This window comes from Caballeronia sp. AZ10_KS36, from assembly GCF_023631105.1.
Lineage (GTDB): Bacteria > Pseudomonadota > Gammaproteobacteria > Burkholderiales > Burkholderiaceae > Caballeronia.
Genome location: NZ_JALQDQ010000017.1, coordinates 1 through 56,678, shown reverse-complemented (window position 1 = coordinate 56,678; position 56,678 = coordinate 1). Strand labels below are relative to the sequence as shown.

The 56,678-nt window shown below is 63.6% G+C and carries 55 protein-coding genes and 1 tRNA gene (1 of these 56 running past the window's edge); 36 read left to right on the top strand and 20 right to left on the bottom strand.

Going from position 1 to position 56,678, the window contains the following annotated elements:
* The 6 genes in view from mdcE to NCR35_RS10065 are tightly spaced (at most 21 nt apart) and all read right to left on the bottom strand, a layout consistent with a single transcriptional unit that may run on beyond the window.
* Positions 1-381 carry the start of a biotin-independent malonate decarboxylase subunit gamma gene (gene mdcE, locus NCR35_RS10090; protein ID WP_250534252.1) on the bottom strand. It extends 456 nt beyond the left edge of the window, so 381 of the gene's 837 nt are visible here — the first part of the coding sequence; the start codon lies at positions 379-381; the stop codon falls past the left edge of the window.
* Positions 378-1,235, bottom strand: coding sequence for a biotin-independent malonate decarboxylase subunit beta (locus NCR35_RS10085; RefSeq protein ID WP_250534251.1), 858 nt, complete (start codon positions 1,233-1,235; stop codon positions 378-380). The genes mdcE and NCR35_RS10085 overlap by 4 nt, the downstream gene beginning before the upstream one ends.
* Complete coding sequence (locus NCR35_RS10080; protein WP_206466587.1) at positions 1,232-1,546, bottom strand: malonate decarboxylase subunit delta; 315 nt, start codon at positions 1,544-1,546, stop codon at positions 1,232-1,234. Before NCR35_RS10080 ends, NCR35_RS10085 begins: the two co-directional genes overlap by 4 nt.
* 21 nt (positions 1,547-1,567) lie before the next feature.
* Positions 1,568-2,443: a triphosphoribosyl-dephospho-CoA synthase gene (locus NCR35_RS10075; protein ID WP_250534250.1), complete on the bottom strand. Its 876-nt coding sequence runs from the start codon at positions 2,441-2,443 to the stop codon at positions 1,568-1,570.
* Between the two features lie 5 nt (positions 2,444-2,448).
* Entirely contained in the window at positions 2,449-4,125 is a 1,677-nt protein-coding gene (mdcA, locus tag NCR35_RS10070) for a malonate decarboxylase subunit alpha (protein WP_250534249.1), read from the bottom strand.
* Positions 4,126-4,136: 11 nt separating this feature from the next.
* Complete coding sequence (locus NCR35_RS10065) at positions 4,137-4,904, bottom strand: GntR family transcriptional regulator (protein WP_250534248.1); 768 nt, start codon at positions 4,902-4,904, stop codon at positions 4,137-4,139.
* Between the two features lie 167 nt (positions 4,905-5,071).
* Between NCR35_RS10065 and NCR35_RS10060 the strand changes: the two genes are divergently transcribed.
* The 3 genes from NCR35_RS10060 to NCR35_RS10050 all read left to right on the top strand — a co-directional run bounded on the left by NCR35_RS10060 (position 5,072) and on the right by NCR35_RS10050 (position 7,499).
* Entirely contained in the window at positions 5,072-6,388 is a 1,317-nt protein-coding gene (locus tag NCR35_RS10060) for an MFS transporter (RefSeq protein WP_250534247.1), read from the top strand.
* Between the two features lie 178 nt (positions 6,389-6,566).
* On the top strand, positions 6,567-6,917 hold the full coding sequence (locus NCR35_RS10055; RefSeq protein WP_250534246.1) for a hypothetical protein: 351 nt from the start codon (positions 6,567-6,569) through the stop codon (positions 6,915-6,917).
* Between the two features lie 210 nt (positions 6,918-7,127).
* Positions 7,128-7,499, top strand: coding sequence for a hypothetical protein (locus NCR35_RS10050; RefSeq protein ID WP_250534245.1), 372 nt, complete (start codon positions 7,128-7,130; stop codon positions 7,497-7,499).
* A gap of 80 nt (positions 7,500-7,579) precedes the next feature.
* On the opposite strand, the gene fabI is transcribed toward NCR35_RS10050, so the two are convergent.
* Complete coding sequence (gene fabI / locus NCR35_RS10045) at positions 7,580-8,371, bottom strand: enoyl-ACP reductase FabI (RefSeq protein ID WP_248320059.1); 792 nt, start codon at positions 8,369-8,371, stop codon at positions 7,580-7,582.
* 322 nt (positions 8,372-8,693) lie between these two features.
* Between fabI and NCR35_RS10040 the strand changes: the two genes are divergently transcribed.
* From NCR35_RS10040 to NCR35_RS10015, 6 genes are all read left to right on the top strand, one after another.
* On the top strand, positions 8,694-10,508 hold the full coding sequence (locus NCR35_RS10040; RefSeq protein WP_250534258.1) for an extracellular solute-binding protein: 1,815 nt from the start codon (positions 8,694-8,696) through the stop codon (positions 10,506-10,508).
* Positions 10,509-10,518: 10 nt separating this feature from the next.
* Complete coding sequence (locus NCR35_RS10035) at positions 10,519-11,559, top strand: microcin C ABC transporter permease YejB (RefSeq protein WP_250534244.1); 1,041 nt, start codon at positions 10,519-10,521, stop codon at positions 11,557-11,559.
* Between the two features lies 1 nt (position 11,560).
* Positions 11,561-12,673 (top strand): ABC transporter permease, encoded by a 1,113-nt coding sequence (locus NCR35_RS10030; protein WP_502801667.1) that lies wholly within the window; start codon positions 11,561-11,563, stop codon positions 12,671-12,673.
* Entirely contained in the window at positions 12,670-14,268 is a 1,599-nt protein-coding gene (locus tag NCR35_RS10025; protein ID WP_250534243.1) for an ABC transporter ATP-binding protein, read from the top strand. Before NCR35_RS10030 ends, NCR35_RS10025 begins: the two co-directional genes overlap by 4 nt.
* A 147-nt stretch (positions 14,269-14,415) precedes the next feature.
* Positions 14,416-15,087, top strand: a complete 672-nt coding sequence (locus NCR35_RS10020; protein WP_244846734.1) for a C40 family peptidase — start codon at positions 14,416-14,418, stop codon at positions 15,085-15,087.
* A gap of 368 nt (positions 15,088-15,455) precedes the next feature.
* Positions 15,456-17,000 carry a 2-isopropylmalate synthase gene (locus NCR35_RS10015; RefSeq protein ID WP_244846732.1) on the top strand — a complete coding sequence of 515 codons (1,545 nt, stop codon included), beginning with the start codon at positions 15,456-15,458 and terminating at the stop codon, positions 16,998-17,000.
* Between the two features lie 76 nt (positions 17,001-17,076).
* Here the strand turns inward: NCR35_RS10015 and NCR35_RS10010 are convergent, their stop codons facing one another.
* On the bottom strand, positions 17,077-17,592 hold the full coding sequence (locus NCR35_RS10010; protein WP_250534242.1) for a hypothetical protein: 516 nt from the start codon (positions 17,590-17,592) through the stop codon (positions 17,077-17,079).
* 152 nt (positions 17,593-17,744) lie between these two features.
* Here NCR35_RS10010 and NCR35_RS10005 point away from each other — a divergent pair, with 152 nt between their 5' ends.
* From NCR35_RS10005 to NCR35_RS09885, 25 genes are all read left to right on the top strand, one after another.
* Positions 17,745-19,040, top strand: coding sequence for a branched-chain amino acid ABC transporter substrate-binding protein (locus NCR35_RS10005; protein ID WP_250534241.1), 1,296 nt, complete (start codon positions 17,745-17,747; stop codon positions 19,038-19,040).
* A gap of 207 nt (positions 19,041-19,247) precedes the next feature.
* Positions 19,248-19,517 (top strand): 30S ribosomal protein S15, encoded by a 270-nt coding sequence (gene rpsO, locus NCR35_RS10000; protein WP_175944121.1) that lies wholly within the window; start codon positions 19,248-19,250, stop codon positions 19,515-19,517.
* A 352-nt stretch (positions 19,518-19,869) separates the two neighbouring features.
* Positions 19,870-22,008, top strand: a complete 2,139-nt coding sequence (gene pnp, locus NCR35_RS09995) for a polyribonucleotide nucleotidyltransferase (RefSeq protein WP_250534240.1) — start codon at positions 19,870-19,872, stop codon at positions 22,006-22,008.
* Positions 22,009-22,226: 218 nt separating this feature from the next.
* Complete coding sequence (locus NCR35_RS09990; protein ID WP_250534239.1) at positions 22,227-23,255, top strand: NAD(P)H-quinone oxidoreductase; 1,029 nt, start codon at positions 22,227-22,229, stop codon at positions 23,253-23,255.
* A 172-nt stretch (positions 23,256-23,427) separates the two neighbouring features.
* Positions 23,428-24,201, top strand: a complete 774-nt coding sequence (tpiA, locus tag NCR35_RS09985) for a triose-phosphate isomerase (protein ID WP_250534238.1) — start codon at positions 23,428-23,430, stop codon at positions 24,199-24,201.
* Between the two features lie 81 nt (positions 24,202-24,282).
* Entirely contained in the window at positions 24,283-24,678 is a 396-nt protein-coding gene (secG, locus tag NCR35_RS09980) for a preprotein translocase subunit SecG (protein ID WP_250534237.1), read from the top strand.
* 127 nt (positions 24,679-24,805) lie between these two features.
* Positions 24,806-24,890 (top strand) — tRNA-Leu (locus NCR35_RS09975).
* A 174-nt stretch (positions 24,891-25,064) separates the two neighbouring features.
* Positions 25,065-25,424 (top strand): NADH-quinone oxidoreductase subunit A, encoded by a 360-nt coding sequence (locus NCR35_RS09970; protein ID WP_159836469.1) that lies wholly within the window; start codon positions 25,065-25,067, stop codon positions 25,422-25,424.
* A gap of 61 nt (positions 25,425-25,485) precedes the next feature.
* Positions 25,486-25,965, top strand: a complete 480-nt coding sequence (locus NCR35_RS09965) for a NuoB/complex I 20 kDa subunit family protein (protein WP_006052903.1) — start codon at positions 25,486-25,488, stop codon at positions 25,963-25,965.
* 20 nt (positions 25,966-25,985) lie between these two features.
* Positions 25,986-26,588 carry an NADH-quinone oxidoreductase subunit C gene (locus NCR35_RS09960; protein WP_244846717.1) on the top strand — a complete coding sequence of 201 codons (603 nt, stop codon included), beginning with the start codon at positions 25,986-25,988 and terminating at the stop codon, positions 26,586-26,588.
* 9 nt (positions 26,589-26,597) lie between these two features.
* Positions 26,598-27,851, top strand: a complete 1,254-nt coding sequence (locus NCR35_RS09955) for an NADH-quinone oxidoreductase subunit D (protein ID WP_244846715.1) — start codon at positions 26,598-26,600, stop codon at positions 27,849-27,851.
* Between the two features lie 168 nt (positions 27,852-28,019).
* A complete protein-coding gene (gene nuoE / locus NCR35_RS09950) occupies positions 28,020-28,505 on the top strand; it encodes an NADH-quinone oxidoreductase subunit NuoE (protein WP_244846713.1) in 486 nt (161 codons plus the stop codon).
* On the top strand, positions 28,502-29,824 hold the full coding sequence (gene nuoF / locus NCR35_RS09945) for an NADH-quinone oxidoreductase subunit NuoF (RefSeq protein WP_250534236.1): 1,323 nt from the start codon (positions 28,502-28,504) through the stop codon (positions 29,822-29,824). Before nuoE ends, nuoF begins: the two co-directional genes overlap by 4 nt.
* A gap of 49 nt (positions 29,825-29,873) precedes the next feature.
* Positions 29,874-32,210, top strand: coding sequence for an NADH-quinone oxidoreductase subunit NuoG (nuoG, locus tag NCR35_RS09940; RefSeq protein WP_250534235.1), 2,337 nt, complete (start codon positions 29,874-29,876; stop codon positions 32,208-32,210).
* On the top strand, positions 32,211-33,275 hold the full coding sequence (gene nuoH / locus NCR35_RS09935) for an NADH-quinone oxidoreductase subunit NuoH (RefSeq protein WP_175944100.1): 1,065 nt from the start codon (positions 32,211-32,213) through the stop codon (positions 33,273-33,275).
* Positions 33,276-33,310: 35 nt separating this feature from the next.
* Positions 33,311-33,799 carry an NADH-quinone oxidoreductase subunit NuoI gene (gene nuoI / locus NCR35_RS09930; RefSeq protein ID WP_159836462.1) on the top strand — a complete coding sequence of 163 codons (489 nt, stop codon included), beginning with the start codon at positions 33,311-33,313 and terminating at the stop codon, positions 33,797-33,799.
* A 131-nt stretch (positions 33,800-33,930) separates the two neighbouring features.
* Positions 33,931-34,629, top strand: coding sequence for an NADH-quinone oxidoreductase subunit J (locus NCR35_RS09925; RefSeq protein WP_244846708.1), 699 nt, complete (start codon positions 33,931-33,933; stop codon positions 34,627-34,629).
* A 20-nt stretch (positions 34,630-34,649) separates the two neighbouring features.
* Positions 34,650-34,955 (top strand): NADH-quinone oxidoreductase subunit NuoK, encoded by a 306-nt coding sequence (gene nuoK, locus NCR35_RS09920; protein ID WP_007588140.1) that lies wholly within the window; start codon positions 34,650-34,652, stop codon positions 34,953-34,955.
* Positions 34,956-34,972: 17 nt separating this feature from the next.
* A complete protein-coding gene (gene nuoL / locus NCR35_RS09915) occupies positions 34,973-37,066 on the top strand; it encodes an NADH-quinone oxidoreductase subunit L (RefSeq protein WP_250534234.1) in 2,094 nt (697 codons plus the stop codon).
* A 13-nt stretch (positions 37,067-37,079) separates the two neighbouring features.
* Positions 37,080-38,570: an NADH-quinone oxidoreductase subunit M gene (locus tag NCR35_RS09910; RefSeq protein WP_175944094.1), complete on the top strand. Its 1,491-nt coding sequence runs from the start codon at positions 37,080-37,082 to the stop codon at positions 38,568-38,570.
* Between the two features lie 25 nt (positions 38,571-38,595).
* Complete coding sequence (gene nuoN, locus NCR35_RS09905) at positions 38,596-40,068, top strand: NADH-quinone oxidoreductase subunit NuoN (RefSeq protein ID WP_250534233.1); 1,473 nt, start codon at positions 38,596-38,598, stop codon at positions 40,066-40,068.
* A complete protein-coding gene (locus NCR35_RS09900) occupies positions 40,068-40,388 on the top strand; it encodes a DUF2818 family protein (RefSeq protein WP_175944090.1) in 321 nt (106 codons plus the stop codon). Before nuoN ends, NCR35_RS09900 begins: the two co-directional genes overlap by 1 nt.
* Positions 40,389-40,437: 49 nt before the next feature.
* Positions 40,438-41,034, top strand: coding sequence for an NUDIX domain-containing protein (locus tag NCR35_RS09895; protein ID WP_250534232.1), 597 nt, complete (start codon positions 40,438-40,440; stop codon positions 41,032-41,034).
* A gap of 197 nt (positions 41,035-41,231) precedes the next feature.
* Positions 41,232-41,681, top strand: coding sequence for a DUF1178 family protein (locus NCR35_RS09890; RefSeq protein ID WP_250534231.1), 450 nt, complete (start codon positions 41,232-41,234; stop codon positions 41,679-41,681).
* Positions 41,682-41,899: 218 nt separating this feature from the next.
* Complete coding sequence (locus tag NCR35_RS09885; RefSeq protein ID WP_250534230.1) at positions 41,900-42,355, top strand: MaoC family dehydratase; 456 nt, start codon at positions 41,900-41,902, stop codon at positions 42,353-42,355.
* Here the strand turns inward: NCR35_RS09885 and NCR35_RS09880 are convergent.
* The 8 genes from NCR35_RS09880 to NCR35_RS09845 form a co-directional block, all read right to left on the bottom strand.
* Positions 42,352-43,041: a glutathione binding-like protein gene (locus tag NCR35_RS09880; RefSeq protein ID WP_250534229.1), complete on the bottom strand. Its 690-nt coding sequence runs from the start codon at positions 43,039-43,041 to the stop codon at positions 42,352-42,354. The two genes, NCR35_RS09885 and NCR35_RS09880, sit on opposite strands and share 4 nt — an antisense overlap.
* Before the next feature lie 116 nt (positions 43,042-43,157).
* Positions 43,158-44,384, bottom strand: a complete 1,227-nt coding sequence (locus NCR35_RS09875) for an acyl-CoA dehydrogenase family protein (RefSeq protein WP_250534228.1) — start codon at positions 44,382-44,384, stop codon at positions 43,158-43,160.
* Positions 44,385-44,406: 22 nt separating this feature from the next.
* Positions 44,407-45,504 (bottom strand): phosphotransferase, encoded by a 1,098-nt coding sequence (locus NCR35_RS09870; protein WP_250534227.1) that lies wholly within the window; start codon positions 45,502-45,504, stop codon positions 44,407-44,409.
* 29 nt (positions 45,505-45,533) lie between these two features.
* A complete protein-coding gene (locus NCR35_RS09865) occupies positions 45,534-46,259 on the bottom strand; it encodes a histidine phosphatase family protein (protein WP_250534226.1) in 726 nt (241 codons plus the stop codon).
* A gap of 4 nt (positions 46,260-46,263) precedes the next feature.
* Positions 46,264-47,052 carry an oxepin-CoA hydrolase, alternative type gene (locus NCR35_RS09860; protein WP_250534225.1) on the bottom strand — a complete coding sequence of 263 codons (789 nt, stop codon included), beginning with the start codon at positions 47,050-47,052 and terminating at the stop codon, positions 46,264-46,266.
* Entirely contained in the window at positions 47,049-48,590 is a 1,542-nt protein-coding gene (locus NCR35_RS09855) for a 3-hydroxyacyl-CoA dehydrogenase (RefSeq protein WP_250534224.1), read from the bottom strand. The genes NCR35_RS09860 and NCR35_RS09855 overlap by 4 nt, the downstream gene beginning before the upstream one ends.
* 62 nt (positions 48,591-48,652) lie before the next feature.
* A complete protein-coding gene (locus NCR35_RS09850) occupies positions 48,653-49,834 on the bottom strand; it encodes a pyridoxal phosphate-dependent aminotransferase (RefSeq protein ID WP_250534223.1) in 1,182 nt (393 codons plus the stop codon).
* Positions 49,835-49,876: 42 nt separating this feature from the next.
* Positions 49,877-50,371 (bottom strand): putative toxin-antitoxin system toxin component, PIN family, encoded by a 495-nt coding sequence (locus NCR35_RS09845; protein WP_250534222.1) that lies wholly within the window; start codon positions 50,369-50,371, stop codon positions 49,877-49,879.
* Between the two features lie 55 nt (positions 50,372-50,426).
* Here NCR35_RS09845 and yaaA point away from each other — a divergent pair, with 55 nt between their 5' ends.
* Positions 50,427-51,206, top strand: coding sequence for a peroxide stress protein YaaA (gene yaaA / locus NCR35_RS09840; protein WP_250534221.1), 780 nt, complete (start codon positions 50,427-50,429; stop codon positions 51,204-51,206).
* A gap of 24 nt (positions 51,207-51,230) precedes the next feature.
* Positions 51,231-52,391 (top strand): M14 family metallopeptidase, encoded by a 1,161-nt coding sequence (locus NCR35_RS09835; RefSeq protein ID WP_250534220.1) that lies wholly within the window; start codon positions 51,231-51,233, stop codon positions 52,389-52,391.
* A gap of 87 nt (positions 52,392-52,478) precedes the next feature.
* On the opposite strand, the gene NCR35_RS09830 is transcribed toward NCR35_RS09835, so the two are convergent.
* From NCR35_RS09830 to NCR35_RS09815, 4 genes are all read right to left on the bottom strand, one after another.
* Positions 52,479-53,051: a BspC domain-containing protein gene (locus NCR35_RS09830; protein ID WP_250534219.1), complete on the bottom strand. Its 573-nt coding sequence runs from the start codon at positions 53,049-53,051 to the stop codon at positions 52,479-52,481.
* Between the two features lie 147 nt (positions 53,052-53,198).
* The gene (locus NCR35_RS09825; protein WP_206466562.1) at positions 53,199-53,873 is read right to left on the bottom strand and encodes a hypothetical protein; all 675 of its coding nucleotides are present in this window, start codon (positions 53,871-53,873) and stop codon (positions 53,199-53,201) included.
* 67 nt (positions 53,874-53,940) lie between these two features.
* On the bottom strand, positions 53,941-54,750 hold the full coding sequence (locus NCR35_RS09820; protein ID WP_250534218.1) for a response regulator transcription factor: 810 nt from the start codon (positions 54,748-54,750) through the stop codon (positions 53,941-53,943).
* A gap of 187 nt (positions 54,751-54,937) precedes the next feature.
* Complete coding sequence (locus NCR35_RS09815; RefSeq protein ID WP_250534217.1) at positions 54,938-56,149, bottom strand: DUF2863 family protein; 1,212 nt, start codon at positions 56,147-56,149, stop codon at positions 54,938-54,940.
* Positions 56,150-56,678: the final 529 nt, after the last annotated feature.

Sequence of the window (56,678 nt, the reverse complement as noted above, 5' to 3'; positions counted from 1 at the left end):
CGCGTAGGCATCCACCGCGGCGGCGCACGCGAGATGGATGCCGAGCAACTCCTCGCGCCGTCCGTACGCCTGGCTCTTCACATCGACGATGGCGACGATTGGCCGCCTGGACTCGGCGTCGCGGTCGGCGTCGCGGTCGGCGTCGATCACCTCGCGCACCGCGCGCGCGAGCAGCCAGCCTTGTTCGAGCCCGACCACGTTGTCGGTCGCGCGAGGGAAGCGGTTGTGCGGATCGGGCACCACGGCAATGAAGCGCGCCGCAGCGCCATCCAGTTCGCCGTCGCGCGCGCGGACCGGGCCGCTTTCGGCGTCGGCAGGTGCCGCCGTTAGCGCATCCAGCCAGCACGCGCCGCGCGAAGTCATGGCGTTGATCGTGCTCATCGTTGCGATCCTCCAGTGTGGTTCCACAGCGCGCGCAGCGTGTCGGGATCGATCGCGTCGGGATCGACGCGCCCAAGGCGTTCGATGAACCCGTCCACGTCCTCGCTGCGATGCCGCGCCGGCACGCCCCGCGCGAACGCCGCGAGCACCGCGTCGCGGACCTCGGCCGTATCGTCTTCCACGAGCGTATCCGCGAGGCCGACCGCCACGCGCTCTTCGCCGCCGATCATCGACCAGATGAGCCGGCGATCTCCGGCGTCGAGTTCCTCGATGCCCGCTTCCTGCTCGATCACTTCCGGCCCGTTCATGCCGAGCCGCGCCTGCCGCGTCATCACGAGTTCCGTGCACAAGGCCGCAGCGAGCGACATGCCGCCGAAGCAGCCGACCATCCCGCCGATCACGCCGACCACCGGCACATGCCGCCGCAGCGCGACGATAGCCGCCTGAATCTCCGCGATCGCCGCGAGGCCGAGGTTCGCCTCCTGCAAGCGCACGCCGCCGGTTTCGAAGAGGATCACCGGACGAATCGCGCGGCCCGCTTCGAATTCGCCGAGCGCGAGTTCAAGCGCGGCCGCGATCTTCGCTCCCGAGACTTCGCCGATGCTGCCGCCCTGAAACGCCGGCTCGATGGCCGCGATGACGGCCGGCTCGCCGCCGAGCGCGCCGCGTGCGATCACCGCGCCGTCGTCGGACTGGCAGACGATGTTCTGCATCCCGAGCCACGGCGATTCGAGGCGGTCGAACGGGCCGAGCAGTTCGCGGTACGTGCCGGCATCGAGCAAGGCGCGGGCGCGTTCGCGCGCCGTCATTTCGATGAAGCTGTGCCGCGCGAGAAACGTGTCGTGTGCGTTCATCGCGCCTCTCCGCTTTCCTGCGCGTCGCTGGCTTCGGCGGCTTCCGAAAGGCGCAGCATCACGACGCCGGGCGTCGCGCCGAAGTCGTTGAGCTCGAATTTCGCTGCGCCGTCGTAGCGCTGGAAAAAGCGGTCGAGCACGCTTTTCCAGACGTGCTCGTATCCGTCGACGCTCGTGCGGATCACCACTTCGGCGTTGGCCGTCTGCGACGGCGTGAGCAGCACTTCGAGATCGCCCGATCCGACCACGCCGACGTGCGCGCGGCGCGTGACGGGCCGTTTGGCGGGATATTCGTATCGCATGTTTTCCATCTTCGTTCCTCTGGTTGCGTCTCAGGACGATTGCCCGAGGCTGTCGAGAAAGAGCGTGGCGGCGAGCAGGTCGGCCGCGCCGCCCGGCGATGCGTTCAGCGCCAGCAGGTCAGCGTCGAGCCGCGCGAGCGCCGCGCGTCCCGCTGCATGCGCCATTCCGCCGTGTTCGATCACGCGCCGCGCGCCGTCTTTCGCGACGTCGAGCGCTTCCATGCCGCCGCGATGCAAGAGGCACGTATCGTCGAGCGAGGCCATGATGGCGACGAGCGCGTCGAGCCGCGCGTACGTGTCGGAGAGGCCGCGGCGGCGCGCATCGGCGAGCGCAGGCAAGCCGATTCGCAACGCGTGCGGAAAGCCCTCGCGCGCTTCGCCGCGCGCGCCCGCGACGCGAAAGCGCGCCGTCACGCGTGCGCCGTGGCTCGCCTCTGCGGACGCGGGCGCGAAGCGGTCGTCATAGCGCGCGATGCACGCCGCCGACGCGCAGATCGCTTCGCTGTCGCCGGGCGAATGCATCGCGGCGCCCGCGCACAGCAAGCCGACGATCCAGATCGCGCCGCGATGCGCATTGCTGCCGCCGGTCGCGCGCAGCATCGCGGCTTCGCCTTCGCGGCCGATGCGCGCGAGCCGTTCGCGCAATGCCTGCGACGGCGCGACGCCCGACGCGGCCCGCGCGATGGCGAGAAACGTCGGATGCAGCGCGCCCGCTGAGCGCAGCATCGTGTCGAGGTCGAGATCGCGATGCGCGCCGCTGCCGCGTTCGTCGACGAGCGCGGGCTTCGGCGTGAGACGCGCCTCGGCGATCAGCGCATCGACGGCGAGCGCGGCGATGACAGGCGCGGACGCGGCGCGCGCGCTCCGGCACGCGTCGTCGCGAAGAAGGGGAAGGGCGGCGGTCATCGCGCTCACCAGCTTCTGAAGCGCGCGGGCGGCGCATATAGACCGCCCGACCACGCGACGAGATCGTCGATGCTGCGCGCGGCGAGGAGCGACCGTTTCGCGTCGCCGCGCCGCACGCCCAGGTCTTCCGGGAACGCGACGATGCCGCGCCGCCGGAGTTCGGCCGTCTTGTTCGCATCGGCGCGCATGCCGATGGGCGTCACGCCCGCGACGGCGGCGAGCGCCGCGCGCCGTTCGTCGATGCCTTCGGCCGCGTGCAGGTATGCGATGCCTTCTTCGGTCACCACGTGCGTGACGTCGTCGCCGTAGATCATCACGGGCGCGATCGGCATGCGGCTCTTTTCGCCGACGGCGATGGCGTCGAGCGCATCGACGATGGTCGGCTCGCCGCCTTTCTTGTACGTCTCGGCGGTCTGCACGACGAGCTTGTGCCCCCGCGCGATGGCCGGATTCGGGCCGTCGTTTTTCAGGAGCTTGAGCCACGCTTCGCTCGAATGTCGGCGTCCGCGCGGATCGTGGCCCATGTTCGGCGCGCCGCCGAAGCCCGCGAGCCGTCCGAGCGTGACGGTCGATGAATTCGCGTCCGCGTCCATCTGCAAAGTCGAGCCGATGAAGAGATCGACGCCGTACTGTCCCGCCAGCTGACAGAACACGCGGTTCGAGCGCAGGCTGCCGTCGCGTCCGGTGAAGAACACGTCCGGGCGCGCCGCGATGTACTTCTCCATGCCCACTTCGCTGCCGAAGCAGTGCACGCTTTCGACCCAGCCGCTTTCGATGGCGGGAATCAGCGTCGGATGCGGATTAAGCGCCCAGTGCGTGCAGATCTTGCCCTTCAGGCCGAGCGATTCGCCGTAGGTCGGCAGAAGCAGTTCGATGGCCGCCGTGTCAAAGCCGATGCCGTGGTTCAGCGACGTGACGCCGTAGCGCGCGTAAATGCCGCGAATGGTCATCATCGCCATCAGAATTTGCAGCTCGCCGATGTGGCGCGGATCGCGCGTGAAGAGCGGCTCGACGGCGAACGGCCGGTCCGCCTTCACGATCACATCGACCCACGAGCCGGGAATATCGACGCGCGGCAGTTCGTCGACGATCTCGTTGACCTGCGCGATCACGATGCCATGCCGGAACGCGGCCGCTTCCACGATGGTCGGCGTGTCTTCGGTGTTCGCGCCGGTGTACAGATTGCCGTGGCGGTCCGCCTTTTCCGCGCAGACGAGGGCCACGTTCGGCGTCAGATCGATGAACATGCGCGCGTATAGTTCGATGTACGTATAAATCGCGCCGATTTCGAGCAGCCCGTCTTCCAGCAGTTGCGCGACGCGCAGACTCTGCGGACCGGCATAGGCGAAATCGACCTTGCGCGCGATGCCCTGTTCGAAGAGCGTCAGATGCTCGGGCCGGCTGATGCTCGATATCAGCAAATGCACGTCGTGCACGCGCTCGGGGTCCAGCCGCGCGAAGGCGCGCGACAAGAAATCCGCCTGCTTCTGGTTGTTCCCTTCGAGCGCGACGCGGTCGCCCGTGACGATCAGCGCATGCAGCGCGTCCACGATGCGTTCGCTGTCGAGCACCGGACCGTCGAGCCACTGCTCGATCAGCTTCAGGCGGCGCGCTTTTTCCTGCGCGCGCGTGTTCCAGCTTCGGGATGGCGTGAGGGCATCGGCGGAAGGGGACGAATTCATCGGTCGGCCTGTCAGGAGGACGTTCGTGAGGATTGAGCGGCGGAAGAACGCGCGCGGCGTTTGTTTTTCACCTCTTTCGTTGCAGCGAGCGCCTGCGCATCGGCGAGAAAGCGGTGAATCAGCTCGCCCGTCGCGAGCAAGTGGCGTGCGACGAGCGTCTGCGCAGCTTCGATGTCGCGTGCGGCGAGCGCATCGAAGATCGCGCGGTGCTCGGCATCGGAGGAATCCTTGTGGATCGGCAAGCCGAGCTTGAGACGCAGATAGCGCTCGCCGCGCCGGTGCATCTGGCCGATCAGCTCCATCAGATGCGGGCGATTGGCCGGCGCGTACAGGCTCGTATGAAACTGCTCGTTGCGCATGACGTAGAGCGCGGGGTCCGGCTCGTTTTCGGCGGCTTCGAGCAGGCGTTTGCATTCCGCCAGCGTTTCCGGCGTGTGGTGCGCGATGGCGATGCCGATGGCGAGACTTTCGAGCGAGGCGCGAATCTCGTAGATCTCGCGCGCTTCGTCCGCCGATTGCGGGCTGACCGCGGCGCCGCGATTCGGCTCGATCTTTACCCAGCCTTCGCTTTCCAGTTGTCGGAAGGCTTCGCGCACGGGTATCGCGCTCACCGAGAACTGCCGGGCGATCGCATCCTGACGCAGCGGCTCGCCGGGCGTGAGCGAGCCTTCGACGATGGCGGCGCGCAACGCATCCGCGATGAAGCGCGAGGTGCTCTGGCGCGGCTCGAACTGCGCGTCGCGAAACGAAGCCGCTTGTGAAGAGAGAGTTGTCGACATGGCTGCTAGGTGAAAGTGCGGAGTTGTCGCGTCCCGTTGTTCAAATATTATATATAAAACCGTGCGCCGAACCACGGTGCTTTCCCTAGACGCCGACACTCGAACCGATAACACGCGCGTCGAATTTCCCGTCAGTTGCCGACCCGCAGAGAAAGGAGAGACACGCCATGCCAAGCACGCTAGATCGACCGATCGGCGCCACGCGCGCCACCAGGACACCGCTCAACCGTTCGCAGATCACCGGCTTCTGGGGCGCATGGGCGGGCTGGACGCTCGACGGGATGGACTCGTTCATCTACGCGCTCGTGCTCGCGCCGGCCCTGACCGAGCTGCTGCCGCGTTCAGGCTATGCCGCGACGCCCGCGAACGTCGGTCTCGCCGGATCGATTCTTTTCGCGCTGTTTCTGGTCGGATGGGGACTGTCGTTCATCTGGGGGCCGCTCGCCGACCGCTTCGGGCGCACGAAGGTGCTCGCGGCGACCATCTTCACGTTCGCCATCTTCACCGGGCTGGCCGCCACCGCGCACACGGTCTGGGCGCTCGGCATCTACCGCTTCTTCGCGGGCGTGGGCATAGGCGGGGAGTGGGCGCTCGCCGGGACCTACGTCGCGGAAGCATGGCCGGAAGACCGCCGCAAAATGGGCGCGGGCTATCTGCAAACCGGCTACTACGCGGGCTTCTTTCTGGCGGCGGCGCTGAACTACACCATCGGCGCAGCGTTCGGCTGGCGCGCGATGTTTCTCGTCGGGCTGTTTCCGGTCGTCGTGTCGATTCTCGTGCTGACGCGCGTCAAGGAAACCGACAAGTGGGAGCGCGCCGAAGCCACGGCGGCACCCGCGGTCAAGCATCAGAGTCCGCTGCGCGCCATTTTCTCGGCGCAGTATCGCAAGCGCACCATCGTCGCGGCCGTGCTGCTGACGGTGGCGATCATCGGGCTGTGGGCCGGCGCGGTGTATGAACCGTCGGCGGTCATCCAGCTCGCGACGCGCGCCGGCATGACCAAGCCCGAAGCCGCGCGCATGGCGTCGATTGCGACGGGGCTCTTGTCCATCGGCACGATCATCGGCTGTCTCGCGCTGCCGCCGATGGCCGAGCGCATCGGCCGCCGCAAGACGCTCGCGGTGTACTTCGTCGGCATGGCGGCCTCCATCGCGCTGTCGTTCGGCTGGGCGTTCTATCTGAACAACGGGCTCGTGCCGTTCATCGCGCTTCTGTTCGTGCTCGGCTTCTTCGGCGGCAACTTCGCGCTTTTCAGCCTCTGGCTCCCCGAACAGTTCGAGACGCGCGTGCGGGCCACGGCGTTCGCGTTCTGCACGTCGATCGGGCGCTTTTTCGGCGCGATCGTGAACTTCGGCATCGGCGCGATGGTGCTGAACATGAAGACGCTCGGCGTGCCGATCGCGCTGACGGGCATTGCGTTCCTGATCGGCCTCGCGGTCATTCCGTTCGCGCCGGAAACAAAGGGCCAGGAACTACCGAACTGATTGGTATGACATGCGGTACTATCGCGGCGGCCCTGCGTGGGCCGCCGTTCGTTTTTGGCACGGCAGCGCTTGGCCTTTCTGGCTGGTAACGCGAGGTTACGAACTCGAACAACTGTCTGGCAAATCGTTCGATATAGTCGATTCAACACAACAAACATCCCATCGAGGTGGGCTTCACATGAACAAGGTTTCGAAGGCTTCCGTGGCGTACGCGCTTGTGCTCGGCGGCTTGACGGTGTCGGGCGCGGCAATGGCGGGAGTGTCGGTGGGCGTGAACATCGGGGTGCCCGCGCCGGTCTACGTCGCGCCGGCGCCGGCGTATGCGCCGCCGCCGCCGCCCGTCGTGTACGCGCCGCCGCCGCCGGTTTATGCGCAGCCGGCCGTCGTGATCGGCTGGCACGGCGATCGTTACTGGGACGGGCGTCGCTATTGGGATCGCGACGACTGGTATCGCTATCACGGCCGCGGCCATGCGTACGGCCACGGGGAGCACGGTCACGGGGACCACGGGCGCCACGGCTGGCACTGAGCCGGCACTTCGCTCGACCGCTTCTCCACAAAAGCCACCCGCACGAAAGCCGGTGGCTTTTTGTTTGCGGCATAGCGATGTAACGAAACGTAAGCTTTCCTCTGACTTAACGGCGAAAGGCGCACGAATTTACAAAGCGGAAATATCCGGCTGAAAGCATTCCGTTATATTTCCTGGCATGCCAACAACGAGAAAACGAGGATCGAAGCCATGAAAGTCAACACGACGAGGGCGTCGCTCGCAGTCGCGCTAAGCGTCGCGGCTTGGGCGGCGGGCAGCTCCGCGCAAGCGGCGGATGTGCATGTCGGCGTGAATATCGGCGCTCCGGCGCCGGTGTTTGTCGCGCCGACGCCCGTGTACGCGCCGCCGCCGCCGCCGGTGATCTACGCGCCCGGGCCGATGTACGCGCCGCCGGTCGTGATCGGCTGGCACGGCAACCGGTATTGGGACGGACGACGCTACTGGAGCCGCGCCGACTGGAATCGCTATCACGGCTACGGCCATGGATACGAGCACAGACACGGGAACGGCCATGGCCATGGGAATGGTCACGGAAACGGTCACGGTCACGGCCACCGTTGATCTCGCTCGACCGCCGCCAAACGACAAAAGGGCCGTTCCGCGAAGGAACAGCCCTTTTTAACGCGATGCCGCGAGCGCGCTTACTCGCCGATGCCCGCCATGCCGCCGACGACCGCGTGGAAACCGGCATCGACATGCACGATTTCCGCGCTCACGCCGCCCGCCAGATCCGACAGCAGGAACGCGGCGACGTTGCCGACCTGTTCGATCGTCACGTTGCGCTTGAGCGGCGCGTTGTCTTCCACGAAATCGAGGATCTTGCCGAAGCCTTTGATGCCGCTCGCCGCCAGCGTCTTGATGGGGCCGGCCGAGATGCCGTTCACGCGCACGCCTTTCTGGCCGAGCGATGCCGCGAGATAACGCACGCTCGCTTCCAGCGACGCCTTCGCGAGGCCCATCGTGTTGTAGTTGGGAATCGCGCGTTCCGCGCCGAGATAGCTGAGCGTGAGCAGCGACGCGCTGTCCGAGAGCATGGAATGCGCGGCCTTGGCCAGCGCCGGGAAGCTGTACGCGGAGATGTCGTGCGCGATGCGGAAGTTCTCGCGCGTCATGCCTTCGAGGAAGTCGCCGGCAATCGCCTCGCGCGGCGCGAAGCCGATGGAATGCACGAGACCGTCGAGCGTATCCCAGCGTTCCTTGAGCGAGGAGAAGAGCGCCTCGATGTCGGCGTCGCTGCTCACATCGCACGGGTAGATCATGTCGCTGCCGAATTCGGTCGCAAATTCGGTGATGCGGTCCTTGAAGCGCTCGCCGACATACGTGAACGCCAGTTCCGCGCCCTCGCGCTTGCAGGCCTGTGCGATACCGTAAGCGATCGAGCGGTTCGACAGCAAGCCGGTCAGCAGAATTCGTTTTCCAGCGAGAAAGCCCATGAATGCTCCTTGAATGTCAATGTCACGCGAGGCTCGCAAGGCGTCTCGATTGCGGGCTTCGCGTCGGGTGCGGCGCGCATCGGTCGGGCGGGATGTAGTGGCATCAGACGAGACGCCTTCCGTGCGCCAAACCGCATGGCGTTTTGATTGGGTAGAATTCTCTCACATCGCCAGAGCCGTCCGGCCGCTCGCTCGGGTCGTGCGTCTCGCGTTTCGTGAGCGCCGGGCCATTCACTCATCTCGCAAGGAGCCTATGACCGGGCTGTCGACGTCCCGCCTGCCGTTCGCATCACCGCCCGCGCGGGGCAAGCGCCTCGCGCTCATGATCGCCGCATGCATCGGCTTCTTGCCGGGCAGCCCGGCGTTCGCCGCGCACGCCTACGCGCAGTACGGCGAGCCGAAGTATCCGCCGGACTTCAAGCACTTCGATTACGTGAATCCCGACGCGCCGCGCGACGGCACGCTGGTGCTCGCCAATCCGAGTCGCCTGACGAGCTTCGACAAGTTCAATCCGTTCACGCTGAGAGGCAATGCCGCGCCGGGCCTCGGGCTCATGTTCGAAAGCCTGACGACAGGAAGCTCCGACGAAGTGGCGAGCGCGTATTGCCTGCTCGCGGACAATATCGACGTGGCGCCGGACGGATTGTCGACGACCTTCCACATCAACCCGAAAGCGCGCTTCAATAACGGCGATCCGGTCACGGCCGAAGACGTCAAGTTCTCCTTCGAGACGCTCAAGAGTCCGAAAGCCGCGCCGCAGTTTTCGGTGTACTTCGGGCAGATCACGCGGGCGGTCGTCGTCGACCGGCTGACGATCCGCTTCGAATACAAAGTGGCGACGCGTGAAATGCCGCTGCTCGCGGGCGGCATTCCGGTGTTCTCGCGCAAATGGGGCATGCGGCCCGACGGCACGCGCATTCCGTTCGATCAGCTCGCGTTCGAAAAGCCGATTGCGAGCGGCGATTACCAGATCGACTCGTTCGACAACGGCCGCACGATCACCTACAAGCGCGATCCGCACTACTGGGGCGCGTCGCTGCCGGTGCGCGTCGGCACGCACAACTTCGCGCGCATCGACTACAAGCTGTATTCGGACGCCACCGCGCGGCTCGAAGCGTTCAAGGCCGGCGAGTACGACGTGCTCGTCGAAAACGTCGCGCGAAGCTGGGTGCGGCGCGATATCGGCAAGCGCTTCGATAGCGGCGAACTGATCAAGCGCGAGTTTCCGCATCACAACGGCACCGGCATGCAGGGCTTCTTCATGAACCTGCGCCGGCCGCTTTTCAAGGACGTGCGCGTGCGGCAGGCGCTCGACCTCGCGCTCGACTTCGAGTGGCTCAACCGGCAACTGTTCTTCAACCAGTACAAGCGCACGGACAGCTTTTTCGTCAACACGGACCTGCAGGCGAAGGGCATGCCCAGCGAAGGCGAGCTCGCGATCCTCAATCCGCTGCGCAACAGGCTCGATCCCGCGGTCTTCGGCGAGATGCCGAAGCAGCCCGACACCGATCCGCCCGGCTCGCTGCGCGCGAATCTCATCAAGGCGCGCGAGTTGCTGGCGCAAGCCGGCTGGACGTATCGAGACGGCGCGCTGCGCAATGAGAAGGGCCAGCCGTTCGTGTTCGAGATACTCGACGACACGGGCGGCGGCGCGTCGATGGAGCCGGTCGCGGCCGCGTTCGGGCGCAACCTGCAGAAGCTCGGCATCACGATGAACTTTCGCACGGTCGATTACGCGCTGATCCAGAAGCGCCTCGATGCGTTCGACTTCGACATGACGAGCGTGCGTCTGCCCGACGTGCAGGTGCCGGGCACCGAGCAGGTGTCGCGCTTCGGCAGCAAGTACGCGGACGAGCAGGGCTCGGACAACCTCGCGGGCGTGAAGTCGCCGGCCATCGACGCGATCTTGCGCAAGGTCGTGTCCGCGCAGACGCGCGATCAGCTCGTGGACGCCACGCACGCGCTCGACCGCGTGCTGATGAACGGCTATTACGTGATTCCGCACTGGTACTCGGCGACGCATCGGGTGGCGTATCGCAACACGCTCGGCTATCCGTCGACGCTGCCGCTTTATTACGTCGCGGACGAATGGGTGCTTTCGACGTGGTGGCAGAAGCCCGCGGCGGTATCAAAATAAGGACGACGCGATGTGGAGCTACATCCTTAAACGCATTCTGTTGATGATCCCGACGCTCGTCGGCGTGCTCACGCTGACTTTCGTCGTGATCCAGTTCGTGCCTGGCGGTCCGGTGGAGCAGGCCGTTCACGATCTGCGGCGCGGCAACGCGGAAGGCGGCGCGGCGTTCGGCATGCGCTCGCACACCGGCGTCGATGCGCAGCAGATCGCGCAACTCAAGGCGCTTTACGGCTTCGACAAGCCGCCGCTCCAGCGCTACTTCCTGATGCTCGGCAAGTTCGCGCGCTTCGATCTCGGCGAGAGCTACTTCCGGCATCAGAGCGTGTGGTCGCTCATCGTGTCGAAGCTGCCGGTGTCCATCAGCATCGGCTTGTGGACGTTCTTCATCACGTATCTGATATCGGTGCCGCTCGGCATCGCGAAGGCCGTGAAGAACGGCTCGAAGTTCGATGTCGCGACGAGTCTCATCGTCCTGATCGGCTTTGCGATTCCCGGCTTCGTGCTGGGCGTGCTGCTGCTCGTGCTGTTCGGCGGCGGAACGTTCTGGCAACTGTTCCCGCTGCGCAATCTGACTTCGGACAACTGGGCGACGCTCTCGCTCGGCGGGAAGATTCTGGATTATCTGTGGCACATCACGTTGCCCGTGGTGGCGTCGGTGGTCGGGAGCTTCGCCGTGATCACCATGCTGACGAAGAACGCTTTTCTCGACGAAATCCGCAAGCAATACGTGCTCACCGCGCGCGCGAAGGGCCTGAGCGAGCGGCGCGTGCTGTGGAAGCACGTGTTCCGCAATGCGCTCTTGCCGCTGATCGTCGGCTTCCCCGCGGCGTTCATCGGCGCGTTCTTCACGGGCAGCCTGCTGATCGAGACGCTCTTTTCGCTCGACGGCCTCGGGCTGCTTTCGTACGAATCGGTCGTGCGGCGCGATTATCCCGTCGTGCTGGGCACGCTGTATCTCTTCACGCTGATCGGCCTCGCGACGAAGCTCATCTCGGACCTTTGCTACGTATGGGTCGATCCGCGCATTCAATTCGAGCAACTGGAGCGTTGACTTGAACCGAGCCGCATCGTCGCGCCGCGCCGCGACCGCAACAGACGGCCAGCCGCTGCGCCCCGAAGTCTCGATGACGCCCGGGCGGCGCGTGTGGCAGCGTTTCCGACGCAACCGGCTGGGGTACTGGAGCCTCGTCGTGTTCGTCGCGGCGTTCGTCATCAGCCTCGCGGGGCCGCTGTGGTCGAACGACAAGCCGCTCGTCGTGCGCTATCAGGGGCAGTTCTACTTTCCGCTCGTCAAGACTTACGCGGAGACGACCTTCGGCGGCGACTTCCCGACGCCCGCCGATTATCTCGATCCGTTCGTGCGCGACCGCTTCAACGCGCCGGGCAACTTCGCGGTCTATCCGCCGAATCACTATTACTACGACACGCTCAATTACTTCTCGAAGGGCTCGAATCCGGCGCCGCCGTCGCGCGAAAACTGGCTCGGCACCGACGATCGCGGCCGCGACGTGTTCGCGCGGCTCGTCTACGGCTTTCGCGTGTCGGTGCTGTTCGCGCTCGTGCTGACGGCCATCGGCACGGTGCTCGGCGTCGTCGCGGGCGCGGTGCAGGGTTACTTCGGCGGACGCATCGACATTACCGGGCAGCGGCTGATCGAAATCTGGAGCGCGCTGCCGGAGCTTTATCTGCTCATCATCTTCGCGTCGATCTTCGAGCCGAGTCTGATCCTGCTCATCGTGCTGCTGTCGCTTTTCGGCTGGATCGGCCTGTCGGATTACGTGCGCGCCGAGTTTTTGCGCAACCGCACGCAGGACTATGTGCGCGCCGCCCGCGCGATGGGCTTGTCCAACTGGCAGATCATCTGGCGGCATGTGCTGCCCAATAGCCTGACGCCCGTCATCACATTCCTGCCGTTTCGCATGAGCGGGGCGATTCTCGCGCTGACGAGCCTCGACTTTCTCGGGCTCGGCGTGCCGTCGCCGACGCCGTCGCTCGGTGAACTGCTCGCGCAGGGCAAGGCCAATCTCGACGCGTGGTGGATTTCGGTCTCGACCTTCGGCGTGCTGGTGGCGACATTGCTTCTGCTCACCTTCATGGGCGATGCGCTGCGCAATGCGCTCGATACGCGCATCGCGGATCCGGTGAAGGCCGGAGGCGGTCAATGAGCGCGCCGCTCTTGTCGATCGACAATCTGCGCGTGCGCTTCGGCGACACGCTCGCCGTCGATGGCGTGACTCTCGACGTCCGCGCGGGCGAACGTGTCGCGCTCGTCGGCGAATCCGGCTCGGGCAAGAGCGTGACGGCGTTGTCGGTGCTGCGTCTTTTGCGCGATGCCGAAGTGACGGGCGCCATCCGCTTCGCCGGTGAAGACCTGCTCGCGAAAAGCGAGCGCGAGATGCGCGGCCTGCGCGGCTCGGACATCGCGATGATCTTTCAGGAGCCGATGACCGCGCTCAATCCGCTGTATACGGTCGGCGATCAGATCGGCGAGACGATCCAGCTTCACGACGGCGCAACTCCGCGACAGGCCCGCGAGCGCGCCATCGCGCTCTTGGCGCGCACGGGCATCACGGAACCGGAGCGGCGGGTCGACAGTTATCCGCATCAGCTTTCGGGCGGCCAGCGCCAGCGCGTGATGATCGCGATGGCGCTCGCGTGCCGCCCGCGTCTTTTGCTCGCCGACGAGCCGACGACCGCGCTCGACGTGACCATTCGCGCGCAGATCGTCGAACTGCTGCTGGAGCTTCAGCGCGACGAGGCCGAGAAGCGCGGCATGGCGGTGCTGCTCATCACGCACGATCTGAATCTGGTGCGGCGTTTTGCGCAGCGGGTCGCGGTGATGGAAAAGGGCGTGCTGGTCGAAAGCGGCGCGGTCGACACGATCTTCGAGTCGCCGCAGCACCCGTACACGCAGCGCCTGTTGAACAGCCGGCCCGAGCGGCGCGTGCTGCCGGTGCTGCCGATCGCGCCCGTGCTGCTCGATGCGAAAGACGTGCGCGTGGAATATCCGACGCGGCTGCCGGGCTTTCAGGGATGGTTCCGGCGCGGCCGCTTCAAGGCCGTCGACGACGTGACGCTCTCCGTGCGGCAGGGAGAAACGCTCGGCATCGTCGGGGAATCGGGCTCCGGGAAATCGACGCTCGCGATGGCGCTGCTCGGCTTGCAGCGCATCTCGCACGGAAGCGTGCAGTTTCAGGGCAGGGCGCTGGCCGATTTTCACGGGCGCGAAAAGACCGTGCTGCGCTCGAATCTGCAAGTGGTGTTTCAGGACCCGTTCAGTTCGCTGTCGCCTCGCCAGACGGTGGAGCGCATCGTCGGCGAAGGGCTGGCGCTGCATCGCCCGGAACTGGATGCCGCCGCGCGCCGCGCAAAGGTCATCGCCGTGCTGCGCGAAGTCGGGCTGGATCGCACGGCGCTCACGCGCTACCCGCACGAGTTCTCGGGCGGGCAGCGGCAGCGCATCGCGATTGCGCGCGCGCTCGTGCTGGAACCGAGCATTCTGATTCTCGACGAACCGACGAGCGCGCTCGATGTCTCAATCCAGACTCAAGTTCTGGCGCTGCTTGCCGACATTCAGAAGAAGCACAATCTGGGATATGTGTTTATCAGCCACGACTTACAGGTGATCGGCGCGATGGCGCATCGCGTCGCGGTCATGCGAGATGGAAATGTCGTCGAGGCTGGTGAAGTAGAGAAGATTTTTGCGAATCCTTCCGACGAATACACACGAAAGCTACTGGCGGCAGCCCTGAATTCCTAAAATTCTTTCTTTTTCGTCAATTGCGTGTCCGTCTCAATTGTATTTTCCTATTTCTTTTGACAGTTAAATACTTTGTGGCTAGTATGCGTTCAAACTTTCACATATCTCACTGATTTTTCAGTCTTTAATTGTAAAACCTACCGACCGATGCAACCACTCACGTTGACTCAGACATGTGCGCGCGCCGCCGCGGGCATGTTGCTCGGCCTTCTGATGACCACCACTTCCGGCGCTTTCGCCGACGAAGTCAGCAGTAACAGCCAAAATGCCGGCAACGGCATCTCCACCGCTTCCAAAGCCGCCGACACTGCGGCCGTCGCAGCCACGGCGGACACCGCCAGCGCACCGCGCGGCGCGAAGGCGTTCTTCTCCGGCGTAGCGAGCAAGGCAGGCGACGTTGTCGTCGGCGCGCTCAACATGATCGGCGTGCGCTATCGCTGGGGTGGCGACACGCCGGATTCGGGCCTCGATTGCAGCGGCTTCGTGCGCTACGTCTTCCAGGACACGCTCGGCATGACGCTGCCGCGCCGCGCAGAAGAAATGAGCCGCGTCGGCGAGAAGGTCCGCGTGTCGGATCTCAAGCCGGGCGATCTCGTGTTCTTCAACACCATGCGCCGCTCGTTCTCGCATGTCGGCATCTATATCGGCGACAACAAGTTCGTGCATTCGCCGTCCACCGGCAGCACGATCCGCGTCGACGACATGGAAAACGGCTATTGGGAAAAGCGGTTCACGGGCGCTCGCCGCATCGAGAACGCGCAGTTCAACGACGGCGCGGAACTGCGTCAGCGCGTGAGCGCGACGCTCGGCGGTTACTGACCGACGCCTTCGCGCTTCACACGCTCATCACAAAAAGCCTGCGTTCTCGCGAATGCAGGCTTTTTGTTTTGTGGCGTCGTCGTCGCGAAGTGGGCTATTGATGCGATCGCAAAGCCTCATTGCACGCGTCTTCGAAAGCCGTTATAGTTTTCGAATGAACATTTCTCTGTTCCTTCTCTCGTCTTCTTCGGCTGGTGCGTTTCTACGCGCACTATCGCTACTAGCGCGCCTACCGCGCTGATCTGTCTCGCCTCCCGTCTGCTCGTTCAAGGTTTTCGACGCCAGCGGTGGCGCGAACACCCGGATTCCCTTTGTCGTTCTATCTCGATATTTCCAACAATCGATAAATCTCCCCACAGGAGCCCAACATGGCAGCAGACAAGTTGATCATCTTCGATACGACCTTGCGTGACGGCGAGCAGTCCCCCGGCGCTTCGATGACGAAAGAGGAGAAGATCCGCATCGCGAAGCAGCTGGAGCGCATGAAGGTCGACGTGATCGAGGCCGGTTTTGCCGCCAGTTCCAACGGCGACTTCGACGCGATCCAGACGATCGCCTCGCTCGTGAAGGACAGCACGGTCTGCTCGCTTGCACGCGCCAACGACAAGGACATCCAGCGCGCCGCCGATGCGTTGAAGCCCGCGAACCGCTTCCGCATTCACACGTTCATCGCCACCTCCGCGCTGCATATGGAAAAGAAGCTGCGCATGTCGCCGGAGCAGGTGTACGAACAGGCGCGGCTCGCGGTGCGCTTCGCCCGCAAGTTCACGGACGATGTGGAGTTCTCGCCGGAAGACGGCAGCCGCTCGGATATCGACTTCCTCTGCCGCGTGCTCGAAGCGGTGATCGACGAAGGCGCGCGCACGATCAATATCGCCGATACGGTGGGTTATGGCGTGCCGGAACTCTACGGCAACCTCGTGAAGACGCTGCGCGAGCGCATCCCGAATTCGGACAAGGCCATCTTCTCCGTTCACTGCCACGATGACCTCGGCATGGCGGTGGCGAACTCGCTCGCGGGCGTGCAGATCGGCGGCGCGCGTCAGGTGGAATGCACGATCAACGGCCTGGGCGAGCGCGCGGGCAATACGTCGCTCGAAGAAATCGTGATGGCGGTCAAGACGCGCAAGGATTACTTCGGGCTCGACCTGGGTATCGACACGACGCAGATCGTGCCGACTTCGAAGCTCGTCTCGCAGATCACCGGCTTCGTCGTGCAGCCGAACAAGGCGGTGGTCGGCGCGAACGCGTTCGCGCACGCGTCGGGCATCCACCAGGACGGCGTGCTGAAGGCGCGCGACACCTACGAGATCATGCGCGCGGAAGACGTGGGCTGGAGCGCGAACAAGATCGTGCTCGGCAAGCTGTCGGGCCGCAACGCGTTCAAGCAGCGTCTCGAAGAACTGGGCGTGCAGCTCGAATCGGAAGCGGAAGTGAACGCGGCGTTCGCGCGCTTCAAGGACCTCGCCGACCGCAAAGCCGAAATCTTCGACGAAGACATCATGCAGATCGTCTCCGAAGAATCGCCGGAAGCGCAGGCGAAGGAGCATTTCCGCTTCGTCTCGATGAAGCAGCATTCGGAGACCGGCGAGCAGCCGCAGGCGCGCGTGGTTTTCGCGGTGGACGGCACCGAACTGACGGGCGAGGCACGCGGCAACGGCCCGGTCGATGCCACGCTGCACGCGATCGAATCGAAGGTGGAAAGCGGCGCGGAACTCGTGCTGTACTCGGTCAACGCGATCACGACCGGCACGCAGGCGCAGGGCGAAGTGACGGTGCGTCTGTCGAAGAGCGGGCGCATCGTGAACGGCGTCGGCACGGATCCGGATATCGTCGCCGCTTCGGCGAAGGCGTATATCGCCGCGCTCAACAAGCTGCATTCGAAGGTCGAAAAGCTCAATCCGCAGCTTTGATCGGCAGCTTTGATCCGCAGAAAGTCGCAAGAACGCAGAAGCCCTCCTCGGAGGGCTTTTTTGCGCGCGCCGCCTGTCAGAACAGACTGCGCCGATCGGGATCGTGCAGCGGATCTGGCGATTTCTGCATCAGGCGCAGGACGCCCTCGTCGTCGAAATAGAAGCTGTACATCAAGTACCAGAAGTTCGCTTCCATATAGCGATACGTCCAGACTTCACGCTTCATCAGCGGGTAGTACGACGTTTCCACCGGCCGGCCGAAGTTCACGAGCACGTCCTTCTTGGTCCACGTGCCGATTTGCGCCTTGTAGAACTCGTTTTCATCGAGCACCTGCCGCACGCTGACGATCTTGCCCGAGGCGTCGATGTCCGCGGCGGTCGTGAATTCGCCGAGCGGCTGCGTCGGCCACATCAGGCGCTTGCCGCCGTTCGGCAGGTCGTAGACTTCGCGCGGCGGGCCGAGGCGGGCGACGATGGTCGAGGCATCCGCGCCTGCCTGATAGTTCTGCCACGGCTGCGCGCAACCCGCGAGCAGCAACGCCGTCCCGGCGCAGACGAGCGCGCCGCGCAGACGGTTGAGTGAGTGCAGCATTCAAGCCTCCACGTGCAGGTTCCTCGCGATGGCGAAGGTTGTTCTTCGCTTTCCCCGATTTTGACATGCGGCGCAAGAACCATGCGTCGCGCCGGCTTGCATCGCGCCCGCGCCGCAGCCTATGATCCGCGCTTTGATCTTCGGAAAGAGCGATGGCAAGCCTCAGTCTCATGAAGTCGCGCGCGCGGTGGCTGCGGATCGCGTTGACGTGCGTCGCGTTGACGTGCATAGCGAAGGCGAACGCCGCCGCTCTCCCGCCGATCAAGCTCGCGATGATCGAAGGCATGTCCGGGCCATTCGCCAACGCGGGCGCGGCGGTCGAGCGCAATCTGCGGTTCGGCGTCGAGCGGGTGAATGCGCGAGGGGGCGTCAAGCTGGCGGACGGCATGCATCCGCTCGAGCTCGTCGTGCTCGACGGCAAGGGCAGCAGCGAGGCGAGTCTCGTGCAGTTGCGCGCGGCCATCGACGAAAAGATCGGCTTCGTCATGCAGGGCAACAGTTCGGCGGTGGCGGCGGCGCTGGTCGCGGCCATCGACAAGCAGAACGAGCGCGAGCCGGAGCACCGCGTGCTGTTCCTGAACTACTCGGCCGACGATCCCGCGCTCACCAACGACGCGTGCAGCTTCTGGCACTTCCGTTTCGACGCGCACGCCGGCATGCGCATGGACGCGCTCGCAGACGCGTTGCAACGCGATCGCGCCGTAAAGAAGGTCTATCTGCTGAATCAGGACTACAGCTTCGGCCACGACGTGAGCCGCGAGGCGCGGCGCGCGTTGCAGGCAAAGCGGCCCGACATTGCGATCACGGGCGACGAGTTCCACCCGATCGGGCGCGTAAAGGACTTCGCGCCGTATATCGCGAAGATTCGCGTGAGCGGCGCGGATGCCGTCATCACCGGGAACTGGGGCAACGACCTGACGCTGCTCGTGAAGGCGGCGCGGGAGCAGGGGCTCGGCACGAAGTTCTACACGTTCTACGGCAACAGTCTAGGCGCGCCCGCCGCGCTCGGCGATGCCGGCGTGAAGCGCGTCATCGCGGTCGCAGACTGGCATCCGAACGCGGGCGGCGCGGCCTCCGACGCGTATTACCGCGCGTTCCGCGCCCGCTTTCCCGCCGCCTCCGACGATTACCTCGTGCTGCGCATGCCCCTCATGATCGACATGCTCGCCACCGCCATGGCGCGCGCCGGCAGCGCGGACCTGCTCGCCGTGGCGCGCGCGTTCGAAGGCATCCAGTTCGACGGCGCCGGCTTCCATCCATCGACCATGCGCGCGTCGGATCATCAGCTGATCCAGCCGCTCTACGTGATGGAGATGGACAAGGCCGGCACGCCGGGCGTGCGCTTCGACAACGAAGGTTCCGGCTACGGCTTCCGCACGCTGCTGTCCGTGCCCGCTGCCGACGCCGCGCCCCCGACCACGTGCAAAATGACGCGCCCGTCGCGTTGAGCGCATGGAGCCGTCCGCTCGGGAAAGCGCGGTGTGCTATACTCTGCGCTTCGTTTTTGGCTGGATGTGTGCCTGCAAGGCGCGCGCAATGCCGGAAACGAAGTGAAATTGGGCCCGACTCGTCGAGTTGTCGAGTTAGGCCTGTCGACGCAATCCACGGCACGGCCTTTCTTCCGTGACCGCCTGTCTGTATCAAAGGAAAAGCAAATGTCCGTAGCAGAAATCAAGAAGTCCGACGTCGTCGCTGAATACGCGCGCGGCGCCAACGATACCGGCTCCCCCGAAGTGCAAGTCGCACTGCTCACGAGCCGCATCAACGAACTGACCATCCACTTCAAGGCCCACACGAAGGATCACCACAGCCGCCGCGGTCTGCTGCGCATGGTCAGCCGTCGTCGCAAGCTGCTCGACTACCTGAAGGGCAAGGATGCGGATCGTTACCGCTCGCTGATCGAAAAGCTGGGTCTGCGCAAGTAATTGGCCCCTGGCGTGGCTTCGCGGCCAGTGTTCTAACGAAGTGCCTGTGTCAGTTCGCTGATACAGGCATTTTGTTTTTGCGCGATCCGCTCGCGAAGTGGTGCCGGATCGGTTTCATCGGCCGGCACTTCGTAGTTAGTCGTTCTCGGCAGTCATACGCTTTACCCGACACTCGGTCCAGCCTCGCGGCAGAGCTTTGTGTCATTCCAGCGCGGCCCCGCGGCCCGTTCGCGCGCCGCACTGGAATGGCATAACACACCTCTCACGCGCGGCCCGGGACCGTCCCGCCTAGCGCCGCAGAGACAGCTCACGCGCTCGACCGAAGGCGCGGCGCAACATAGAAGGAGTCGCAATGTTTAATAAGATCGTTAAAGAGTTCAAGTGGGGACAACACAACGTCCGCCTGGAAACGGGTGAAATCGCGCGTCAGGCAAGCGGCGCGGTGATCGTCGATGTCGAAGACACCGTGGTGCTCGCGACCGTCGTCGGCGCGAAGACGGCGAAGCCGGGCCAGGATTTCTTCCCGCTGACCGTCGACTATCTGGAAAAGACCTATGCCGCCGGCAAGATCCCGGGCGGCTTCTTCCGTCGCGAAGGCCGTCCGTCGGAAGGCGAGACGCTTATCTCGCGCCTGATCGACCGTCCGCTGCGCCCGCTCTTCCCGGAAGGCTTCTACAACGAAGTGCAGGTCGTGATCCACGTCCTGTCGCTGAATCCGGAAATCCCGGCGGATATCCCCGCGCTGATCGGCGCGTCCGCTGCGCTCGCCGTGTCCGGTCTGCCGTTCAACGGCCCGGTCGGCGCGGCTCGCGTCGCCTACATCAACAACGAGTACGTTTTGAACCCGACGCGCGCGCAGATGAAGGAATCGGCGCTCGATCTGGTCGTCGCGGGCACGGAGCGCGCGGTGCTGATGGTCGAATCCGAAGCGCAGCAGCTTTCGGAAGAAGTGATGCTCGGCGCGGTCGTGTTCGGCCACGAGCAGATGCAAGCCGCAATCGACGCGATCCACGAACTGGTTCGCGACGGCGGCAAGCCCGAGTGGGACTGGCAGCCGGCGCCGAAGAACGAGGCGCTGATCGCGCGCGTCACCGAAATCGCTAAGCCGGAGCTCGAAGCCGCGTATCAGTTGCGCAACAAGCAGGCGCGCTCGACGAAGCTGAAGGAAGTCTACGCAGCGGCGTCGGCGAAGCTCGCCGAGGAAGCAGCGGCTTCGGGCACGGCAGCAGCGGATGCGGCCACCGTCGGCAACATCCTGTTCGATATCGAAGCGAAGATCGTCCGCTCGCAGATCCTGAACGGCGAGCCGCGTATCGACGGCCGCGACACGCGCACGGTGCGCCCGATCGCAATTCGCACCGGCGTGCTGCCGCGCACGCACGGCTCGGCGCTCTTCACGCGCGGCGAGACGCAGGCGCTCGTGATCGCGACGCTCGGCACGAAGGGCGACGAGCAGAACATCGACGCGCTCGAAGGCGAGTACCGCGAGCGCTTCATGCTCCACTACAACATGCCGCCGTTCGCCACGGGCGAAACCGGCCGCGTCGGTTCGCCGAAGCGCCGCGAAATCGGCCACGGGCGCCTTGCCAAGCGCGCGCTCGTCGCGTGCCTGCCGAGCGCCGACGAATTCGGCTACTCGATCCGCGTCGTGTCGGAAATCACGGAATCGAACGGTTCGTCGTCGATGGCGTCGGTCTGCGGCGGCTGTCTCGCGCTGATGGACGCCGGCGTGCCGATGAAGGCGCACGTCGCCGGCATCGCGATGGGCCTGATCCTCGAAGGCAACAAGTTCGCGGTTCTGACCGACATTCTCGGCGACGAAGATCACCTGGGCGACATGGACTTCAAGGTGGCCGGCACCGCGCAAGGCGTGACCGCGCTGCAGATGGACATCAAGATCCAGGGCATCACGAAGGAAATCATGCAGGTCGCGCTCGCGCAGGCGAAGGAAGGCCGCATGCACATCCTCGGCAAGATGACGTCGGCGGTTCCGGGCACGAACACGGAGCTGTCGGAATTCGCGCCGCGCATGATCACGCTGAAGATCAATCCGGAGAAGATCCGCGACGTGATCGGCAAGGGCGGTTCGGTGATCCGCGCGCTGACCGAAGAGACGAACACGACCATCGACATTTCGGACGACGGCGTCGTGACCATCGCGAGCACGAGCGCCGAAGGCATGGCCGAGGCGAAGAAGCGCATCGAGAACATCACGGCCGAAGTGGAAGTGGGCCAGGTGTACGAAGGTCCTGTGCTGAAGCTGCTCGATTTCGGCGCGATCGTGAATATCCTGCCGGGCAAGGACGGTCTGCTGCACATCTCGGAGATCGTCAACGAGCGCGTGAAGGACATCAACGATTACCTGAAGGAAGGCCAGGTCGTGAAGGTCAAGGTCATTCAGACGGACGAAAAGGGCCGCGTGCGTTTGTCGGCCAAGGCGCTCTTGAACGAGGCCGCGCAACAAATCGAACCGACGCAGCCGCAGCAGTAATGCGGTAATGTGTAGACGGCCGGCCGCATCCGCGAGCCGGCCGTTTTCTTGTACGGCGTCAATTGGACGATGCGGGACGATGCGGCACTATGCATTGTCCGATGCGTCGCCGGACTCGATGGCACTGTGGAGCGTGAATTGCTCTGCGCGTGTGCAGCGCCATCCGGTTCGAGCCGTTCGAATCGATCCATCCCGCCATGCCCATTCAGGGGAATGCTATGAAGGCCGTCGAAATCACCGAGTTTGGCGCACCCGAAGTTCTCAAACTGGGCGAGCGCCCGATGCCCGAAGCAGGCAAGTGCGAGGTGCTCATCAAGGTGGCGGCTTCCGGCGTGAACCGGCCGGACGTCTTTCAGCGCAAGGGCGCCTATGCGCCGCCGCCGGGCGCGTCCGACCTGCCGGGACTGGAAGTGGCGGGTGAAATCGTCGGCGGCGACCTCGATTCGAAGCACAACCCGTTCGGTCTCAAGAAAGGCGATCGCGTGTGCGCGCTGCTCGCGGGCGGCGGGTACGCCGAGTATGCGGTCGCGCCGCTGGAGCAATGCCTGCCGGTGCCAGCCGGTTTGTCCGATATCGAAGCGGCATCGCTGCCGGAAACGTTCTTCACGGTATGGAGCAACGTCTTCGAGCGCGCGCATCTCGGCTCGGGCGAAAACGGCGAGGAAGAGACGCTGCTCGTGCAAGGCGGATCGAGCGGCATTGGCGTCACGGCCATCCAGATTGCGCGCGCGCTCGGCTTTCGCGTGTTCGCGACCGCCGGCAGCGACGAAAAGTGCCGCGCGTGCGAGACGCTCGGCGCCGAGCGGGCGATCAATTACAAGACAGAGGATTTCGTCGAAGTGGTGAGGTCGCTCACGAACGATCGTGGCGTCGACGTGATTCTCGACATGGTCGCGGGCGACTACCTGCCGCGCGAGCTGAAAGCGCTCGCCGATGGCGGGCGCATCTGCGTGATCGCGCTCCTGGGCGGCGCGAAGGCGGAAATCAACCTCAACGACATTCTGCGCCGCCGGCTCGTCATCACCGGCTCGACGCTGCGTCCGCGTCCCGTCGCGTTCAAGGCGAAGATCGCCGCGAAGCTGAAGGAACGCGTATGGCCCGAGATCGAGGCCGGGCGCATCAAACCGGTCATTCACCAGGTGTTCCCGGCAAGCGAGGCGGCGGCCGCGCATGCGCTGATGGAAAGCAGCACGCATGTCGGCAAGATCGTGCTCGACTGGACGGAAAACGGGCAACAAAGCGCGTGAGCCGCGAATCGCTTATCGGCGGTTTGACCGAGTTATCCGTAACACAGTAAAATCGCCTGTTTTGCAAGCAGTTCGCAGTTTGTAGCGGTTCATTCCCATAACGCGGCGGCTGATTGAAAAGCACGGCCGCTATAACTAAAGCGGCTGTCGCAAGCCGCCGAGTGACGAGACAATGTCGAGACAACGAGCGAAACTGGTGGTCGGCAACTGGAAGATGCACGGCCGCATGCAGGAAAACGCGGTTCTGCTGACCGAGGTGGCGTCGGGGGCATCGGCTCTGCGCAACGGCGTGGACGTCGGCGTATGTGTGCCGTATCCGTATCTCGCGCAGGCGCAGGCGCTGCTGGAAGGCTCGGTGGTGTGCTGGGGCGTGCAGGACGTGTCGGCGCATGCGCAGGGTGCGTACACAGGCGAAGTCGCGGCCGAGATGACGCTCGACTTCGGCGCGACGTACGCGATCGTCGGGCATTCGGAGCGTCGCGCGTATCACCACGAAACGCCGGAACTGGTCGGAGCCAAGGCGCTCCGCGCGCTCGAGGCGGGACTCACGCCTATCGTCTGTGTCGGCGAAACCCTCGGCGAACGCGAGCGCGAAGCGACCGAGCAGGTCATCGGCGCTCAACTAGACGCGGTGCTTCTGATGCTGGACGAGGAGCAGGCGGCGCGCATTGTCGTCGCATACGAGCCGGTCTGGGCGATCGGCACGGGCAAGAGCGCGACCGCCGACCAGGCGCAGCGCGCTCACGCGTTCCTGCGCAAGAAGCTGGCGGAGAAGGGTGCCGCCGCAGCCGAAGTGCCGCTGCTCTATGGCGGCAGCGTCAAACCCGAGAACGCGCAGGAATTGTTCGGGCAACAAGACATCGACGGCGGGCTGATTGGCGGCGCGTCGCTGAAGTCGAAAGATTTTCTTGCGATCTGCGAGGCAGCGCGAACCGTGTTGCAATAAGCGGTTCGTGACGAAAGCAGTCGAAAGAGCATGTCGCGACACGTGAGTGTCGCGGAAACATCAAGATCCAGGTGAGTTGAAATGCTGTATTTGAAGACATTGATTATCGTCGTCCAGTTGCTGTCGGCGCTTGGCGTGATCGGGCTCGTGCTGCTACAGCACGGAAAGGGCGCCGACATGGGCGCGGCGTTCGGCAGCGGCGCGTCGGGCAGTTTGTTCGGCGCGACCGGCTCGGCGAACTTTCTCTCGCGTACCACTGCTGTGCTCGCCGCGATCTTCTTCGTCACGACGCTTGCGCTCACATACCTCGGAAGCTACAAGCCGCAGACTTCGGCGGGCGTGCTCGGCGCAGGTCCGACGTCTGCTTCTGCGCCTGCTGCGGCAGGAAAGAGCGCTTCGGCTCCGGTGAGCGCGCCCGCGTCGGCCGCGGCTGCCCCGGCTACGTCGCCCGCACCCGGCGCCGACGTGCCGAAATAACGCCAAAACAAATTTTCGCGAAATTCGTGTTTTGTGCGTTGAACAATTCGTGGGACCTAGTTATAATTCAAGTCTTGAAGCGATTCGCGGCAATTAAGAAGTTTGTTTTCCCGGATTGCAGTACAGTGCCGACGTGGTGAAATTGGTAGACACGCTATCTTGAGGGGGTAGTGGCGAAAGCTGTGCGAGTTCGAGTCTCGCCGTCGGCACCAAAAGTTATCCAATGCCAGCCGCATGCATCGCTTCGGCTGGCATTGTCACTTCTGGAGTACCCTTACGATATCGTTGATATCGTGAGCGGTGCCAAGTGAATCCCGTCGCCGGGTGGTCTGTCCCGGCAAGCATCTCAATCATCACTGACCGAAACTACCGATCAGAGGAAAGCCTTGAACCTCGCACCCTATTACCCCGTCTTCTTGTTTCTTGTGGTGGGCCTTGGTTTAGGTATAGCGCTGGTCAGCATCGGCAAGATTCTCGGTCCCAACAAGCCTGACACCGAAAAGAATGCCCCGTACGAATGCGGCTTCGAAGCATTCGAAGACGCGCGTATGAAGTTCGATGTGCGCTACTATCTCGTCGCAATTCTTTTCATCATCTTCGACCTTGAGACGGCGTTCCTGTTTCCGTGGGGCGTGGCCCTACGCGACATCGGCTGGCCCGGCTTCATGGCCATGATGATCTTTCTGCTCGAATTCCTGCTCGGCTTCGCCTACATCTGGAGAAAGGGCGGTCTCGACTGGGAATGACGGGTAGATCACCGGATTCATGGGCGGCTTTGGCTGGCTGCTCATCTGGAGTGGAAATCAAATGAGTATCGAAGGGGTCTTGAAGGAAGGCTTTGTCACCACTACGGCTGACAAGCTGATCAACTGGACGCGCACCGGCTCCCTGTGGCCGATGACGTTCGGTCTCGCGTGCTGCGCGGTCGAGATGATGCATGCGGGCGCCGCCCGTTACGACCTGGACCGCTTCGGCGTGGTGTTCCGTCCGAGCCCGCGCCAGTCCGACGTGATGATCGTCGCCGGCACGCTGTGCAACAAGATGGCGCCCGCGCTTCGTAAGGTGTACGACCAGATGGCCGAGCCGCGCTGGGTCATTTCCATGGGTTCGTGCGCGAATGGTGGCGGCTACTACCACTATTCGTACTCCGTCGTGCGCGGCTGCGACCGTATCGTTCCGGTCGATGTCTATGTCCCGGGCTGCCCTCCGACGGCCGAGGCGCTGGTCTACGGCGTGATCCAGCTGCAGGCGAAGATTCGCCGCACGAACACCATCGCCCGTCAATAAAGGCCTGAGCCTCCCCAACTATGGCAAGCAAACTCGAGACCCTCAAAGCGAACCTCGAGGCGGCGTTTGGCGACCGTCTCCAGAACATCACCGAGTCGCTGGGTCAGGTGACGGTCGTCGTGAAGGCGGCCCATTATCTTGAAGTCGCGACCCGGCTGCGTGACGACCGCTCGCTCGGCTTCGAGCAGCTCATGGACCTCGCCGGCATCGACTATTCGACCTTCGGCGACGGCGTCTACGAAGGCCCGCGCTTCGCGGCCGTCGTGCATCTGCTCTCCATTTCGAACAACTGGCGCCTGCGCGTGCGCGTGTTCGCTCCGGACGACGAAGTGCCTATCATTCCGTCGCTCGTCGATATCTGGTCGTCGGCCAACTGGTACGAGCGCGAAGCATTCGACCTGTACGGCATCGTGTTCGAAGGCCACCCCGATCTGCGCCGCATTCTCACGGACTACGGCTTCATCGGCCACCCGTTCCGCAAGGACTTCCCGGTGACGGGCTTCGTCGAAATGCGCTACGACCCGGAAGAGAAGCGCGTCGTGTATCAGCCTGTGACGATCGAGCCGCGCGAAATCACGCCGCGCGTGATCCGCGAAGATCGCTATGGTGGTCTGAAACATTAAGAGAGCGTCATGGCAGACATCAAGAACTACACGCTGAATTTCGGCCCGCAGCACCCTGCCGCGCACGGCGTGCTGCGCCTCGTGCTCGAACTCGACGGCGAAGTGATCCAGCGCGCCGATCCGCACATCGGCCTCTTGCATCGCGCGACCGAAAAGCTCGCCGAAACGAAGACCTTCATTCAGTCCGTGCCGTACATGGACCGTCTCGACTACGTGTCGATGATGGCGAACGAGCACGCCTACGTGATGGCCATCGAAAAGCTGCTCGGCATCGACGTGCCGATCCGCGCGAAGTACATTCGCGTCCTGTTCGACGAAATCACGCGCGTGCTGAACCATTTGATGTGGATCGGCTCGCACGCGCTCGACGTCGGCGCGATGGCGGTCTTCCTCTACGCGTTCCGCGAGCGCGAAGACCTGATGGACGTGTACGAAGCAGTCTCGGGCGCGCGCATGCACGCGGCGTATTACCGTCCGGGCGGCGTGTATCGCGATCTGCCTGACGCAATGCCGCAATACAAGGTCTCCAAGATTCGCAATGCGAAGGCGCTGGAGAAGATGAACGAGAACCGTCAAGGTTCGCTGCTCGATTTCATCGAAGACTTCTTCAATCGCTTCCCCGGTTATGTCGACGAGTACGAAACGCTGCTCACCGACAACCGCATCTGGAAGCAGCGTCTCGTCGGCATCGGCGTGGTGAGCCCCGAGCGTGCGTTGCAGCTCGGCTTGAGCGGCGCGATGCTGCGCGGTTCGGGCATCGAATGGGATCTGCGCAAGAAGCAGCCGTACGAAGTCTACGATCAACTGGACTTCGACATTCCGGTTGGCGTGAACGGCGACTGCTACGACCGCTATCTCGTGCGTGTCGAGGAAATGCGTCAGTCCACGCGTATCGCCAAACAGTGCATTGCCTGGCTGCGCAAGAATCCCGGCCCTGTGATGGTCGATAATCACAAGGTTGCGCCGCCGTCGCGCGTCGGCATGAAGAGCAACATGGAAGAGCTGATTCACCACTTCAAGCTCTTCACGGAAGGCTTCCACGTGCCGGAAGGCGAGACCTACGCCGCGATCGAGCATCCGAAGGGCGAGTTCGGCATCTATCTCGTGTCGGACGGCGCGAACAAGCCGTACCGCCTGAAGATCCGCGCGCCTGGCTTCGCGCATCTGGCCTCGCTGGACGAGATGGCGCGCGGCCACATGATCGCCGACGCCGTCACGATCATCGGAACGCAAGACATCGTGTTCGGCGAGATTGATCGCTGATTCCGTCGTCCGCTCGCACGGCGCGCTCGTCGGCCGGGCCGCCGTCGCGCTGAATCGAGCGCCAAGCGTTGAAGCAATTACAGGAAACCGCAGGACGCCAGGTCTGCCGCAATAAGATGCCCGCGGCAGGTTTTCGTTCGGTAGGAATTGAAAGAGTCGTGTCTGAAAATGATCTCAGCTGAAGGCCTGAAAGAAATCGATCGTGCGATCGCGAAGTATCCCGCCGAGCAAAAGCAGTCGGCGGTGATGGCTGCGCTTGCTGTCGCTCAGGAAGAGCACGGATGGCTCTCGCCCGAACTCATGAAGTTCGTCGCCGACTATCTGAGCATGCCGCCGGTCGCGGTGCAGGAAGTCGCCACGTTCTACACGATGTACGAGCTCGCGCCGGTCGGTAAGCACAAGATCACGCTCTGCACGAACTTGCCCTGCCAGCTCGGCCCGGACGGCGGCTCGGATAGTGCTGCTCAGTATCTCCGGCAGAAGCTCGGCATCGACTTCGGCGAAACCACGCCCGACGGCAAGTTCACGCTGAAAGAAGGCGAGTGCTTCGGCGCGTGCGGCGATGCGCCTGTCGTGCTGGTGAACAACCATCGCATGTGCAGCTTCATGAGCCGCGAGAAGATCGACCAGTTGATCGAGGAACTATCGAAATGACGTCTCTCCACGATCGTCACATCAAGCCGCTGATCCTCGCTGGCCTCAATGGCGAGAACTGGCATCTCCAAGATTACGTTGCGCGCGGCGGCTACAAGCAGCTGCGCCGCATTCTGGAAGAGAAGATTCCGGCCGAGCAGGTGATTGCCGACGTCAAGGCGTCGGGTCTGCGCGGCCGCGGCGGTGCGGGCTTCCCGACCGGCCTGAAGTGGAGCTTCATGCCGCGTCAGTTCCCGGGGCAGAAGTATCTCGTCTGCAATTCGGACGAAGGCGAACCGGGCACGTTCAAGGACCGCGACATCCTGCGCTGGAACCCGCACGCGCTGATCGAAGGCATGGCCATCGGCGCGTATGCGATGGGCATCACCGTCGGCTACAACTACATCCACGGCGAGATCTGGGAAGTCTATAAGGTGTTCGAAGCCGCGCTGGAAGAAGCGCGCGCAGCCGGCTATCTCGGCGCGAACATCCTCGGCTCCGGCTTCTCGTTCGAGTTGTACGCTCACCACGGCTACGGTGCGTACATCTGCGGCGAGGAAACCGCGCTGCTCGAATCGCTGGAAGGCAAGAAGGGCCAGCCGCGCTTCAAGCCGCCTTTCCCGGCGAGCTTCGGCGTGTACGGCAAGCCGACCACCATCAACAACACCGAGACGTTCGCTGCGGTGCCGTTCCTGCTGGAGATCGGGCCGCAGAATTACCTCGAAATCGGCAAGCCGAACAACGGCGGCACGAAGATTTTCTCGGTGTCGGGCGACGTGAATCGTCCGGGCAACTATGAAATTCCGCTCGGCACGCCGTTCTCGACGCTGATGGAACTGGCGGGCGGCGTGCGCGGCGAGTCGATCAAGGCGGTGATTCCGGGCGGGTCGTCCGCGCCGGTGGTGCCGGGCGAGATGATGCTCGCGACCGATATGGACTACGATTCGATCGCCAAGGCGGGTTCGATGCTCGGCTCGGGCGCGGTCATCGTGATGAACGAAACGCGGTGCATGGTGCGTTCGTTGCTGCGCCTGTCGTACTTCTATTACGAGGAGTCGTGCGGTCAGTGCACGCCTTGCCGCGAAGGCACGGGCTGGCTGTATCGCGTGGTGCATCGCATCGAGCACGGCCTCGGCCGCAAGGAAGACCTGGATCTGCTGAACTCCGTCGCCGAAAACATCATGGGCCGCACGATCTGCGCGCTCGGCGATGCGGCGGCCATGCCGGTGCGCGGCATGCTGAAGCACTTCTGGAACGAATTCGAATATCACGTCGAGCACAAGCACTGTCTCGTCGGCGGGCACGCGCATCATGCGGCGTCCGAGGCGCTTACCGCGTAATCAGGCGCACAGTCAGTTGCGCGAAAGAGGTTGAGGACCATTCCCCATCATGGTTGAACTAGAAATTGACGGCAAGACGGTCGAGGTGCCCGAAGGCAGCATGGTGATCCAGGCTGCGCACAAGGTCGATACGTACATTCCTCACTTCTGCTATCACAAGAAGCTGTCGATCGCGGCGAACTGCCGGATGTGCCTCGTCGAAGTCGAAAAGATGCCGAAGGCCGTCCCCGCGTGCGCCACGCCCGTTTCGGCCGGCATGGTCGTGCGGACCGCCTCCGACAAGGCCGTGAAGGCGCAACAGTCGGTGATGGAGTTCCTGCTGATCAATCACCCGCTGGATTGCCCGATCTGCGATCAGGGCGGCGAGTGCCAGTTGCAGGATCTGGCCGTGGGTTACGGCAAGTCCCAGTCGCGCTACAACGAAGAAAAGCGCGTGGTGTTCCACAAGAACGTGGGCCCGCTCATCTCGATGGAAGAGATGACGCGCTGCATCCACTGCACGCGCTGCGTGCGCTTCGGTCAGGAAATCGCCGGCGTCATGGAACTCGGCATGCTGGGCCGCGGCGAGCATTCGGAAATCACGTCGTTCGTCGGCAAGACGGTGGATTCGGAACTGTCGGGCAACATGATCGACCTGTGCCCGGTCGGCGCGCTCACGAGCAAGCCGTTCCGCTACAGCGCGCGGACGTGGGAATTGTCGCGCCGCAAGTCGGTGAGCCCGCACGATTCCGTCGGTTCGAACCTGGTCGTTCAGGTGAAGAACAACCGCGTGATGCGCGTTCTGCCGATGGAAAACGAAGCCATCAACGAATGCTGGATCTCGGACAAGGACCGCTTCTCGTACGAAGCGCTCAACAGCGACGAACGCCTGACCACGCCGATGCTCAAGCAGGGCGGCAAGTGGATCGAAACGGACTGGCAGACGGCGCTCGAGTACGTGGCGAAGGGCATCAAGGGCATCAAGGCGGATCATGGCGCGAACGCCATCGCCGCACTCGCGACGCCGCATAGCACCGTCGAAGAACTCTATCTGCTGAAGCAGTTCGCGGAAGGCGTCGGCTCGCCGAACGTCGATTTCCGTCTGCGTCAGAGCGACTTTTCCGCGCCGGTGGGCGCGGGCGCGCCGTGGCTCGGCGTGAAGATCGCGGATCTGTCGAACGTCGATACGGCGTTCGTCATCGGCTCGTTCCTGCGCCGCGATCATCCGCTCTTCGCCGCGCGTCTGCGTCAGGCTGCGAAGAACGGCGCGATGCTCACGTTCCTGAACGCGAGCAACGACGACTCGCTGATCCCGACCGCGCATCGTCTGGTCGCTGCGCCCTCGGCGTGGCTCGATCAGCTCGCGGGCATCGCGGGTGCGATCTCCGAAGCGCGTGGCGTCGCGCTGCCTGATGCGTTCGCCGGTCGCGAAGTGTCGGCCGCAGCGAAGGACGTAGCGGCATCGTTGTCGGCGGGCGAGAAGCGTGTCGTGCTGCTCGGCAATGTGGCGGTCCAGCATCCGGACTTCGCGCAGATTCAGGCGGCGGCGCAGTGGATCGCCGACAACACCGGCGCGACGCTCGGCTTCCTGACCGAAGGCGCGAATTCGGTGGGCGGTTATCTCGTCGATGCGCTGCCGGGCGAGGGCGGTCTCGACGCCCGCGCGGCGTTCGAACAGCCGCGCAAGGGCTACGTGCTCTTCAACGCGGAGCCGGAACTGGATGCGGCCAACCCGGCGCAAGCCGTCGCGGCGCTGAAGGCCGCCGAAATGGTGGTCGTGATGTCGCCGTTCAAGCACGGCATGGAGTACGCCGACGTGCTGCTGCCCATCGCGCCGTTCACGGAGACGTCGGGCACGTTCGTCAACGCGGAAGGCACGGCGCAGTCGTTCAACGGCGTCGTCCGCGCATTGGGCGAGACGCGTCCGGGCTGGAAGGTACTGCGCGTGCTGGGCACGATGCTCGGCCTGCCGGGCTTCGAATTCGACACGGCGGAAGAAGTGCGCGTCGCGGCGCTCGGCACGGGCGACCTTGCCGCGCGTCTGTCGAACAAGACGACGGTCGCACCGAAGCGCGCTGCATCGAACATTTCGGTGAAGGGCGGCTTCGAGCGTCTCGCCGATGTTCCGATCTATCACGCCGACCCGCTCGTGCGCCGCGCGCCGTCGCTGCATCTGACGGCAGCCGCACGCGACGCGAATGTCGCCGGTTTGCCGACGACGCTTTTCGACAAGCTCGGCCTGAAGGACGGCGACGCCGTGCGCATCAAGCAAGGCGACCTGTCGGTGGTGATGCCCGCGGTGCGCGACGCGAACCTCGCGGAAACGGTGGTCCGCGTGTCGGCGGCGACCGCGGCTGGCGCCGCACTCGGCGGCCTGTTCGGTGAACTGGTAGTGGAGAAGGCGTAAATGGGCTTGTTCGATACGATCAACGCAGGCGGCACGCAGCTTCTGGGCGTTGCTTGGCCGACCGTGTGGGCGCTGGTGCGCATCCTCGTGGTTGCGGTGGTGATCCTGCTGTGCGTCGCGTACCTGATTCTTTGGGAACGCAAGCTCATCGGCTGGATGCACGTGCGTCTCGGCCCGAACCGCGTCGGCCCTGCAGGCTTGCTGCAGCCAATCGCGGACGTGCTGAAGCTCCTGCTGAAGGAAGTCATTCAGCCGACGCAGGCGAGCAAGTGGATCTACGTCATCGCGCCGATCATGACCGTGGTTCCGGCCTTCGCGGTCTGGGCGGTCATCCCGTTCCAGGCGAAAGCCGTGCTCGGCAACATCAACGCGGGTCTCCTGTACATCATGGCGATCTCGTCGATCGGCGTGTACGGCGTGATCCTCGCGGGCTGGGCGTCGAACTCGAAGTACGCGTTCCTCGGCGCCATGCGCGCGGCGGCGCAGATGGTGTCCTACGAAATCTCGATGGGCTTCGCGCTCGTCGTGGTGCTGATGGTCGCGGGCACGCTGAACATGTCGGATATCGTCGCTTCGCAGCAGCGCGGCATCTTCGCGGGCTTCGGCGTCAACATCCTGTCGTGGAACTGGCTGCCGCTTCTGCCGATGTTCGTCGTGTACTTCATTTCGGGCATCGCTGAAACGAACCGTCACCCGTTCGACGTGGTGGAAGGCGAATCGGAAATCGTCGCCGGTCACATGATCGACTACTCGGGCATGGCGTTCGCGCTGTTCTTCCTCGCCGAGTACATCAACATGATCGTGATCTCGGCGATTGCGACGACCCTGTTCCTGGGCGGCTGGGACGCGCCGTTCGGCTTCCTGTCGTTCATCCCGGGCGTGTTCTGGTTCGTGCTCAAGGTTTTCTTCCTGCTGTCGGTCTTCATCTGGGCCCGCGCGACGTTCCCGCGCTACCGCTATGACCAGATCATGCGTCTCGGCTGGAAGGTGTTCCTGCCGGTCTCGGTAGTGTGGGTGGTCGTGATCGGTTTCTGGATCATGTCGCCGCTCAACATCTGGAAGTAGCCGGACGAACCCAGGACAAGAGCGGACCAAACATCATGAACGCAATTCAGAACTTCTTTAAGACCTTCTTCCTGACCGAACTGCTGAAGGGTCTGGCGCTGACGGGCCGTTACACGTTCCAGCGCAAGATCACCGTGCAGTTCCCGGAAGAAAAGACGCCGGTGTCGCCGCGCTTTCGCGGGCTGCACGCGCTGCGCCGCTATGAAAACGGCGAAGAGCGCTGCATCGCGTGCAAGCTGTGCGAAGCGGTGTGCCCGGCGCTCGCCATCACCATCGAATCGGAAACGCGCGCGGACAATACCCGTCGCACGACGCGCTACGACATCGACCTGACCAAGTGCATCTTCTGCGGCTTCTGCGAAGAGAGCTGCCCGGTCGATTCGATCGTCGAGACGCATATCCTCGAATATCACGGCGAAAAGCGCGGCGATCTGTATTTCACGAAGGACATGCTGCTTGCAGTGGGCGATCGCTACGAGACGGAAATCGCCGCATCGAAGGCGGCCGACGCGCCTTACCGTTGATGCGAAGCGGATGCCGGCGTGGCCGCCGGCGTCCGAGTCGAAGTCAAAGCGATTCTGCTGTTGCTGTTGGCGCGTTGCGCCGCGCGCCGACACACCCTGCCTGATGATGGCCTAACGATGAACCGGTAATCATGGAATTCACAACCGTACTGTTCTATATCTTCGCGCTGCTGTTGACCGTGTCCGCGCTGAAGGTGATCACCTCGCGCAATCCGGTGTCATCCGCGCTCTTTCTCGTGCTCGCGTTCTTCAACGCGGCCGCGATCTGGATGCTGTTGCAAGCCGAATTCCTCGCGATCCTGCTGGTTCTCGTGTATGTCGGCGCGGTGATGGTGCTGTTCCTCTTCGTCGTGATGATGCTCGACATCAACATCGACGTGCTGCGGCGCGACTTCAAGCGTTTCGTGCCGCTCGCGACCATCGTCGGCGCGATCATCGTCATCGAAACGGCGCTGATTCTGTGGCACGGCTACGGCGCGACGGTCACGCCGCTGCGTGATGCGGGCACGGCCGCCGCGGGCGCCGGCGTGAGCGGCGCGGCGCTGATGCCGAACACGCAGCTCATCGGCAAGGTCATTTATACGGACTACATCTTCGCGTTCGAAATCGCGGGTCTCGTGCTGCTGGTGGCGATCATCGCGGCCATCTCGCTGACCGTGCGCGACAAGAAGGACAAGAAGACGCAAACCGTCAGCAAGCAGGTCAAGGTTCGCCGCCAGGACCGCGTGCGTCTCGTGAAGATGCAGGCTGAAAAGCAGGCGCCGGACGCATCGGTGGAACCTGCCGTGACCGGCAACATCGGCGCGGGCACCGTGGACAACAAGGGCTGAGCGCGAAGGAGAGAACAAACATGTTGAGTCTTGCCCATTACCTCGTGCTCGGCGCGATCCTTTTCGCGATCAGCATCGTCGGCATCTTCCTGAACCGCCGCAACGTCATCATCATCCTGATGGCCATCGAACTGATGCTGCTTGCGGTGAACACCAATTTCGTCGCGTTCTCGCACTATCTGGGCGACGTTCACGGCCAGATTTTCGTGTTCTTCGTCCTGACCGTGGCCGCTGCGGAAGCCGCGATCGGTCTCGCGATTCTCGTGACCCTGTTCCGTAGCCTCGACACGATCAACGTCGAGGACCTCGATCAGCTCAAAGGTTAATTTCAGGCTAGGCTGTTATGTCCACGACACTCAATGAAAACCTCCTGCTCGCGGTCCCGCTGGCTCCGCTCGCGGGCTCGCTGATCGCGGGGCTGCTCGGGAAGACGGTGGGGCGCAAGGGCTCGCACCGCGTCACCATTCTCGGCGTCTTCATCTCGTTCATCCTGTCCGCATTCGTCTTCTACAACGTGATGATGGGCGCGAGCTTCAACGGCACCGTCTACGAATGGATGACGATGGGCTCGCTGAAGATGGAAGTCGGCTTCCTCGTCGATTCCCTGACGGCGATGATGATGGTCATCGTGACCTTCGTCTCGCTGATGGTGCACATCTACACCATCGGGTACATGGCGGAAGAAGACGGTTATCAGCGCTTCTTCTCGTACATTTCGCTCTTCACGTTCTCGATGCTGATGCTCGTGATGAGCAACAACTTCCTGCAGCTGTTCTTCGGCTGGGAAGCGGTGGGTCTCGTCTCGTATCTGCTGATCGGCTTCTACTTCACCCGCGAGAGCGCGATCTACGCGAACATGAAGGCGTTCATCGTCAACCGCGTCGGCGACTTCGGCTTCCTGCTCGGCATCGGCCTGCTGCTGGCGTTCGCGGGTTCGCTGAACTACGGCGACGTCTTCGCGCAAGGCGAAAAGCTCGCCGCCATGACGTTCCCGGGCACGAGCTGGGGCCTCTTGACCGTGGCGTGCATCTGCCTCTTCATCGGCGCGATGGGTAAGTCCGCGCAGTTCCCGCTGCACGTGTGGCTGCCGGATTCGATGGAAGGCCCGACGCCGATCTCCGCGCTGATTCACGCGGCAACGATGGTGACGGCCGGTATCTTCATGGTTACGCGCATGTCGCCGCTCTTCGAGCATTCGGATGCCGCGCTGTCGTTCGTGACGGTCATCGGCGCGATCACGGCGTTGTTCATGGGCCTCCTCGGCGTCGTGCAGAACGACATCAAGCGCGTGGTCGCGTATTCGACGCTCTCGCAGCTCGGCTACATGACGGTCGCGCTCGGCGTCTCCGCGTACCCGGTCGCGGTGTTCCACTTGGGCACGCACGCGTTCTTCAAAGCGCTGCTGTTCCTCGGCGCGGGCTCGGTCATCATCGGCATGCACCACGACCAGGACATGCGCAACATGGGCGGGCTGGCGAAGTACATGCCGATCACCTGGATCACGTCGCTGATCGGTTCGCTGGCGCTGATCGGTACGCCGTTCTTCTCGGGCTTCTATTCGAAGGACTCGATCATCGATGCGGTGAAGCTTTCGCATCTGCCGGGTTCGGGTTTCGCGTATTTCGCGGTGGTGGCGAGCGTCTTCGTCACGGCGCTGTATTCGTTCCGCATGTACTTCCTCGTGTTCCACGGCAAGGAGCGGTTCCGCGGTCCGAAGCATCCCGATTCGCCGATGGGCGCCGAAGAGGCGACGCACGGTCAGGGCCACGGTAGCGACAATCATGGTCACGCACACGGTCACGGTCACGGTCACGGTCACGATGACCACGGCCACGCACACGAGCCGCACGAAAGCCCGTGGGTCGTCACGCTGCCGCTGGTCCTGCTGGCGATTCCGTCGGTCATCATCGGCGCGATCATGATCGGCCCGATGCTGTTCGGCGACTTCTTCTCGCACGGCGTGGTGTTCGACAAGGTGATCTACATCGCCGAGAACCACGAAGGCATGCGCGAAATGGCCGAAGAGTTCCACGGCTGGTTCCCGATGGGCCTGCATTCGGTCGCGGGCCTGCCGGTGTGGCTGGCGCTCGCGGGCGTGATCGTCGCGTGGTTCCTGTATATGAAGCGTCCGGATCTGCCGCCGGTTATCCGCCGCCGCTTCGGCCCGATCTACACGCTGCTCGACAACAAGTACTACTTCGACAAGATCAACGAAGTGGTCTTCGCCCGGGGCGCGGTCGCCATCGGTCGTGGGCTGTGGAAAGAGGGCGATGTGGTCGTCATCGACGGCGTCGTCAACGGCAGTGCGCGGTTCGTCGCCTGGTTCGCCGGTGTCATCCGCTTCCTTCAATCCGGTTACATCTATCACTACGCGTTCGCCATGATTATCGGCATGTTGGGGCTCTTGACCCTGTTTGTAACGCTCGGCGGCAAATAAGGCGAGGGACCCTATGCACTCTTTTCCGATTCTCAGTGTCGCGATCTGGCTGCCGATCATCTTCGGCGTCCTGGTCCTGGCTGTAGGTTCTGACCGTAACCCGGCGCCCGCGCGCTGGGTCGCGCTGATCGGCTCGGTTCTCGGTCTGATCGTGACCCTTCCGCTGATCACCGGCTTCGATACGTCAAGCGCCGCGCTGCAATTCGTCGAACAGGCGAACTGGATCGAGCGGTTCAACATCACGTATCACCTGGGCGTCGACGGCATCTCGATGTGGTTCGTCGTGCTGACCGCGCTCATCACCGTGATCGTCGTGATCGCCGGGTGGGAAGTCATCACGGAGCGCGTCTCGCAGTACATGGCCGCGTTCCTGATCCTCTCGGGCATCATGATCGGCGTGTTCTCCACGGCCGACGGCTTGCTGTTCTACGTGTTCTTCGAAGCCACGCTCATTCCGATGTACATCATCATCGGCGTGTGGGGCGGTCCGAATCGCGTGTATGCGGCGTTCAAGTTCTTCCTGTACACGCTCGCCGGCTCGCTGTTGATGCTGGTCGCGTTGCTGTACCTGTACACGCAGACGCACACGTTCGACCTCGCCACGTGGCAAGCGGCGAAGATCGGCATGACGCCGCAGGTGCTGCTCTTCATCGCGTTCTTCCTGGCCTTCGCCGTGAAGGTGCCGATGTGGCCGGTTCACACCTGGCTGCCGGATGCGCACGTCGAAGCGCCGACGGGCGGTTCCGTCGTGCTGGCGGCGATCATGCTGAAGCTTGGCGCATACGGTTTCCTGCGCTTCTCGCTGCCGATCGCGCCGGACGCGAGCCACTTCCTCGCGCCGGTCGTCATCACGCTGTCGCTGATCGCGGTCATCTACATCGGGCTCGTCGCAATGGTGCAGGCCGACATGAAGAAGCTGGTCGCGTATTCGTCGATCGCGCACATGGGCTTCGTCACGCTAGGCTTCTTCATCTTCAGCCAGCTGGGCGTGGAAGGCGCGATCATCCAGATGATCTCGCACGGCTTCGTCTCGGGCGCGATGTTCCTGTCCATCGGCGTGCTGTACGACCGCGTGCATTCGCGTCAGATCGCGGATTACGGCGGCGTCGTGAACACCATGCCGAAGTTCGCCGCGTTCTCCATGCTGTTCGCGATGGCCAACTGCGGTCTGCCGGGCACCTCCGGTTTCGTCGGCGAGTTCATGGTGATTCTGGCTGCCGTGAAGTTCAACTTCTGGATCGGCTTCCTCGCCACGTTCACGCTGATTCTGGGCGCGGCCTACACGCTGTGGATGTACAAGCGCGTGTATTTCGGCGCGGTTGCGAACGACCACGTCGCGAAGCTCGCGGACATCAACAAGCGTGAGATGTTCATGCTGCTCGTGCTCGCGCTGTTCACGCTCTATATGGGCCTGCATCCGAAGCCCTTCACCGACGTGATGCACGAGTCGGTGGCAAACCTGCTCTCCCACGTCGCGCAGTCCAAGCTGCCGCTGGCTCAGTAACGCCGTGCGGAGGAACTAAAAGATCATGCAAAACGCCCCTATGAGTGTCCTGTTGCCCGACGGCATCCTGATGGCCGCCGTCGTCGTGGCCTGGTTGAACGACACGATGTTCGGTCCGTCGAGCCGCCGCACGACCTACGCGATCGCGCTGGTCTCGACCATCGTCGTCGGCGTGTGGTTCGCGTTCTCGGCGCTCGATCCGACGCCGCATTACTTCTTCGCGCGCATGTATATCGTCGATCCGTTCGCGAGCGCGATGAAAGCGGTCGTGACGCTCGGCTACGCGGTGTCGATCATCTACTCGCGCAAGTATCTGGAGGACCGCGATCTGTTCCGCGGCGACTTCTTCCTGCTCGGCCTGTTCTCGCTGCTCGGCCAGTGCGTGATGATTTCGGGCAACAACTTCCTCACGCTGTACCTCGGTCTCGAACTGATGTCGCTGTCGCTGTACGCGGTCATCGCGCTGCGCAAGGACGTGCCGCAGTCGAACGAATCGGCGATGAAGTACTACGTGCTCGGCGCGCTCGCGTCTGGCTTCCTGCTCTACGGCATCTCGATGCTGTACGGCGCGACCGGCTCGCTCGAACTGAACGAAGTGCTGAAGGCCGTGGCGTCCGGTCGCATCAACGACGCGGTGCTGCTCTTCGGCGTGATCTTCATCGTGGCGGGCGTGGCGTTCAAGATGGGCGCGGTGCCGTTCCACATGTGGGTGCCGGACGTCTATCAAGGCGCGCCGACGGCCATGACGCTGCTGACCGGCGGCGGCCCGAAGGTCGCGGCGTTCGCGTGGGGCCTGCGCTTCCTCGTGATGGGTCTGCTGCCGTTCGCGGTCGACTGGCAGGAGATGCTGGTGATTCTCGCGGCGCTGTCGCTGATCGTCGGCAACGTCACGGGTATCGTGCAGAAGAACATCAAGCGGATGCTGGCGTACTCGGCCATCTCGAACATGGGCTTCGTGCTGCTCGGCCTTCTGGCCGGCGTGGTCGACGGCAAGGTGACGGGCGCGGCGGGCGCATACAGCTCGGCGATGTTCTACAGCATCATCTATCTGGTGACGACGCTCGGCACCTTCGGCGTCGTGATGCTGCTCGCGCGCCGCGACTTCGAAGCCGAACAGATCGACGACTTCAAGGGCCTCAACCAGCGCAGCCCGGTGTTCGCGTTCGTCATGATGGTCATGATGTTCTCGCTCGCCGGCATTCCGCCGACGGTCGGCTTCTACGCGAAGCTCGCCGTGCTCGAAGCGACGATGAATGCCGGTCTGACGTGGCTCGCTGTGCTGGCCGTGCTGACGTCGCTGGTGGGCGCGTTCTATTACCTGCGCATCGTCAAGCTCATGTATTTCGACGCGCCGCAGGACGCATCGCCGATCGTCGCGGATGGCCTGAATCGTTCGCTCTTGGCGTTCAACGGTTTGGCCGTGCTGGTGCTGGGTCTGGTTCCGGGCCCGCTGATGTCGGCTTGCCTGCAAGCAATCACGCATACGCTGCCGCTGTAATGTCGGCTGCGGGCTGGTTTATCGTGCTGTTGGCGCTCGTCGGCGCCAACGTGCCGTTCCTGAACCAGCGCCTCTTCGCTGTCGTGCCGGTGCCGCTGCCGGCGCCGACGCGCCATCAGGCGGCGAAGAAGAGCGCATGGATCAGGATCGGCGAGCTAATCGTTCTCTACTTCGTGGTCGGCGCGCTCGGCTTCATGCTCGAAGCGCGCGCCGGCAACCGTTTCGATCAGGGATGGCAGTTCTACGCCATCACCTTCAGTCTGTTCGTGGTGCTCGCGTTTCCGGGCTTCACCTATCAATATCTCGTCAAACGCCGCTGATGGCTTCGCGCCCTCGGCGGCTGTTTGCTTAACCGGCACAGGGTGCAAGATGGCAGACCAGTTCTCCGTTTCCGATAACGACGACGGCCTCATCGAGAAAAAGGTCGAAAGCGTCACGCTGCATGAAGGCAAGTTCCTCACGCTCAAGCGCGATACGGTGGCGTTGCCCGACGGCAAGCACGCCACGCGCGAGTTCGTCGAGCACCCGGGTGCGGTGATGATCCTGCCGGTTTTCGACGATGGCCGCGTGCTGCTCGAACGTCAGTTCCGCTATCCGGTCGGGCGCGTGCTGCTCGAATTCCCGGCAGGCAAGCTCGATCCGAACGAGGACGAATTGACGTGCGCGAAGCGCGAATTGCAGGAGGAAACCGGCTACACCGCGCGCGAATGGATCTTTCTGACGCGCATTCATCCGGTCATTTCGTATTCGACGGAATTCATCGACCTGTATCTGGCGCGCGGTCTCACGGCTGGCGACGCGAAGCTCGACGAAGGCGAGTTCCTCGAAACGTTCATCGCGGACGAAGCGCAGTTGATGGCGTGGGTCAAGGACGGCACGATCAGCGATGTGAAGACGATCATCGGCGCGTTCTGGCTCGAGAAGATTCGCTCGGGCGAATGGCAGGCGGGCAGGGCGGCTGAGTAAGACGCCGGCTGGCTCTGTCATCACGGAAAGCGGCCGCGTTGGCCGCTTTTGTCGTTTTGACGCCCGCGCTCGGCGGCGAAAGCGCCGAACAGCTAGAATCTGAAGTCGCTCGCTTCCGCACGTCGCGGCATGACGAGCCAGCGCACGATCGTTCGCAAAACGCGATTCTGAGATAAACTCACCGAAGTCCCATCAGCATGAAGGTCCTCGATTTAAAGTGCTCGCACGAACATCGCTTTGAAGGCTGGTTTGCTTCGACCGAAGAATTCGAGTCGCAACTGGGCCGCAAGCTGGTCGCGTGTCCCGTTTGCTCGACGACGGATGTCAGTCGCATGCCGTCCGCGCCGCGGCTGAATTTGTCTTCGGCGCGTGGGGAGGCGTCGGTGCAGGCGCAAGCGCCGAACGCATCGCCGGATGCGGCCACCATGCAGGCGCGTGCGCTCCAGTTCATGCGCGAGCTGATCGAGAAGACCGAGAACGTGGGCGAGCGTTTCGCCGAAGAGGCGCGGCGCATCCATTACAACGAGGCGCCGGCGCGCAATATCCGCGGCGTCACGACGCCGGAAGACGCGCACGCTTTGCTGGAAGAAGGCATCGAAGTGATGCCGCTGCCCGTGCCGGCCGCGTTGAAGGAGCCGCTGCAGTAAAGACTGAACGCGGCGTCTTCCCGGCTTCGGCCCGACAAGGAGACATCGCGTATGAGTCGTCATTCTTTCCGTGCGTATCACGGCTGCGTCTTGGCGCCGTCCCGCCTCGCATCGTCCCCGAATTGCTCGTTATCAATCGCACCGGTCCCGCTTCCCTGAGCGCGATCCGGCGCTTCCTGCCGCCTTCGATTGTCTGACGCTAAAACGAGGACCTACCCATGACCTACAGCTTCGAGGATTTTGAAGTCGGCGCGGCGGTGACGCTGAGCGCGCACACGTTCAGCCGCGAGGAGATCATCGACTTCGCGAGCCGCTACGATCCTCAGCCGTTTCATCTCTCGGACGAAGCGGGCAGGGCGTCGCACTTCGGCGGACTGGTCGCGAGCGGATGGAACACGTGCTCCGCGATGATGGGCATTCTCGTGCGCGACATGCTCGCCGATTCGACGTCGATGGGCTCGCCCGGTCTCGACAACATTCGCTGGCTCAAGCCGGTGCGCGTCGGCGATTCGGTGCGGCTCACCGTGCGCGTGCTGGACAAGCGCGTGTCGAAGAGCAAGCCGGACCGCGGTATCGTCTCCACACGCTGGGAAGCGCACAATCAGGACGGCGAACTGGTGCTGACCGTCGATTCGGCTGCGCTGTTCGGGCTGCGCAAGCCTGCCGCGATCTAGCGCTTCGCGTACTGCGTCGCGCCGAACAGCACTTCCTTTTCCTTGTCGGTAAAGGGCTTGCGTTCGCGCGCCAGCACCTGCACGCCGCGCTCCACGGCCGGCCGCGCCGCGATCGCATCGAACCAGCGCCTCACGTTCGGGAATTCATCGAGCACGATGCCCTGGTTCTCCCACGAACGCGTCCACGGGAAGGTCGCGATGTCCGCAATCGTGTACTCGTTGCCCGCGAGGTATTGCGTGACGCCGAGCTGCTTGTCCATCACGCCGTAGAGCCGGCGCGCTTCGTTGGTGTAGCGGTTGATCGCGTAGTCGATCTTCTCGGGCGCGTAGTTGCGAAAGTGATGCGTCTGTCCGAGCATCGGTCCGACGCCGCCCATCTGGAACATGAGCCATTGAATCGTCGTATAGCGGCCGATGGCATCCGCGGGCAGCAGTTTGCCCGTCTTCTCCGCGAGATACACGAGGATCGCGCCGGATTCGAACAACGCGAACGGCTTGCCTTCCGGGCCGTCGTTGTCGATGATCGCCGGAATCTTGTTGTTCGGGCTGATCGCGAGAAAGTCGGGTTTGAACTGGTCGCCCGCGCCGATATCGACGGGATGAGCCCGGTATTCGAGGCCGGTTTCCTCCAACATGATGTGAATCTTGTGCCCGTTGGGCGTCGGCCAGCTATACACGTCGATCATGTGCGCTCCTCAGTCGTGCGGATGACGCATTCACGCGCGGCTCGCGGAATGGCAGCGAAAATTAGAGCATGTTTGCGCGCGCCGTGCAGAGCCCGCCCGTGGCTCGCAACGGTGAATCAGTCGCGCGGTTCGATGTATTTGGTCAGTTCCAGTTTCGCGATGGCATTGCGATGCACTTCGTCCGGCCCGTCCGCGAGCCTCAACGTGCGCGCCGATGCATACGCGTACGCGAGCGGAAAGTCGTCGCAGATGCCCGCCGCGCCGTGCGCCTGAATCGCCCAGTCGATTACCTGACACGCGACGTTCGGCGCGACCACCTTGATCATCGCGATCTCGCCGCGCGCGCCCTTGTTGCCGACGGTATCCATCATGTACGCGGCCTTCAGCGTGAGCAGCCGCGCCTGCTCGATCATGATGCGCGCCTCGGCGATGCGCTCCTGCGTCACGCCATGCTGCGCAACGGGCTTGCCGAACGCGACGCGCGAAAGCGTGCGCTTCGCCATGAGTTCGAGCGCACGCTCGGCGAGTCCGATCAGCCGCATGCAATGATGGATGCGTCCTGGCCCGAGCCGTCCCTGGGCGATCTCGAAGCCGCGTCCTTCGCCGAGCAGGATGTTGGCGGCCGGCACGCGGACCTTGTCGAGCGTGATGTCCATGTGACCGTGCGGCGCGTCGTCGTAGCCGAACACGTTCAGCGGGCGATGCACGGTGATGCCTTCTGCATCCGCCGGCACGAGAATCATCGACTGCTGCGCGTGCTTCGGCGCGTCGGGGTCGGTCTTGCCCATCACGATGAACACCTTGCAGCGCGGATCGCCCGCGCCGGACGACCACCACTTATGGCCGTCGATGACATAGCTGTCGCCGTCGCGCGTGATGCTGCAGCGGATATTCGTCGCATCCGATGACGCGACTTCCGGCTCCGTCATCAAAAACGCCGAGCGGATGTCGCCACGCAGAAGCGGTTCCAGCCATTGCGCCTTTTGCGCATCCGTGCCGTAGCGTTCGATCGTTTCCATGTTGCCCGTGTCGGGCGCGCTGCAATTGAAGACTTCCGGCGCCCACGGCACGCGGCCCATGATCTCGCACAGCGGCGCGTATTCGAGATTCGTCAGACCGGCGCCGCGTTCCGACGACGGCAAGAACAAGTTCCACAGCCCTTCGCCGCGCGCTTTATCCTTCAACGCTTCGATGAGGCGCGTCGGAACCCACGCGTTGCCCGCCGCGCGATTCGCGGCGATCTCGTCGCGGAATGCATCCTCGTTCGGATAGATATGCGCGTCGAAGAAAGCGTGCAGTCTCGCGCGCAACGCCTGCACTTTCGGCGTGTATTCGAAGTTCATCGGCTCGTCTCCTGATCCGTTGTCATGCGCCGACTTTCTGCGCGTATTGCCACGCGAGTTCGGCCATCGGCCGGGCGCGGCGGCCCGCGTCGATGGCCTGCGCGCTCGCCGCCGTGCCATCCACGACGCGCTTCATGATGCCTTGCAGGATCGCGGCGATGCGGAACATGTTGTACGCGAGATAGAAGTTCCAGTCGCCTTCGATGTTCAAGCCCGTCCGATCGCAATAACGCGCGACGTACGCGGCTTCGTCAGGAATGCCGAGCGCGGTCCAGTCCAGCCCGGCGATGCCGCGGAACTGCGACGGATCGACATGCCACGCCATGCAGTGATACGCGAAATCGGCGAGCGGATCGCCGAGCGTCGAGAGTTCCCAGTCGAGCACGGCGAGCACGCGCGCCTCGCTCGGATGGAAGATGAGGTTATCGAGCCGGAAGTCGCCATGCACGACACTGGCCTTCGCCGATGCCGACGACGGGACATGCTGCGGCAGCCAGTCGATCAGGCGATCCATCGCGTCGATCTTCTCGGTCTCCGACGCGACGTACTGCTTGCTCCAGCGCCCGATCTGCCGCTCGAAGTAATTGCCCGGCTTGCCGTAGCTGCTGAGTCCGGCGGCTTCGACATCGACCGTATGCAGCGCCGCGATGACGCGGTTCGTTTCGTCGTAGATCGCGGCGCGCTCGGAGGACGTCATGCCGGGCAGCGACGGGTCCCACAACACGCGGCCTTCGACGAACTCCATCACGTAGAACGCGCGGCCGATCACGCTTTCGTCCTCGCACAAGGCGAGCATGCGCGCGACCGGCACGCCTGTGGCGGCAAGCGCATCCATCACGCGATACTCGCGCTCGATCGCATGCGCCGACGGCAGCAGCTTCGCGGCGGGGCCGGGCTTCGCGCGCATCACGTACGCACGCGACGGCGTGACGAGCTTGAACGTGGGGTTGGACTGGCCGCCCGCGAACTGCTCGACGGCGAGCGGACCGGCGAAGCCATCGACGTGCGCGGCGAGCCACGCAGCGAGCGCATCGGCGTCGAAGCGTTGGGCTTCGTGCACGGGGCGCGTGCCTTCGAATGCTGAAAAGTTGGAGTGCTGATTTGTCTCGTTGTCTGCCATCGTCTCCTCCGTTTTTGTATGCGCGATGCTTAGTCCATGTCGCTCGCCTTGAACTTCACGAACTGCGCGTAGAGCAGTTCCATCGTCGTGTTCCGCACGTCCGCGTGCAGCGGCGAGGGCGGCGAATGATTGATGGCGTGCACGACCCAGTCGCCGGGTTTGTCGCCGACATCGAGCGCGTTGATGCAGCCCGTGGCCTGCGACAAATGCCCGAAGAACGCGCGCCCGCCCGCCGTGATCGCATGCGAGAGAAGCGCGCGATTGACGCCGCCGTGCAGCACGAGCAGCACCGTGTCCCACGACGTATCCGCGCGCAGCCTCGTCATGGCGGGCAGCGCGCGGTCGAGCAACTGGCCGATCGTCTCGCCGCCGAGGAACTGCGTCTCTTCGGGCACGACGCCGTCGAACACCGAAAGAAACGCGCGCTCGATGTCGCTCGTGGAAAGGTTCGCGAGCCGTCCGCCGCGAATCTCCTGCCACTCGGGCCAGATTTCGATCCGCGCTGCCTGTCCCGTTTCCGCATGCACGCGCTCGGCCGTTTCGATCGTACGCGGCAGGCCGCTCGCAATCACGCGATCGAAGCGGACGTCTTGCGCGGCGAACTCGCGGCCCGCCGCGCTCGCTTCCTCGCGGCCACGGGCGTTGAGCGGCACGCTTTCAGGGTCGATGGCGCGGCCGGTGTCGTCGAAATAGGTCACATCGCCGTGACGCATCAGGAAGATGCGCCGCCGCTTCGGCAGGTCGTAGTGAGCCATGATTTCAGCGATAGTTCGGCTGGCGCTTTTCGAGGAACGCGGTGATGCCTTCGAGCGCGTCGCCGCGATGAAGCGCATCCACGAAAGCGTCGCGCTCCATATCGAGATGCGCGGCGAGCGGCTGCACGTCCGCCGCGTTCATCAGCGACTTGATGCGCGCGAGCGCCTTCGGCGACACGCTGCCGAGATCGTCGGCCCACGCGATGGCGGCATCCAGTGCGATGCCTTTTTTCGTCAGCCGGTTGACGACGCCGACCTCGTGCAGACGCGACGCGCCGATGGGCTTCGCTTCGAGCAGCACCTCGCTCGCGAGCGTGCGCGGCAACGCGCGCGTCAGGAACCACGAAGCGCCGCCGTCCGGCGTGAGACCCACGCGCGCATAGGACATGACGAACTTCGCGTCGTCGGCGGCGACGATCAGATCGCACGCGAGCGCAAGCGAAAAGCCCGCGCCGGCGGCCGCGCCTTCGACCGCCGCGATGACCGGCTTCGTCGAAGCCCGCAGCGCGCTGATCCATTCCGCGAGCATGTCGATGCTTTGCGCCTGCACCGACGGGTCTTTCGCGCGGTTTTCCAGCAGCCGGTTCAGGTTGCCGCCCGCGCAGAAGAAGTTGTCCGCGCCGGTCAACACGATCGCGCGCACGGAATTGTCGCGCTCGGCCGTTGAAAGCGCTTCGATGCCGGCCGCGTACATGTCCGGATGCAGCGCGTTGCGCGCGCCCGGATTGGACAGCTTGAGCACGAGCGTGGTGTCGCTGCCTGCGGGCCGGTGTGTCAGCAGTTCGGCGCTCATCGGAGCTCCTCGGTATGGGTAAGCGAAAGTCCGAGCTGCGCGCGGCGCGTGAGCCACGGAGAAGGGCGGTAGCGCGGATCGCCGAGCGCGCTCTGGATGTTGCGCAGAATCGTGAGAATGGTCGTGGCGCCGAGCGAATCGCCGAGCGCGAGCGGCCCGCGCGGATAGCCCAGGCCGAGCGTCACCGCGAGGTCGATGTCCTCCGGCGTCGCGATGCCTTGCTGCGCGATGTCGCAGCCGATATTCACGATGGTCGCGACCACGCGCTGCGCGACGAAGCCCGTCGAATCGCGGATGACGGTGACCGGCACGCCGTCGGCGGCGAAGAGCGCGTGCGCTGCGTCGCGCATGGCGGGCGTGGTCGCGGGCGTCGTCATGATGGTGCGGCGCGCGACGGTATCGAGCGGAAAAAGCGTATCCACGGCGACGACGCGCGTGGCGTCGAGATGTTCGGCGACGGCGGTCGTGGTCGCGTCGAAGCCGAGCGGCGTGACGACGATGAGCGAATCGGGCGCGGGCGTGTTGCCGGTGTCGATGTGCACGGCGGCGTCATGCTTCGCGATGACTTTCAGCACCTGCTCGCGCGCAGCGGGCGACGCGCGGCTGATCCACACGCGCGCCGGCAGTTGAGTCGGCGCGGGCGGCTCGTCCGGCACTTGCTGCTTGCCGTCCACGTAACGATAAAACCCTTCGCCCGCCTTGCGCCCGATGAGCCCGCCCGCGAGCCGCGTCCCGGTGATGGGCGACGGCGTGAAGCGCGGCTCCTCGTAGAACTGGTGATAGATCGACTCCATCACCGGATGCGAGACGTCGAGCGCGGTGAGATCCAGCAACTCGAACGGCCCGAGCCGGAAACCGGCCTGTTCGCGCATGATGCGGTCGATGTCCGCGAAGCTCGCGACGCCTTCGCTCGCGACGCGCAGGCCTTCGGTGTTCATGCCGCGCCCGGCGTGGTTCACGATGAAGCCCGGCATGTCTTTCGCGCGCACCGGCGTGTGACCCATGCGGCGGGCGAGTTCCATTAGCGCGTCGCCGGCTTTTCGGTCGCCGCGCAAGCCGTCGATCACTTCCACCACGCGCATCAGCGGCACCGGGTTGAAGAAGTGAAAGCCCGCGACGCGTTCCGGTTTCGCGCAGCCCGCCGCGATCGCGGTAATGGACAGCGACGACGTGTTCGACGCCAGAATGCACGCGTCGCCGACGACCGCTTCGAGTTCGCGAAAGAGTCCGCGCTTGATCTCGAGGTTCTCGACGATCGCCTCGACGACTGCGCCGCAATCGGAAAGCGCGCCGATCTCGTTCGCGTCATGGACGCGGGCGAGCGCGGCGTGCGCGTCCGCTTCCTTCAGCTTGCCCTTGGCGGTGAGCTTGTCGAAGGTGTCGGACAGATACGCACGCGCGGCCGCGAGTGCTTGCGGATTCGCATCGTAGAGACGCACGGTCAGCCCGGCGAGCGCCGCGATCTGCGCGATGCCGCGCCCCATCGCGCCGCTGCCGACGATGCCTAAGGTCTCGATCTTGTATTCCTGCGGACTCATGATGCGGTTCGACTCCTCGATGTTCTCTGTGTTGTCTATCGTGTCCGGCAGCAAGACGACGCTCAGAGCTTGCGCAGTCGGTCCAACGCGAGCGCGAGCGTCTCTTCCTTCTTCGCGAAGCAGAAGCGCACGACGCCGGACTCGTGAGACTCGTGATAGAACGCCGACACGGGAATCGCCGCGACGCCGATCTCGCTCGTCAGCCATTGCGAGAACTCGGCTTCGGGCATGTCGCTGATCGCCGAATAATCGACGCACTGGAAGTAGGTTCCGTCGCAGGGCAGAAGCGAGAAGCGCGTATCGGCGAGCCCGGCGCGGAAGAAGTCGCGCTTTCTCTGATAGAACGCGGGCAATTCCAGATACGGCTTCGGGTCTTCAAGATAATGCGCGAGCCCGACTTGCATTGGCGTGTTCACCGTGAACACATTGAACTGATGCACCTTGCGGAACTCGGCCGTCAGCGCGACGGGCGCGGCCACATAGCCGATTTTCCAGCCGGTGACGTGAAACGTCTTGCCGAAGCTGGACACGACGAAACTGCGCTTCGCGAGCTCCGGATAGCGCGACACGCTCTCGTGCGGCGCGCCGTCGTAGACCATGTGTTCATAGACTTCGTCGGAGACGATCAGCAGGTTCGTCCCGCGCACGATGTCTTCGAGCTTGCGCATGTCCGTATCGCGCCAGACGCGGCCCGTCGGATTGTGCGGCGTGTTGATCATCAGAAGGCGCGTCTTCGGCGTGATCGCGGCGGCGATCTTGTCGAAAGGCAGCGCGTAGTCGGGCGCTTCGAGCGACACGAACACCGGCTTGCCGCCCGCCAGTTCGATGGCCGGCACGTAGCTGTCGTACATCGGCTCGATCACGACGACTTCATCGCCGGGATGCACGCAGCACAGCACGGCCGTGAGCAGCGCCTGCGTCGCGCCGGCCGTGACGGTGATCTCGCGGTCGGCGTCGTAGGCGCGGCCGTAGAGCGCCTCGATCTTGCGCGCGATGGCCTGGCGCAGTGGCGCGGCCCCCGACATCGGCGGATACTGGTTGTGGCCGTCGCGCATGGCGGACGCGACGGCATCGACGATGCGCGCATCGCAGTCGAAGTCGGGAAAACCTTGGCCCAGATTCACCGCGCCTTTTTGCGCGGCGAGCGCGCTCATCACGGTGAAAATGGTCGTGCCGACGTTCGGCAGACGCGACGGGAAGGACAGATCGGGTGCAGCCGGATTCAGTTCGTGCGTAGCGTTCATAGCGTAGGGGGACGTGGGCTGAGCGGTATTCACATGCGGTAATCAGGCAAGGGCGGCAAGGGCGACAAGGGCGGCGTGCGATTCGAGCGCGGCGACAAACGGCTTGGGCTCGGCGATGCGAAACGCGAAGTCGCGCGCGACGCGGCGCGCGAGCTTCAGCACCGCGCGATCTTTAGAGACGAGCCAGTCCGCCTGCGATGCCTGCGCGAGTTCGAGAAACTTCTGGTCGTCGCGGTCGCGGCACTTCGGCAGAGGAGGTGCGTCCGGCGATGCTTCGGGCGCGACCAACCGCGACAGACTACCAAGCGTCGCGAGCGCCGCCGACTTGTCGATGCCCATGCGCACGAACTGCGGATAGTCGAGCACGTATGTCAGTTCGGCAAGGCATCGCGCGTCGATCAGTGCATCGAGCGCGCGGGCTTCGAGCGCGGCGCGGATCGGCCGCGTGGCCGGATCGTCGAACACGAGTATGTCGATCCACACGTTCGAATCGAGCACGACCCGCAGATTGTGAGGCGGCGCGGCGGAATTTTCCATTCGATACAATCGGGGGTTTATGCCTATGTCGCCGGCGGGGTGCCGGCGAGCCTCCATGATAATCGTTCTCTCGCCCGCTAAATCGCTCGACTACGAGACGCCCGCTCACATCAAGAAGCACACGCTGCCCGAATTCGTCGATGACGCCGCCGAGTTGATCGAAGGCTTGCGCCAGCTTTCGCCGCAGCAGATCGGCGGCATGATGGGCATCTCGGATCAACTCGCGGCGCTGAACTTCCAGCGTTATGCCGAATGGTCGAAGACGTTCGACGCGCACAATTCGAAGCAGGCGGTGCTCGCCTTCAACGGCGATGTGTATGAAGGCTTCGCGGCGAAGACGCTGACTTCCGCCGATCTCGACTACGCGCAGAATCATGTGCGCGTGCTGTCAGGCTTGTATGGGCTGCTGCGGCCGCTCGATCTGCTGCAGCCGTATCGGCTGGAAATGGGCACCAAGTTTCCGAACGCGCGCGGCAAGGATTTGTATGCGTTCTGGGGCGAGCGCATCACGGCGGCGCTCAACGCGCAGTTCAAGCGGCAGCGCGGCGCACGCGTGCTGGTCAACTGCGCGTCGGAGGAATATTTCAAATCGGTGAAGCCGAAGCTGCTCGACGTGCCCGTCGTCTCGCCGGTCTTCGAGGACTGGAAGGGCGGCCGCTACAAGATCATCAGTTTTCACGCGAAGCGAGCGCGAGGTCTGATGGCGCGCTACGCGGTGCAGAACAGAATCGACGAGCCCGAGGCGCTCAAGGGCTTCGACAGCGAAGGCTACCGGTTCGACGCGAACGCATCGAACGATACGACTTATGTGTTTCGCCGCCGCGTCGCGGAGTGAGACAGGCGCATCAAGGACATCATCATGAGCATTTCGATTACCAGCAATTTCGACGCAGGCGCGATCGACATCATCGACGCGAGCAATCCCGCGAACGTTCGCCTGCGCGTGCGTCCGGACACGAACGCCGACTTCGCGCAGTGGTTCTACTTTCGCGTCTCGGGCGCGCGCGGCGAGCGCCTCGTGATGACGTTCGAGAACGCGGCGCAGTGTGCCTTCCCCGATGGATGGCGCGACTATCGGGCGGTCGCGAGCTACGATCGCGTGAACTGGTTTCGAGTGCCGACGCAGTACGACGGCCGCGTGCTGACGATCGAGCACACGCCGGACTTCGATCGCGTGTACTACGCGTACTTCGAGCCGTATAGCGAGGAGCGCCATTCGGAGTTTCTCGGCGCGGTCCAGCAGATGCCGCATGCAACGCTGACGGAACTCGGCCGCACGGTCGAGAACCGGCCGATGTCCTTGCTTACGCTCGGCCTGACCGACGAGGCCGCCGCGCGTCCCAAGAAGAACGTGTGGATCATCGCGCGCCAGCATCCCGGCGAGACGATGGCGGAATGGTTCGTCGAAGGACTCGTGAAACGTCTTGCCGGCTGGGGCGACTGGTCGGGCGATCCGGTCGCGCGGGCGCTCTTCGATCGCGCGGTGTTCCATATCGTGCCGAACATGAATCCGGACGGCAGCGTGCTCGGCAATCTGCGCACGAATGCGGCAGGCGCGAACCTGAATCGCGAATGGATGGAGCCGAGCGCCGAGCGCAGCCCGGAAGTGCTGGTCGTGCGCGACGCGATTCGTGCGACGGGTTGCGACATGTTCTTCGATATCCACGGCGACGAGGCCATTCCGCACGTGTTCGTCGCCGGGTCGGAGATGCTGCCGGCCTTCACCGAGCAACAGGCGAAAGAGCAGAAGGCGTTCGTGCAGTTCTTCAAGCAGGCAAGTCCGGACTTTCAGGAAGTGCACGGCTATGAGAGCGGCAAATATCGGGAAGATGCGCTGAAGCTCGCCTCGAAGTACATGAGCAACGAATACAAGTGTCTGTCGCTCACGCTCGAAATGCCGTTCAAGGACAACGCTGATCTGCCGGACGAGCGTGTCGGCTGGAACGGTGAGCGCAGTGCGGCGCTCGGTGCCGCCATGCTGCAGGCGATTCTTTGGCAGTTGCAGGCGTGCGCGGCTTGATAGCGGCCGCTATCCGCAAACAATAAAAAGGCGTGGCCGTCTTGCGATGGCCACGCCCTTTGTTCATGCAACGCCGCTTATGGCCGGCTAGTGTTTCTTCGACGCCTTTTTCGTGCTCTTGCCTGCCGCTGCCGCTTTCTTCGACGACGACCTCGTCTTCGCGCCGTGCTTGCCTTTCTTGCCGGACGTGCTGCGCGGCTCTGCATGCGGACGCAACGGCGGAACCGGGTCGTTCCATCCGAAGGCGAGCATCTGACTGCCCACATAGCCACAACGGAATTTGAGCGGCGTCGGATCTTTCTCGCCGCTTTTCGCGACGCCTTGTCCTTCGACGGTCACCACATTGTCGACCTTGATGCGCTGCTTCTTCTCGTCGAACGAGTCGTTCCACGGTTCGATGGTGGAATGCGATGAATCGAATGAAGCAGGCGGGAATTCGACATGATCGAACGCCGCCGACGTGCTGGCGATGAAGTTGCCATGCGCGGCGCAATCCGCAACCAGCGGATTAGCGTTGAAATCAGTCACGAAGTGATGAACCAGTTCATTGCGCTCGTCGAGCGTATCGGCAAAGGCGGACGTCGCGCACAGAAGCGCTGCGCATACCGCGAACCGGCCGACGAGCCTCATCAGCCGGCGCGGTGCAAAGTTACTTTCCATCAATTTGGCGCTAAGAAGACACGGGCAAGTAAGATGCCTCGTGTGGGGAAGGAGTTCAATCTTATCGCACTTTGTGCGCGTATCGGACCGCCGGCCATGCGAGAGGGCGCGGTCTGCGGTGCGGGCGGGTGTTCTTCTAGGTCGACGTCAAACCCGCGGACCACGGTCCAGGCGATAGCGGCGCACGTCATACGTGGTGATCCACGCCGGCTTATACACGGTGATGAGAATGGTGAGAAGTCCGGTAAACAAGGACTCACCGGCACCGAGCAATAGCGATCCGCGCGTGAATGCAGCGGGCACATTCACCGCACCGCCGGCAAGCGCTGCCTCGAGCAACACGGTCGAGCCGCAAGCAGCAGCCACTGCCGCGGCCGACACGATAAACCCGTGGCCTGCGATAAAGGTGAACAGGTTGCGCGGCAGCCATGCATTGGACAGACGCTGCAGCAGTGTGGAGACCGCCACGGGCACGGCACCGAACAGAAGGTACGTGATTGCGACCGAGAGCCAGGAGGCATCGAGCACCACGGCGGCGAGCCCAGTGCTCGCGGCTGTGCCGATGAGCGCGAGCCGCCAGTCGAAGAGCGTGACCATCAGCGTGGCACCCAGCAAGTGGATGACGGGTCCGTCATCGAACCATGCGTTGCAGGCCCATAGCACCGTTACCGAGACAATCACCCCAAGCCAGACGTGCTGGAGGGTGGCGTCATGCAGGCGATTGAACGGCCGCTGCACCAGGACGAGTGCAAGCAGCCCCGCGGCAACAATCCAACTGCCGACGGTCAGCCAAAGCGGTAGCGGTGTATAGAAGAACCCCATGCCTGCATATTACTCGTTACGTTTGAAACGTGTGCGCAATCAACGAACCCGGATCATGCGATTGTTGCTAGAACGACGCCTCGGGCTCTGCTGCCATGGGTAGCGAAGCCCCGTCCTGGTTCTCGATCGGCGGATATTTCGCGCGCCGCCTGCGCAACGGGACCACATTGGACTCGCCCGGCGTTGCGCGGATGGCTTGTTCGGCGCCGCTACGCAGAATCTCCAGATACGAATTCTGCACGCCGTTGTAAATGGCGACTGCCGCCGCTCGGTTCGGTGCCCCGAGCTGCTGGAAGATACTTGCAAGATGAATCTTGACCGTGCCTTCGCTAATGCCGAGCGTCTTCGCAATCATCTTGTTCGTGCTTCCCATATGCACGCAGCGCATGATCTGTTGCTGGCGCGGCGAAAGCGTCGGATGAACGCGCGCGCTATCCGGCATGGCAGCGACGGCGTGCTGACGGCGGATGGGCAGATCGCGGATGGGCGCGAGATCGATGACATCCGGCGGAACATAGTGACCGCCGATGAGCACCATTTCGAGCGCGCGCAGAATGAGGATGGGCTCGAGCGTGCGAGGAATGACGCCCATTGCGCCCGCGCTCATGAGCATGTAGACCTGTGCGGCACCGGAGCGGTCCACCATGACCGCGGCGGGAACGGCGGGCGCGTTGTCGAGCAGCGTTTCGAGTTCGCTCATGCGCATGCTCTCCGCCCAGTCGATCACGATCATGCGAGCCTCGATGCGCTTGAGCGCAGATGCCGCCTGCCGCCAGTCTCTTGCTTCGGTGAACTGCGCTTGACGTGCGACACGGCGCAGCAGTGTTTTCAGGCCCGCACGGCGCTCCGCGTCCGAACCCATGATGATTATTTTCATGCTCAACCTCTCGTCAATACATCCGACGCCCACTCGCGGCGGAACTTAACGCCAGCGAATGTCGGCGTTGACGTGATATTGACAAACTTCTTGCGATTGCGCCCCCTATCCGAATGGCATAGGCGAAAAAGCACAAAGCCCCGCATGAGTGCGGGGCTTTGTCAGGCTGCCGAAGCATTGACGCATGTCAATGGAAGTGGGGCTGAGCGGGTTCGGCGTCCTCGGGCATCTCGGCGTGGACGATCTCGCCCAGCGGATCGGCGTAGAGCGGCACCCCGCAGTCATCGCAGAATTCCGGCTCGAAGCGTCCTGCATGGCGGCGAACGTCGGTGACGCCGGACTTTCTGAGCAACTCGACGATCTCTTCCACCGGACCGTCGGCGCCTTCGAGTTCGGCTTCGTCTTCGAGGCCCGCCTCGCCGTTCTCGCGCCCATACAGCGGCCAAACGACGCCGTAGATCACATCGTTGCTGCCGCGCCGTGTGAATCCGATGCGATATTCGTCGATGCGGCGCTCGCCGAAGCCCGCGATGACCGCGCGCAGCTCCTGCGGGCCGGTGCCGAGCGTATCGAAAAGATAGCGAACAGCAGTGCGCACCGTGTGAGGGCGGACTTGCTCGTCGGCATCCCGGCACGCCGAATAGTAGGCATCCGGCAACAAACATTCGAATTCGCAGCCGGGAAGAATGCTCGCGAAGCTGGCGCCGCCCTGAGCCGCCCATTGTTCGAGGCATTGACTGCGCTCGATGCGCGCTCCGTTCTCGTCTTCCTGCCAGCGGAAGAAAGCCTCGCCTGCCGGCACAACGGCGACAGCGAGCAGAAAGCGCGGATCGGCGAGGATCGGTGATGTTTCCGGCAAGTCCGCCAGGTTCATACGGGCGACGGCACCGCCGAGCGCCGCCTGCGTCAACTGTTGCGCGAGGCGCGCGGTGTCGACATGATGCCGCGGCAACTGGTCGATGCTGTACAGATACGGCGCGACGGCTACGCGTGCGCCGCCAGCCAGCACGTGCGCTTGCAGTTGCGTGCGCAGGGCGTCGACGGACTCGCTCTTGAGCGTGCCTGATGGAATCGCATAGCGCGTCCACGCGAGCACCGGCGCCGCGATCAGCAGAGACTCGTGCGGCACGCCATCGATATCGACCTTGAACGACTCGCTATGCGTTTCTGCCATGTCGGCCAACGCGCCGTATGCGTCGGGATGATTCTGCTGCAGGTGATCCAGCGCAGCATCAAGGGTTGTTTGGTTGCCGTTGCGCACCAGTTTGGCGATGAGGGTGTCCAGGCGGCCCTCCCAGAAGCGATCTTCGACGCGGCTGCCCGAGGCGAAAAGCGCGAGAGAGAGGCTGACGAGTTTGTCCGCGTCTGGAGGGAGGCGTTTAGCGGTTCGCGTGCGCATATCAATACAGGTTCATTTGGGCGAAGAACCTTTTATTGTAGTCGTTCGGCCGGCCGTTTTACGGGATGTGCGCGTCGTCGGTCGATAGAGGCGGGGGAGCGGCGTTCGTCCTTCGAGCGATCGCAAATTTTTTCGGCGGAGCCCTTGCGGTCGGCGCCGGCACTCACTAGAATTCCGTTCCTTCGCGATTCAACGAACGCGAAGGAAGCGGGAACAGTGGTGTCGTGGTGAGCTTGGAAGGTAAGAAGTGTTCCAAGCGCGGTTGACGAGTGAAATGCTTCAAAAACTTGTTGACACTGACCGGAACGACGTACATAATCTCGTTTCTCTGCTGCTGATGCAGCGACGCAAGACGAAGCGGTTGAGCTAAGTGCTCGATGCGGCGAAGTGAAAAGTCTTGGCGGATTGCTCTTTAAAAACTAACAGCCGATAAGTGTGGGCGCTTGATGGTAAGTGCGGCCGGTTCTTCGGAGCCGGGCAAGCAAAAGTATCAAGAGTCTCACACGAAGTATCAGAGGAAGGTTTATCT

Bases quoted from the DNA above. Each gene is read 5' to 3' on its own strand.
- NCR35_RS10005 (WP_250534241.1), top strand. From the start codon at position 17,745: ATGGCAAGCCTCAGTCTCATGAAGTCGCGCGCGCGGTGGCTGCGGATC.
- nuoG (WP_250534235.1), top strand. From the start codon at position 29,874: ATGGTTGAACTAGAAATTGACGGCAAGACGGTCGAGGTGCCCGAAGGC.
- NCR35_RS10060 (WP_250534247.1), top strand. From the start codon at position 5,072: ATGCCAAGCACGCTAGATCGACCGATCGGCGCCACGCGCGCCACCAGG.
- NCR35_RS10050 (WP_250534245.1), top strand. From the start codon at position 7,128: ATGAAAGTCAACACGACGAGGGCGTCGCTCGCAGTCGCGCTAAGCGTC.
- NCR35_RS09850 (WP_250534223.1), bottom strand. From the start codon at position 49,834: ATGAACGCTACGCACGAACTGAATCCGGCTGCACCCGATCTGTCCTTC.
- mdcA (WP_250534249.1), bottom strand. From the start codon at position 4,125: ATGAATTCGTCCCCTTCCGCCGATGCCCTCACGCCATCCCGAAGCTGG.
- NCR35_RS10075 (WP_250534250.1), bottom strand. From the start codon at position 2,443: ATGACCGCCGCCCTTCCCCTTCTTCGCGACGACGCGTGCCGGAGCGCG.
- NCR35_RS10015 (WP_244846732.1), top strand. From the start codon at position 15,456: ATGGCAGCAGACAAGTTGATCATCTTCGATACGACCTTGCGTGACGGC.
- NCR35_RS09895 (WP_250534232.1), top strand. From the start codon at position 40,438: ATGGCAGACCAGTTCTCCGTTTCCGATAACGACGACGGCCTCATCGAG.
- NCR35_RS10020 (WP_244846734.1), top strand. From the start codon at position 14,416: ATGCAACCACTCACGTTGACTCAGACATGTGCGCGCGCCGCCGCGGGC.
- secG (WP_250534237.1), top strand. From the start codon at position 24,283: ATGCTGTATTTGAAGACATTGATTATCGTCGTCCAGTTGCTGTCGGCG.
- nuoN (WP_250534233.1), top strand. From the start codon at position 38,596: ATGCAAAACGCCCCTATGAGTGTCCTGTTGCCCGACGGCATCCTGATG.
- NCR35_RS09815 (WP_250534217.1), bottom strand. From the start codon at position 56,149: ATGCGCACGCGAACCGCTAAACGCCTCCCTCCAGACGCGGACAAACTC.
- NCR35_RS09885 (WP_250534230.1), top strand. From the start codon at position 41,900: ATGACCTACAGCTTCGAGGATTTTGAAGTCGGCGCGGCGGTGACGCTG.
- NCR35_RS09825 (WP_206466562.1), bottom strand. From the start codon at position 53,873: ATGGGGTTCTTCTATACACCGCTACCGCTTTGGCTGACCGTCGGCAGT.
- NCR35_RS09870 (WP_250534227.1), bottom strand. From the start codon at position 45,504: ATGGCAGACAACGAGACAAATCAGCACTCCAACTTTTCAGCATTCGAA.
- NCR35_RS09835 (WP_250534220.1), top strand. From the start codon at position 51,231: ATGAGCATTTCGATTACCAGCAATTTCGACGCAGGCGCGATCGACATC.
- NCR35_RS09860 (WP_250534225.1), bottom strand. From the start codon at position 47,052: ATGAGCGCCGAACTGCTGACACACCGGCCCGCAGGCAGCGACACCACG.
- NCR35_RS10085 (WP_250534251.1), bottom strand. From the start codon at position 1,235: ATGAACGCACACGACACGTTTCTCGCGCGGCACAGCTTCATCGAAATG.
- NCR35_RS09880 (WP_250534229.1), bottom strand. From the start codon at position 43,041: ATGATCGACGTGTATAGCTGGCCGACGCCCAACGGGCACAAGATTCAC.
- nuoH (WP_175944100.1), top strand. From the start codon at position 32,211: ATGGGCTTGTTCGATACGATCAACGCAGGCGGCACGCAGCTTCTGGGC.
- fabI (WP_248320059.1), bottom strand. From the start codon at position 8,371: ATGGGCTTTCTCGCTGGAAAACGAATTCTGCTGACCGGCTTGCTGTCG.
- NCR35_RS09910 (WP_175944094.1), top strand. From the start codon at position 37,080: ATGCACTCTTTTCCGATTCTCAGTGTCGCGATCTGGCTGCCGATCATC.
- NCR35_RS10035 (WP_250534244.1), top strand. From the start codon at position 10,519: ATGTGGAGCTACATCCTTAAACGCATTCTGTTGATGATCCCGACGCTC.
- nuoL (WP_250534234.1), top strand. From the start codon at position 34,973: ATGTCCACGACACTCAATGAAAACCTCCTGCTCGCGGTCCCGCTGGCT.
- nuoE (WP_244846713.1), top strand. From the start codon at position 28,020: ATGATCTCAGCTGAAGGCCTGAAAGAAATCGATCGTGCGATCGCGAAG.
- NCR35_RS10010 (WP_250534242.1), bottom strand. From the start codon at position 17,592: ATGCTGCACTCACTCAACCGTCTGCGCGGCGCGCTCGTCTGCGCCGGG.
- NCR35_RS09875 (WP_250534228.1), bottom strand. From the start codon at position 44,384: ATGAACTTCGAATACACGCCGAAAGTGCAGGCGTTGCGCGCGAGACTG.
- NCR35_RS10055 (WP_250534246.1), top strand. From the start codon at position 6,567: ATGAACAAGGTTTCGAAGGCTTCCGTGGCGTACGCGCTTGTGCTCGGC.
- NCR35_RS10080 (WP_206466587.1), bottom strand. From the start codon at position 1,546: ATGGAAAACATGCGATACGAATATCCCGCCAAACGGCCCGTCACGCGC.
- NCR35_RS09855 (WP_250534224.1), bottom strand. From the start codon at position 48,590: ATGAGTCCGCAGGAATACAAGATCGAGACCTTAGGCATCGTCGGCAGC.
- NCR35_RS10065 (WP_250534248.1), bottom strand. From the start codon at position 4,904: ATGTCGACAACTCTCTCTTCACAAGCGGCTTCGTTTCGCGACGCGCAG.
- NCR35_RS09830 (WP_250534219.1), bottom strand. From the start codon at position 53,051: ATGGAAAGTAACTTTGCACCGCGCCGGCTGATGAGGCTCGTCGGCCGG.
- tpiA (WP_250534238.1), top strand. From the start codon at position 23,428: ATGTCGAGACAACGAGCGAAACTGGTGGTCGGCAACTGGAAGATGCAC.
- NCR35_RS09820 (WP_250534218.1), bottom strand. From the start codon at position 54,750: ATGAAAATAATCATCATGGGTTCGGACGCGGAGCGCCGTGCGGGCCTG.
- nuoK (WP_007588140.1), top strand. From the start codon at position 34,650: ATGTTGAGTCTTGCCCATTACCTCGTGCTCGGCGCGATCCTTTTCGCG.
- nuoI (WP_159836462.1), top strand. From the start codon at position 33,311: ATGAACGCAATTCAGAACTTCTTTAAGACCTTCTTCCTGACCGAACTG.
- nuoF (WP_250534236.1), top strand. From the start codon at position 28,502: ATGACGTCTCTCCACGATCGTCACATCAAGCCGCTGATCCTCGCTGGC.
- NCR35_RS09925 (WP_244846708.1), top strand. From the start codon at position 33,931: ATGGAATTCACAACCGTACTGTTCTATATCTTCGCGCTGCTGTTGACC.
- NCR35_RS09965 (WP_006052903.1), top strand. From the start codon at position 25,486: ATGAGTATCGAAGGGGTCTTGAAGGAAGGCTTTGTCACCACTACGGCT.
- NCR35_RS09960 (WP_244846717.1), top strand. From the start codon at position 25,986: ATGGCAAGCAAACTCGAGACCCTCAAAGCGAACCTCGAGGCGGCGTTT.
- pnp (WP_250534240.1), top strand. From the start codon at position 19,870: ATGTTTAATAAGATCGTTAAAGAGTTCAAGTGGGGACAACACAACGTC.
- NCR35_RS09865 (WP_250534226.1), bottom strand. From the start codon at position 46,259: ATGGCTCACTACGACCTGCCGAAGCGGCGGCGCATCTTCCTGATGCGT.
- rpsO (WP_175944121.1), top strand. From the start codon at position 19,248: ATGTCCGTAGCAGAAATCAAGAAGTCCGACGTCGTCGCTGAATACGCG.
- NCR35_RS09890 (WP_250534231.1), top strand. From the start codon at position 41,232: ATGAAGGTCCTCGATTTAAAGTGCTCGCACGAACATCGCTTTGAAGGC.
- yaaA (WP_250534221.1), top strand. From the start codon at position 50,427: ATGATAATCGTTCTCTCGCCCGCTAAATCGCTCGACTACGAGACGCCC.
- NCR35_RS10025 (WP_250534243.1), top strand. From the start codon at position 12,670: ATGAGCGCGCCGCTCTTGTCGATCGACAATCTGCGCGTGCGCTTCGGC.
- NCR35_RS09845 (WP_250534222.1), bottom strand. From the start codon at position 50,371: ATGGAAAATTCCGCCGCGCCGCCTCACAATCTGCGGGTCGTGCTCGAT.
- NCR35_RS10040 (WP_250534258.1), top strand. From the start codon at position 8,694: ATGATCGCCGCATGCATCGGCTTCTTGCCGGGCAGCCCGGCGTTCGCC.
- NCR35_RS09900 (WP_175944090.1), top strand. From the start codon at position 40,068: ATGTCGGCTGCGGGCTGGTTTATCGTGCTGTTGGCGCTCGTCGGCGCC.
- NCR35_RS09990 (WP_250534239.1), top strand. From the start codon at position 22,227: ATGAAGGCCGTCGAAATCACCGAGTTTGGCGCACCCGAAGTTCTCAAA.
- NCR35_RS09955 (WP_244846715.1), top strand. From the start codon at position 26,598: ATGGCAGACATCAAGAACTACACGCTGAATTTCGGCCCGCAGCACCCT.